Genomic DNA, 54343 nt, shown 5'->3' with positions numbered 1-54343 from the left:
CCGTCAGCCAGCCATTGATGAAGCCGGCCGCACCGCCAGCGGCCACGGCGATCAGGATGGCAGGCAGCGGTGGCATGCCCCAGGCATCCATCAGCCCTCCGACGATGATCGCGACCAAGCCGCCGAGCGCACCGACCGAGAGATTCATCTGGCCGACGCCGAGCATGACCATTTGGCTGAACGCCACGAGCAGCGACACGCAGATGCTGCGCAGCATCACGAACCAGTTGAACTCGCTGAGGAATTGCGGCGTGGCGAAAGACAGCGCTATGCCGCCGACGATGACGCCCGCGAGGATGCCCGACCATTGCTGGCGGATGGCGAAGGAAAGGATGCGGTTCATGCGGCCCTCGTCTGTGCGCGGACCGCCAAGGCGGAGCGGTAACGTTCAAGCAGGATTGCGCCGAGCAGGAAGATGCCGAGGAAAAGCTGGAGCCAGAAATTGCCGATCTGCAGCACCAGCAGCCCGCTTCTTATCGTGGAAACCAGCAGCGCGCCGAAAATCGTGCCGACCACGGAGATCAATCCGCCGGCAAGCGATGTGCCGCCGATGACCGGGGCGAGGAACGAGGGCAGCAGCCAGTCATCGCCGGCAGCGCCGGGCAGTGCCGCGCCGTTCTTGGCGGTGAGCATGATGGCGGCTGCGGCGGCGAGAACACCCGAGAGCACGTGGACAAAGACAATGACGCGGTCCACTGGCACGCCGGACATCTCCGCCGCGCGCGGATTGGCGCCAGCGGCGAGAATCTGCCGGCCGAGGACGGAATGCTTGAACAGGACATAGAGCGCGATGCCGATGCCGATTGCGACGATCGCCAGCGTCGGCACGCGGCCCACCGAGGATTTGGCGAATGCGCCGAGCTCGGGCGGCAGGCCATTCAATGGCACGCCCTTGGAGAAGATCAGCATCGCGCCGGTGAACAGGCTCGCCGTCGCAAGCGTCACGACGAAGGAATTGACGCCGGTGCGGGTGATCGCGAAGCCGTTCAGCCATCCCAGCACGCCGCCGAGGCCGAGCGTCAGCAGGATCGCGACGGGAATGGGCAGGCCCCACATCTGCAGGAAATAACCGAGCGTCATGACCGAGCACACGCCGATCGCGCCGACCGAGAGGTTCATGCCACCAGTTGCCAGCACCACCATCTGGGCAAAGCCGACGACGATATCAATGGCAACCGACCGACCGACCGAATTGAGATTGAAACGCGAGAGAAAGCCGGGCGCCAGGCTGGAGAACACGACCCACATGATGAAGAGGATCACGAAGAGCCCGAACTGCGTCGAGCCGCGCATGAGGAGACCCGCGGCCATTCCGGGCCGTCGGGGGGAACTGACTTGATCCGTGGATGTCATGGCGAAAGCAAATCCGGTTTGCGGAGGTCGGCAAATCCAGTTTGCCGCAAAAACCAATGGGCGGAAACCTTGTTTCCGCCCATTGCTAATAGGCGAGAGGGCGGACCTTAGCTGCAGGTCAGATAGGTGTCCTTGAAGGAGCCCTGGATCTTCTTGGTCAGGGCCTTCAGGTCGTCCTTGTAGGTCTCGGCATTGGCCGAGGAGATCAGCAGGGTGCCGGAATCGATGAAGTGCGCCGTTTGCGGGGTCTTCACCCAGGGTGCATCGGCCTTCAGCGTGCAACCGCCGGCGATCAGGTCGAGCGCATAGGCGCCGATATAGCCCTGGCCATAGGGGTTCTGCGCCATGGTGCCCGAGACGAAGCCATCCTTGATGCCATCGAGCACGATCTTGTCGTCGTCGATGCCGATCATCTTGATGCGCTTGTCGCCGAGATTCTTGAGCGCGGTCGCGGTAACGACGGACGAGACATAGCCGGTTGCGATGATGCCGCCGACTTTGTCCTTCGAGGATGCCAGCAATGCGTTGACCTTTTGGTCGCCCGCCTCCTGGCTGTCGGTGTCGCCGATGGTCTGCAGCAACGTGACCGCGCCATTGGTTTCCGCCACGGCCTTCTCGACGGCCTGGACACGGAGCACGGTGTTCGGGTCGATCAGCAGGCCGGCCATGTGCACGACGGCACCCTTGCCGCCCATGGCTTCGATCAGCGCCTTGGTGCCGATATAGGCTGACTGGTAGACGTCGGTCGCCATGCAGAAGTTCATGTCGGTCGGGTCCTGGGCGCAGCCGCCGAGCGCGACGGCCGGGATGTTGTTGGCCTTGAACTCGCCGATCGTCGAGTTGATGCCGACGGCATCACCCGGGAAAATGCCGAATGCATTGGTGCCCTGTGCCGCAAGGCTTTCGAGCAATTCGGTCTGCATTTCGAGCTTCCATTCGGAAGGCACCTTGTATTCGACCGAAGCGATCGAGAAATCCTTCTGGGCGTCGGCGGCAGCCTGTTCCCAGGGGGCGAAATAGGGATGCGGGCCGCCGGGCACGAGAACGATCTTGTTATCGGACGCGGACGCGACGAGCGGAAAAAGGGCGACTGAGCAGGCAAGTGTCGCGGCAGCAAAGCCGCGGGAAAAACGAGTGCGCATGATTTCCTCCTTGTGAGTGCAGCCTGGATTTCCTCCCGCAGGGTGCCTCTGGAGCTATCGGTAACATGAACGAATATCGCATGCAATATTCGTTTATTGACTTTTTTGCCGATCGGGCTTTATTGAAGAGGTTCGGCGGGTATGCCGCCTCGGGAGGACGACGTGGATCAGAATAGTGTCCGGCGACCGGTCGTCGATCGATCCCGACTGCGTCCCGAAATCCGGCGCATGCTTGAGGAGGCCGACCGCCTCGGTGCTAAGCCGGTGGAGGAGCAGACGCCGGTCGAGGCGCGGGCGTCGTCGGAAGTCCGGCTCGGCAATCATTGGGGCGTCAAAGACGCGTTCGAGGCGATCGAGACGTTCACGATCGCTGGCGAAGGCTATGCCCTGCCAGTCCGGCTTTATCTCAATCCCGAAAGCAGCAACACGATCCTCTATTTCCACGGCGGCGGCTGGGTTGTCGGCAGCCTGGAGACGCATGACGGTGCGCTGAGGGCACTTGCGCTTGCCGCGCGGGCGAACATTCTCTCGGTCGAATACCGCAAGGCACCGGAGGCGCCGTTCCCGGCTGGGCTCGACGATGCGGAACGGGCATTGCGATGGCTGCGGAAGAATGGCGAGGCGAGGAGCCTCGACGCGGGACGTGTGATCGCTGCCGGTGATAGCGCGGGCGCCAGCATTGCGTCGGCGCTTGCCATGCGGGCGCGTGACGCCGGCGCACCGCTCTTCGGGCAGGTGCTTGTCTATCCCGCCACCGATCTGGTGAATCCGACCGAAAGCCGCGCGGCGTTTGCGCTCGGCTACTCGCTGAACAAAACGACCCTGGACTGGTTTGCCGCGCAGTATCTGGCGGCTGGCGTCAGTGCCGACCATCCCGAGGTTTCGCCGCTGCTGGCAACCGATCATGCCGGTCTGCCTTCCACATTGCTGATCACCGCCGATCACGATCCTCTGCGGGATGAAGGACGCGCCTATGCAGCGGCACTGATCAAAGCCGGAAATCAGGTCACCTATGAGGAATGGCGCGGCGTGGTGCACGGCTTCATGATCATGGACCGCACCACGCCGGCGGCGCGCCAATTGATCGGCGTGATCGCCAGATGGTGCAATGAACTCTGGAGCCGGCGCTGATGGCGGAAAGCGACGACATCGCCGGAGTGAATGTCGCCACGCTGCGCGACGAGCCGATCTATGCGGCAATCCAGGCGGTGTTGCGCGCGCACATCATCGAAGGTGCGCTGCCGGCCGGCCTTGTGCTCGGCCAGGCGAATGTCGCGCGCGCCTTCAATGTCAGCCGGGTGCCGGCGGGCATCGCGCTCTCGCGCCTGCTGGATGAAGGGTTGGTCGAAACGTTCGAGGGCAGGGGTTTTGTCGTGCCGGGCGCGAAACCGTTCCGGGCCGAGCTTCTCGATGCCGGGCTTTCGGTGCCACCGGAAATCGTCAATTCGAGTATCAGCCGGCGCGACCAGATATATTCCGAGGTCGAGCACGCCGTAGCGGCCTGCCTCGCCTATGGGCGCTTCATGCTCAACGAGACCGCGCTCGCCCAGCATTACGATGTCAGCCGCACGATCGCGCATGAGGTTCTGACCCAACTCGAGCGGCTGGGGATCATCGAGCAGGACAGCAACAATCGCTGGTATGCGGGGCCGCTCTCGGGCGACGAACTCGAACATCATTTCGAGATGCGCTGGATACTCGAACCCCAGGCGCTGCGACACGCCTACCCGCTGTTGAAGGAAGGCGAGATCCGCGACCGTCTCATCCGCATCGAGGCGGCACGCAAGCACACGATCCAGCCGCTCGATCGCGAGCAGTTGGAAGCCGATCTCCACGTCCGCACGCTGGCGCCGTGTCCCAACTCGCTGCTGTTGCATGCCGTGCAGCGCAGCCAGCGCATCCTGATTGCCACCCACTCGGCATTCGCCAGCTACCAGAGCCCGGACGAGATCACGCTGATGTCGTCGGAGCATGTGTCGATCTACAAGGCCTTGCTCGCGAGCGACGTAAGCCTCGCCTGCTCGATCCTCGAAGCGCATTTGCGGCGCTCGCTCGGCCCGAATCTTGAAATCCTCGGCCGGCTCGATGTCCTGCCGGATGCGCTCAGGCTGCCCTATCTCGTTCAGGTCAAATAGAGCGACCGCTTGCAATCCGATCTCAGGCTGGTAAACTGATTGCGATATGCAATCAGTTATGGAGACCGAGATGGCTAGGCTGACTTTCAATATGATGACGTCGCTCGACAATTACATCAACGACGTCAACGGCGATTTCAACTGGGGCCAGATCGATGACGATGTGCACCAGCACGCCAATGATGCGCAGCGACAGATCAGCCTCGATATCTATGGCCGCCGCATGTACGAGATGATGGTCTACTGGGAGACCTATGATGGCGGCGTGCCGGTCGAAGCCGATTTCGCCGATGCCTGGAAGTCGGTCGATAAGCTCATCGTGTCGAAGAGCCTAAAGAGCGTAGCGAGTGCGAGAACCACACTCGTCGCCGATCTCAGCATAGACGGCATGCGCAGGCTGAAGGCCGAGCGGGATGGCGCCATCGCGATCTCGGGACCGACGCTTGCGGCGCGCTATCTCGATGCCGGCCTCGTCGATGAGGTCAGCATCTATTACATCCCCGTCGTGGTCAGCGGCGGCACGCCGATGTTCCAGGTGCGAAACAAGCTCAAGCTGGAACGTATCGAGGAACGATCGTTCAGCAACGGCGTGAATTTCCTGCGCTATCGCGTGCTCAACTAGCCTCGCCCTCACTTTGCATCGTGGAAAATGAGCCCGAGCGTGTGGCGCTTGCCTGAACGCAGCCGGCTGACGCCGTGCCGCAGGTTGACGCGATAATATCCCTTCGAACCGCGCACCGGCCGGTTATGCACGGCAAAGGCCACCGCATCACCCTGCCTCAACGGCACGACTTCGGCGCGACTCTGCATGCGCGGCCGCTGTTCGGTCAGCACGAATTCGCCGCCAGTGAAATCGCGGCCGGGCTCGGAGAGCAGGATCGCCACCTGCAGCGGGAAGGCGAGATCGCCATAGAGATCCTGGTGCAGCGCGTTGAAATCGCCTTCGACATATTGCAGCAGCAGCGGCGTCGGCCGCGTCTGTCCGGCTTTGTGGCAGAGTTCGAGGTAATCGGCGTGATCGGCGGGATATCGGGTGTCGTCGCCCATCCGCTCGTTCCAGGCGTTGGCGGTGGGAACGAGTTGGCCATAGAGCGCGGCGCGCAGGCCGGATAGCAGCGATGGCAGCGGATAGCGGAAGTAACGGTATTCACCGCGACCGAAGCCGTGGCGGGCCATGATGATATGGCTGCGGAAATGGGATTCGTCGGGGTAGAGTGCTGCGATGCCAGCACACTCTTCAGGCGTGAGCAGTTTCGGGATGATGGCGGCGCCATGCAGACCGAACTCGGCATGGAGCGCCGGCCAGTCACAAGCGGCGACACGACTTTCGGCATCGATGCTGGTTGGGTTTTGGAAATGCGTGTTCATCGGTCGATCCTTCCATGCAATTCGAGAGAAGGTATCAGGTTAGCGGGGTCATTCGCGCGAGGCAGCCCGTTTCTTGTATTTCGCTGATATTCTTGCGCCGGCGGCCGGGCTAGGTCATCAGTGGCGGGAGAGGATTCGGGTGGCTGAATGCCTGATAAGGAAATCGCGATCATCGGAGGCGGACCCGCAGGGCTGATGGCGGCGGAGGTGCTGTCGTCCGCCGGGCATGCCGTGACGATCTATGAAGCCATGCCGACGGTTGGCCGCAAGTTCCTGCTGGCCGGAAAGTCGGGTCTCAACATCACCCATGCCGAGGATCTTTCCGCGTTTCGCACCCGGTTCGGCAAGGCATCCGCGATATTGCGGCCGGCGCTCGATGCTTTCACGCCGCAGGACGTGCGACACTGGACGACGGGCCTTGGCACGGAGACCTTTGTCGGCTCATCCAATCGCGTGTTTCCAACCACGATGAAGGCGTCGCCCCTGCTGCGCGCCTGGCTGAAGCGTTTGGAGGCGCAGGGCGTGAAGATACTGACGCGCCATCGGTGGATCGGGTTCGACGGCCAGAGCCTGCTGATTGAGGCGCCCGCCGGCCGGTTTGCCATCACACCCGACGCCGTCCTGCTCGCGCTGGGTGGTGCCAGCTGGCCGAAGCTTGGCTCGGATGCGGCCTGGATTGGCAGGCTGGCGGACAAGGGCGTCCGCATCGCGCCGCTCCGGCCCGCAAACTGCGGCTTCGATGTGCGCTGGAGCGATATCATGCGCGAAGGCTTCGCCGGTGCCCCGCTTAAATCGGTTACCGCCACGTCGGCGGCAGGCACGTTTTCGGGCGAGTTCGTCATCAGCCATCATGGCATCGAAGGCAGCCTGGTCTACGCGCATTCCGCCGCCCTGCGCCACGGATTGGAGAAAGACGGCCACGCCGAACTGGTCGTCGACCTGATGCCGGGAAGACACCTGGAGCGCATTGCCAAGGATCTCGCCCGGCAGGACCGCAAGGCCAGCTTCTCCACTCGGCTCCGCAAGGGTGCCGGCATCGAAGGCGTCAAGCTTGCCCTGATCCGCGAGCTTGTCCCGCCTGCCGATCTCGCCGATCCCGAGCGGCTGGCGCGGCATATCAAAGCGCTGCCCATTCCACTGCTCGGGCCACGTCCGATCGAGGAGGCGATTTCATCTGCCGGCGGCGTCACTTTTGACAGCATCGACGCCAATTACATGCTAGATATGTTGCCGGGCACATTTGTCGCGGGCGAAATGCTCGACTGGGAAGCGCCCACCGGCGGCTATCTCCTGACAGCCTGCCTTGCCACCGGCCGCGCAGCGGCTCGGGGAATTATTGAATGGCTGGAACGCGGTAGGCACCGAGACCGTTGAAGGTCCACACATGCAAAGGGGCTCGCCATGCGGCACTCGCCATACCAGATGTTCTTCGATCTCTCGCGACTCGCCTTCGAATCCAACATGGTGATTGGCCTCAGGATGATGAAACTCGCTGCGGGCGGTCCCAAAGCCATCAGCGAGGCAAGCCTCATGACCTCGGAGAAACTTCAGGCGGCCTCATCGGTGATGATGGACGGCGCATTTGCGCTCGCCTCGGGCAAATCCATGGAATCAGTCGGCAAGAGCACAGTTGCGCATTATCGCAGACAAGTCCGCGCCAACCATCGCCGTCTCAGCAAGTAAAGGCCTGTTACATTCGGAACAGCCAAATCGACCCAGCCATGCAAGAAACCCTCCGACGGCAATCAAGCCAATGGAAGGATTTCAAATGTCACATCTGCTCGTTCTAGCATTCATTGCTGTCCTGGCCTTCGGCACCCAGCCGATGCAGTATGCGGTCCGCAAGATCGCGTCGCGATAAATTCGGGAACACTTCCATTTCCCGATTGTTCTGCTCCTGTCATGAAAATGAAGAGGAGCTTCGTGATGCAATCCAAGAAGGCGCACGAGCAGCAGATGCGCATCATCGAAAAGCGCGTCAACACGGCCAATGCCGGTCCGGATTTCGATATCGAACCCGACCTCAAGCGCTCGGATGGGGCCAAGAGAGCTTTCCAGCAAGGTGAGAACCTCAAGCCTGGTCCCGATGGCCTCGCCGACGACCGTGGTGTGATCCGCGGCGCCAACCAGGAAAGCGCGCATCACAAAGGCTCCGGCAAATCGCACTGAATCTGTTATCATTCGAGAGTGAGAGGAGGATCAGATGTCCCTGACACTCATGAGCCCGGCTTTCGCCGATGGGCAGCAAATCCCGACGAAATATGCACGCGACGGCGAGAACCTTTTTCCACCTGTGAAATGGAGCGGCCCGCCGGAAAATACGAAAAGCTTCGTGCTGATCGTCGAGGATCCGGATGCGCCGCGCGGCACGTTCCGCCATTGCGGCATTTTCAACATTCCCGCGGACTGGGATGGCTTGCCGGAAAGTATCGACACCAAGCCTGGCAGCGGCCCGCGCTTTGCCAAGAACGATTTCGGTGATGCTCGCTACGATGGCCCGCAGCCGCCGAAGGGTCACGGCACACACCATTACCACTTTCGTCTAGCGGCGCTCGATGTTCCGCATCTGGCTGTGCCAGGGTCGGCAGGGGTGGCGCATCTATGGAAAGAGGCGAGGAAACACGCGCTCGCCGAGGCGGAACTGACTGGGACGTTCGAAGTGCACTGACCGTGATTGCCAGGCGATCAGCCAGAACGCGGCACGCCTTTTTCCCGATCGAGATCCTCGTAGGCCTCATCGATTTCGTGCTCCACGCCGGGATTCAAGCTGGGCGGGTCGCCGGGGGTACCGAAATTCGGTCCCTGGTCGATCGCCTTGGCTGCGTTTTCGACCTGATCCTTTTCGAAATGAGACTGGCCGAGATGCGGTTCGATCTGGCCGCGGTGATCCTCGCGAGGCTTGAAATCTTCCATGGTCCGTACTCCGTGAAATATGCCGACAGAACGGACGGATGTTGGAAATGTTCCCGCTGCCAGCAAGAACGGAAATGAAAAGGGCGCCTGAAAAGGCGCCCTTTCAATTTGTCCCGGGATGGAAATCAGAACTTGAAGCCGAGGCCCAGCAAGGCCTTGTGCTGCTGGAAATCGACCTTGGTTCCGCCGATCTTCTCCTCGCCGAAATCGTTGAAGCGATATTCGGCACGGGCGAACATGTTGTCGGTGAACTTGTAGTCCACGCCGGCGCCAAGTGTGTAGCCCTGAAGGACTTTTTCCTTGGAGTTGTTGCCGCCTGGGGGATCTACATAGCCGTTGGCCGCGGTCCAGCCGCCGGTACCGAAGATCAACGCGTTGTCGAACGCGTAACCGACGCGGGCACGGGCGCTGCCGCCCCAATCGGTGCCGGCTTCGACACCATTGTCGAACTTCTTGTTGTTCCAGTCGTAGCCGAAATCGCCTTCGATGCCGAGGACGATATTGTTGTCGAGCTGCCTGTTCCAGCCCGCAAAGCCGCCGAGCGTACCGCCCATGTTGTTGCGGGATGATTCATTGACGCCATCATCCAGTCGGCCTCTCAGCCAGCTGGCGCCGCCATAGGCACCGAGATAAGCGCCGTCCCAGGAGTAAACCTGAGCCTCTTCGACAACCGCTTCCGGTGCTGTCGGGACCTGTTCGACGACGTCCGCAGCCATTGCTACGGTGGCCGAACCCGCCAGCAAGGCAGAAACGAGAATTGTCCTGATCATAGTATGCTCCTTCGACTCTTTACCCACGCGAATTCGAGGTAAACCGCGAAACTCAAACCTTGCCGAGTTCCTTTGGTTCCATTTCATATGGGCAAAAATCGAGGTCATTCCATGGCGGCAAAAAGGTGATGCGGCGACCGGTCGCAGGCCGGTCTGGTGTTCACGAGGGGTCGGCACCCATTACCAGGCCTTCGATATCGTGCTTCTGGGTGACGGGTATGAGCTTGTCGACGACCCGGCAAACCAGGTGCTTCTTCACGCCGTCGGGCAGTGCATCATAGTAATCCTGGGTCACCATCAGGTCGTGCAATTCGGCATGCCCGGCGCCCGGTGCATCGACGCCCAATACCATCACGGGACGAGCGATCGGTGAGAGATGTTCGGTGCCGCGATGGACCGTCAGCGCCGAGCGGCAGGAAATATCGCCCATTTCAGGATGCTTCCTGGCGCCCAGTTCCTGGAATTTTGGCCAGATTGCTTTGTCTGGAAACATCTCATGCTTCCAGTCCCGTCCATCCACATATTGGGTGCCGGGCGCGATCTCGAACGGTCCCATGTCGGGGGTCACATCGACGCCGGTGAGGTTGAAGGCGAGCGAGGTAATGTGGCGATCTCGGTAGGTGTCGGGCGGGGAGGGGAAGTCGCGATGCCACGGCTGATACTTGGCGCCCTGGAACGGCACGTCGAAGCCGATCTCGACGATCTGGTAGTCGGGCCCGAGCGCCGCTTCGCACATTTCCGTGACCCAGGGGTGGGTGACGAGATCGACGAAGCCGGAGAAATCCTGCGGATGGATTTCGACATACCAACGGCGGGGCCCACGGCCCACCGCGCCGCCCGGCCGCTGGATCGCCGACCAGAAGGCCGTCATCATGTCCTCGCGCATCGCCTCGGCCCATGCCTTGGGAAAAGCGCGCTTGAGCCCGACGATGCCATCCTTTTTCAGAGTGCCGAGATCGTTGTCGATGCTGTAGCCGTAGGATGCGGACGTCTGGTCCATGTCGGGGGCCTCCCTTCCCCGGAAGCATCATTGGTCAAGAATGTGCTTCGGATCAAGCCGCCTCAGCGCGATAGCCGGCCGATGCAGAAGCCTATGAAGGCGGCCCATAGCGCTGCACGAACCGGGTTTTCCGCGATCATGTCGGTGGAGTTCTCGGCCACGCGGCGTTTGACGTAGTGCGAACTCGCCTGGGTGATCAGCGCTATGGATTCCTTGATGCGCTCGATCTCCGCGCCAATCGCCGACAGTTCCTCGTCGCTCGTCGCCTCGAAGGCCTGCTCGGCTGCTTCTCGGTCGCGGTTGTTGACCGCATCCAGTGCTTCATCGACCAAGGGTGTGTTCTCCTCTTCCGGGGTGCTGGCATGGGTGGGCTTGTTGATCTTATCGCGGAACGCCATGACGGAATCCTCTCCTGATTTTGCTGGAGAACGCATGCCGGCGTTATCCGTTCCTGTCGGGCGTTTATTTTGCGGCCAGCGTTCACAGATTTTGCAAAGTCGCCGTTTATGTGCTCAGAGCGGATGAGAGAACTCGCAATGTCGCCGGTTCCCGCCACGCAGAAAGGTAAACCGCAATGATCGAACCCATCGGAGTCTTGTTATACGGGGGCAGCGATGACGATATCGCGGTCGTGGTCGGCGAAGAGCATGACGATGTCGAGTTCCGTTTCATCATGCTGGTCGGCGGCAAGACCGGCGAGACGCTGAAGTTCCAGCCCAGCGACAACATGACTGTCGGCGAATTCTTCGAAGCCATGGACGACACGCCGGGCAATCCGAGCGAAGATGCGATCCTGCAGCTTCTGAAGCGCGAAGAAAATGCCGCCGTCCTGGTGGCCTTCGATGGCGAGCCGCGCACCTTCGATCTCGAAGAAATCACCCACTGACAAGCCTGCGGCTTGCATCAAGGGCGCCGGGAGGAACCTTCCGGCGTCCTTTTTCAATGGCGGACTTTCGCCTAGTTCGTGTCGCCGTCCTTCTTGCCTTCTGTAGCGCGTGCCGCATCGATGACCTCGGCAAGCAGCGCATGGAGATCGTCGCGGTGGCCCGAGCGCGCGGCGGACGAACCTTCGTCTGATGTCATCACGACGGTCAGTTCCAGACGCGGCACGATGTAGAGCATCTGCCCGCCGTAGCCCCAACCGAAATGCACTTCCTCACCGGTAATCTGTCGCATGAACCAGCCGTAGCCATAGCTGTCGCCGGTGTAGCGGGAATTGGTGCGCGGTCGCCAGGATTTGTCGATCCAGTCCTTCGAAATCAGCCGCTTGCCCTCGGGCGTGATGCCGCCCGTGCGATAGAGTTCTCCGAATGCCAGAAGCGATCGCGGGCTCATCGCCATCATGTTGCCGCCGACATAGATGCCCTGTGGGTCGCGGCTCCACCAGGAGATGCGGAATCCCTCGACCGGGCCGAGCCATTCGTTGGCGAGCGCGCGCGTTGAACGGCCGGTCTTTTTAGTCAGGATGGCCGAAAGAAGATGACTGGAGCCCGTCGAGTAGATCATCCCGCCGCCGGGATTGTCCTCGAAGGGCTGCGACAGGACAGTCCGCACCCAGTTGGAGCTCTCGATCCATGCGCCGTATTCCTCGCCCGAGGTGGAGCGCAGCCCTGCCTGCATCGAAAGCAGATTGCCAATGGTGATCTGGGACAGACGCGGATCCGCATTCTCCGGCATATCGTCGGACAGAATCGTCGCGATCTTCTGATCCGTCCCTTCGAGAATTCCCTTGTCGATGGCGATGCCGACGAGCGCCGAGATGATTGATTTCGACGCCGACATGATGCTGGTCGGGTCCTTCGATGTGTAGCCGCGATAGCCATGCTCGGCGATGATCTTGCCGCGATGTGCGACGACCACCGTCCTGAGCGGCTTCAGGGCCTCGGCTTTCTCCAGAATGCTCGAGAGCGGAGGTGCCTTCGTCTCCTCAGCCATCGCTAGTGGAGACAGAAGCAGTATCACTGATATGACGGCTGATCGAAGAAACATGCGTCGGTTCCAGTTCCTGCACCAAGCTTGGAGCAATCGGGCTTCTGGAGCAAGACTTGGCCGCTTTCAGGACGGCGCTTCCATGCTATGCATCACGATATCGTTAGATCAGGGATCGGATTCATGCGTTCTTCCAAAGTCATCCATGTCGTCACCTGCCACGCAGAGGGCGAGGTCGGCGATGTGATCGTGGGTGGCGTCGCGCCGCCGCCGGGCGATACGATCTGGGAGCAGAGCCGGTTCATCGCCAGCGACCAGACGTTGAGGAACTTCGTGCTCAACGAGCCGCGCGGCGGCGTGTTCCGTCATGTCAACCTGCTGGTGCCGCCGAAGAACCCGAAGGCGCAGATGGGCTGGATCATCATGGAGCCCGAGGATACGCCGCCGATGTCCGGCTCGAACTCGATCTGCGTCGCGACCGTGCTGCTTGACAGCGGCATCCTGCCGATGACCGAGCCGGAGACGCGGATCATTTTGGAAGCGCCGGCAGGGCTGGTCGAAGTCGTCGCCGAATGCCGCAGTGGCAAGGCCGAGAGGATTACGGTGACCAATGTACCGAGCTTTGCTGCTAAACTGGATGCGACGCTTGAGGTGCCGGGGCTGGGCACCTTGACCGTGGATACGGCCTATGGCGGCGACAGCTTTGTCGTGGTCGATGCCGAAAAGCTCGGCTTCAAGCTGGTGGCGGATGAAGCGCGGCAACTCGCCGAAACGGGCATCGCGATCACCAAGGCGGCCAACGAGCAGCTTGGCTTCGCGCATCCCGAAGACACTGGCTGGGATCATATTTCCTTTTGCGCCTTTGCCGGTCCGCTCTACCGCGAGGAGGGCAAGCTGATGTCGCGTTCGGCCGTGGCGATCCAGCCGGGCAAGATCGACCGTTCGCCCACGGGTACGGCCATCTCGGCGCGGATGGCGATCCTCAATGCGCGCGGCCAGCTCAAGGTCGGCGAGACGCTGACTGGCATCTCGATGATCGACTCGCGATTTACCGGCACGGTTGTGCGGGAAACGACTGTGGCCGGGCAGAAGGCCATCGTGCCGTCGATCTCGGGACGCGCCTGGATCACCGGCACATCGCAATTGATGCTCGATCCGGCTGACCCGTGGCCGGGCGGCTACAAGCTCTCCGATACGTGGCCGAAACTCAGCTGATCTCGATGTCGGCCTCGTCGCCATCCTCGCTGATGCGGATCGTCTGGCCGCCTTCGATCCCGTCGATCGGGCAGACGACCACCGGGCAGACGGTGCCATAGAGTGAGCGCGCAACCATGGCGCCCGCCGTAATGATCGGGTCCGGCCGTTCCATGATGATGGCGATCGGGCCGGTGCCGTTGCGGATGGTTTCGGCGAGCACTGACGAGGCGGATGACGAGCCGCGCCCGGAGGGCATGACGAGCACCTTGCCGCCAAGTAATGCGCCGTGATGCGTCTGGGAATGGTCGATGATCCTGCCGGTTTCGGCGTCGACTCCGCCCCAGAAACTCAGCGGCATCGGCAGCCTGATCACCGGTCCTTCAGCCGTGCCTCGCACATGGAAAACGCCCTTCACGCCAGCCTCACGATCCGGCCGGCAGCGGCCGATGCGACGCAATCCTCCATCGAGCCGAAGCCGACTTGCACGCCGATATTGCCGGGAGCGTAATGCGCCCATTTGCCGGAATTGGTCATCACGGTGCCGTCGAGGCGTTCGAGGATCGCGGTGAGATAGGTGCAGGTGTCGGTGACGACCCTGAGGCCGTAGCCGTCGCAACCGTTCAGCATGCCATCGCGCAACAGGCCGTCATAGGTCTCGCGGCCGGTATTGACGTAGATCGGGATGCCCGCGCGTGGCTCGGCGGCGCGCAGCAGCGGGATCAGCCGGTCCCATTCGGCGCGGGAGAAATGCGGCGTGCCTAGACAGACTGCCGTGATCCCGGCTCCATTGGGTGCGGTGGAGAGATGCGCCAGCACATCTCGGATATCATCGGGCTCGACCACGATCATCTCGTCCGGCTCGTATCCATGCAGCGCGTCGCGAAGCGTCGGCGCTTCGGGCGTGATGCCCACGGCATGGAACAGGCCAACCGCGCCGGATGAAGCCGAAGCCGCGCCCAGTGCCTTCAACTGATCCTCGTCGCGCGGTGGGGACAGGCCTTCGATGACAGGAACCCGCTCGCCGGATTTCAGGCCGATGATAAGACCGATCGCGACATAGAGGGAATCCAGATCGAACGCGTTGTCCTTGAAGCCTTCCAGCCGGAACAGGATGCGTCCCCTGCGGTTCTCGTCGAGATGCAGGCCATAGGCCGGCGCGCGGCCCGTGATGGCGCAACAGAGATCGATGAAATCGCCATAGCGGTTGGTGCGGGCGCCGATCACCGAATTGGCGAAGACGATAGCGTTGGATTCGCCCCAGGCGATCTGCTCGCCGAAGCGCGGCCGGAACATGGTCTGGTAGGGCGCGCAGGTGAAACTCGGCATGCAGCCGAGTTCCTCATGCGCCTTCATCAGCCGGGCGAGGGGCTCGGTTTGCTCGCGGGTCATCCGCATGATCTCGGGATGGATCAAGTCGATCGAGCCGACATTGAGCGTCGTCGGCACTCGTACCTTGCCACCGAGATCCACGAGCCGCTCGACGAAATCGAGGCTGACCTGGCCGTGATAGAGGCAGCCGTCGATATGCGATCCCGTGATGTCGAGAAAGCCCTTGGCGCCGACCGAGCCGGCGAAGCCTGTCAAGATCTCGAAGGCGAAGGCCGCGGCCTTGCCTGCCTCGCCATTGAGCATGGCACGATCGCGGTCATCCAGCGTCAGCGCCAAAGCCCGCGCTCCGTGATGATCGCCTGCATCGGTATATCGTGCCATTGCGGGTGGATTGTCGGGATGTGCTGGCTGGAATAACCGACGCCGACCACCAGCGGCTTGCCCGGATGAGCGGCCAGCGTCCGGTCGAAAAAGCCGCCGCCGTAGCCGAGCCGATAGCGCGAGGGGTCGAAGCCGACCAGCGGCGAGATCACGATATCCGGCAGCATCTCCTTGCCCTCGGCGGGGATCGGAATGTTCCATATGCCTCGATCGAGTTTTTCGCCCTGCTTCCAGGATTTGAAGATCAGCGGCTGGCCCTTGGCGACGACGATGGGCAGAAGACAGGTGGCGCCGCGCGCGGTCGCCCTCTCCATCCAACTGCGCAGGTCGGGCTCGCCCCGGAAGGGCCAATAGAGGCTGATGGCTTTTCCCGCGATATCGCCGAGGCGTTCATCAAGCGCATCGGCAATCGCTTGCGAATAGCTGCTGCGGGTATCTGCCGGTAGTGCCAGCCGTTCCGCGATCAGCGCCTCCCGGCGCGCCTTGCGCCATGCCGCGACGCCCTCGAGTGGGGCGGGCGGTGCAAGTCCGGCGTAGACCGGATCGATCTCATGCAGGAGACAGGCAGGTGAGGCATATTCGGCTTGGATATCATCATCGTCAGGCATATCGGCCTCCGCTTCGGAGCAGTCCGAACAGAGCAGAAGTCGGGCACGCTGACAATGCATTGCTGCGGCAGCCGGCGTCGCTCCTTATTGCTGCGCATGCATCACTAGAATTGATGCCGGGCATTCAAAGTTTCAAATTGATTGAACGTCGGGCCAACCCATATATTGGCCAGCAGGAAACAGAAGGCCTCCGATGACAATCAACATGCCGCCGCTTGCCGGCGAACGCAAAGGCTCGTCCGCGCTTGTCGTGGCAATTGCCGGTGCGCTGTCGCTCGCCATCGCCATGGGGATTGGTCGCTTCGCCTTCACGCCGCTGCTGCCGATGATGCTGCATGACGGCCTGATCGACATCAATGCCGGCAGCCGGCTCGCCACGGCGAACTATCTCGGCTATCTCGCTGGCGCACTGCTCTGCATGGTATTGCCCGGTTTGCTCAGGCGGTTCGGGTTCAGCATGCCCGATAGCGCTCTTCTGGTGCGTTTCGCGCTCGTTGCCACTGCCGTACTGACGCTCGCCATGGCGGTCGACAGTCCGCTTTTGTGGTCCCTCCTGCGGTTTCTCTCCGGCGTCATCAGCGGCGTTGCCTTCGTCTACACGTCGGGCTGGTGCCTCGCTCGGCTCGCGGAACTGGGCCAGCCGCAACTGAGCGGGATCATCTATGTCGGTCCCGGCATCGGCATCACGCTTTCGGGGCTCGCCGCGCTCGCATTGTCTTCGGCCGGCGGCTCCTCGATGCTTGGCTGGGCGGTTTTCGGCATTGTCGCCTTCGTGCTGACTGCGGCGATCTGGCCGTTCTTCACGCCAACGCGGCGCGTGGCGCAGAAAGCGAGCGCTCCGGCCGAGGCGATGTCCGAGCGCTGGACATTCGAGGATGCGCTGCTCACGCTCGCCTACGGCTTGGCGGGCTTCGGCTATATCGTCACGGCAACCTTCCTGCCCGTGATCGCACGCGAGGCTCTTCCCGGATCAGGTTGGGTCGATCTCTTCTGGCCGGTGGTCGGCATATTCGTGGCGGTGGGTGCGCTGGTCACACGCTTCGTACCCATGACGATCGACCGGCGCATTCTGCTTGCCATCCTCTATGTCATGCAGGGTCTGGGTGTGCTCTTTCCGCTCATGTTGCCCAATATCGTGGGCTTCGTGATCGGCAGCGTTTTGCTCGGCCTGCCGTTCACGACGATAACCCTGTTCGGCATGCAGGAGGCGCGACGGCTGAAGCCCAAGGGCGCCACCGTGTTCATCGGTCTGATGACGGCATCATACGGCATCGGGCAGATCGTCGGTCCGTTGGTCGTTTCCGGCATATTGAGCCAAGTCGCGACGCATGCGGCGGGGTTCGCGCTGTCGTTGGAAGTCGCGTCCGGCAGCCTGTTCTTCGGAGCGCTTCTCTATCTGGCACTCAGGAAGCTTTTTCCGCTCACCGAGATGTGAAGCCCGGTGATCGGGAATCCGTGGCCGCTATCTTGGAAAAGCCGCGATCGGCCCCACATTCTAATCATGAAGGCTGTTGCCTGGAGAATAGATCGCGGTGTGGAACCGTTTTATCTCCAGGGCATTAAACAGCAGCAGATCAGGCTCAACACAAAGGAGGCCGAAATGAGTGCATTGAATTCCGGCCTGTTTTTCGTGTCCGCCGTGGCTTCGAATACCGGCCTGTCCGCATTGTCGCAGGAAGCTTTCAAGCTCAGCACGCCGCGCAAAGCAAAAAAGCTTACGAAGCGGAAGAACGCGAATTATACGCCGCTTTCCGCGCGCCAGAAGGAAGAGCTGATGCAGAGCATCCTTCACGACGACTGGCACGAATAGCGCTGGTTAAGCAGCGAGTCCGCCGTAGCTTTTCAGATAATCGACGATTTCACCGACACCATCTCCGCGCTTCATATCGGAGAACAGGAATGGTTTTCCCGAACGCATCCGCGTCGCATCCCGCTCCATCACGTCGAGATCGGCACCCACATGCGGTGCCAGATCCTTCTTGTTGATAACAAGCAGGTCCGAGCGCGTGATGCCCGGCCCGCCCTTGCGCGGGATTTCCTCGCCCTGGCAGACCGAGATGACATAAATTGTCAGGTCCGCGAGATCCGGCGAGAAGGTGGCTGCGAGATTATCGCCGCCCGATTCGATGAACACCACCTCGAGATCGGGGAATTTCCGGTTGAGATCGGCGATGGCCGCGAGGTTGATCGAAGCGTCTTCACGAATGGCGGTGTGCGGGCAGCCGCCGGTTTCCACGCCGACGATGCGGTCCGAGGTCAGCGCCTGCATGCGCACCAGCGCCTCGGCGTCTTCCTTGGTGTAGATGTCGTTGGTCACGACGGCCACGGAAAAATTCTCTCGCATGGCCTTGCAGAGCTTTTCCGTCAGTGCGGTCTTGCCCGAGCCGACCGGCCCGCCAATTCCGATGCGTAGAGGTCCGTTACGCGAAGTCATAGCATGTATCCCAGGGTCAAGATGATGAAGAACAGGCCGAGCACGAGACAGAGCGGCGAATAGTATTTGCGGTCGAGCCGCGCGAATGGCTGTTCGGGCGTCAATTGCCGCCAGCGGTCTGTGTAACCGGCCAGCCCGCGTGCGAGGAAGACGGCTGTCAGCACCATGCCGCCGAGCGCGACGAACCAGTTCGGCACCGGCAGCCATGCCCATTCGGCGAGCATCAGCGCCCAGAATCCGGCGAGCAGGACGGCGGCGGAAACCAACAGTGTTGCAGGCTTTCCCGGCATCAGGTCACGGCGCTTGAAGCCAGTCACCATCCGCGACAATTCCGCCGCATCCGCCGCAGGGAAGGTCAAACCCATCGCCCAGACAAAGTGCAACGCTGCGATCACGGCAAGGATCAGGAAGGTGAGGGCCGCGATCAAGGTCATGAGCGGAACAGCCTTGTGTGGATGGTCTCATGTTTGATGGCCATCAGGTCCGCCATCATGGCGGCACTTCCGAGGTCGTCCAGCGTCGAGTGGCTTGCGCATGCCGCCACGTCGAGAATGATCGGCTCCAGTGCTGCTAGCATGGCCACGCCTTGCCTCTGGCCGAGGACGCTCAGGCGGATGCCTGATGAAACGAATTGCGAAGCCAGCGCGTGGAGATAGGCCGCGATCGTGCGTTCTAAAGGCACGACGTTTGCGGCGGCCACGGCGCCGACAGCAATGCAATAGGGCGTCATATGATCCAGCATGGCGAGCACCGGGTGCGGCCAGGCACCAGCTGCTTCGAGGAACGCTCCGCCCTGGGCGGTGATTTCGAGATGCCTCTCGGCCGAACCTGCAAGTGCGGTCGCCAGTTCGGCTGCCGCGGCAAGACGTGGCTGGTCTTCGTACGCCTGCCACGCTTCCGACAGAAGCACGGCATCATTCCAGATCGATCCATTCCGGAGCAAAGTTTCGAGCCATTGCTGGAGCTCGCCGGCGTCAGTGATTATCCCCTGACGCGCGGCCGCTTCCAGGCCGCCCGAATAGGCAAACGCACCCACCGGGAATGCTGGCGATAGCCAGGTCATCAACCGCAGCAGCGACTGGGTGTCGTGGTCAATGGTCATGATCGTGGTGATCGTGCGATCCATGATCGTGCGACCCGTGTCCGTGGGACGCATGGCTGTGATAGGCGCCATGCACTGGGTGAAATGGCTCGACCACTTCGGTCACGACGGCGCCGAGGCCGGCGAGCATGGACTGGATCACGTGATCGCGCTCGATCAGGATGCGGCCTTCCTCGATCTGTGTCGCGAGATGCCGGTTGCCGAGATGCCAGGCGAGTTCCATCTGGTGGACGAGATTGCGCGCCTTGATTTCTAACAGTTTCTCGTCGGCGGCGATGACTTCGACATGGCCGCCGCCCTCCAATGCCAGCAGATCGCCATGTTCGAGCACCACAGGCTCCTTGAGGTCGAGCATCACGACATCGTCATGGGCCATGTGCAGCAGCTTGCGGCGCAGATGGCGCTCGTCGTGGGTCAGGACCACGACGTCGATGGGCGGCTTGTCAGCGTGGCCGGGTTTTTCGATGCGTGTCGAGCGGTAGGGCATGCGCATTCCTCGCCTTGAATTCAGCCGTCATCTTCACCGCATTTCGCCACGGCTTGCAATGCGTAAAAGCGGAAGTGGGATTTACAGCCCGTTGGGGAAATAGCGGAGATAGATCTCATTGAGCCGGCCGTTGCGCGCAAGCGCGAGAAGCGCCGCGTCCATCGCGCGTGTGATCAGAGGCGTATCCTTGCTTGTGACCAGCGCCAATCCATCGCCGAAGAAGATCGACGAGTAATAATGATCGCCGAGGAAGTCGCAGCAATTGTTGGCATCCGGCGATTCCTGCCAGAAAGAGAGTTGCAGGCCGTCGCCGAAGGCAGCCTTGATCTCGCCCTTCTTGAGTGCCGCCAGCATTTCCTCCCGCTTCGGGAAAGTCCTTGGTTTGAGATCGGGGAAATAGGATGCCAGCATTGCCTCATGCGCCGTGCCCGCGACGATGCCTGTTTCGCCCGGTTTCAGGGCGGATGGCGTCTTCACTCCGGTAGCCGCATCCGAGCGAATGATGAAGCGCGCGGGAAGCTGCATGAACACCCGGGAGAGTCCGAGATCGCGGCGCAGTTCGGGCGTGATGCGGACGCCCGCCGCAATCACTTCGCCGTCGCCCTTCTCCAGCGCGGATCTCAGGTCCTTGTAGGGCACGGCCTCGATCTGGCAGCGCTCCAGCACCTCCAGTTCGCGGCAAATTTCGCGCGCCAGATCGACATGAAATCCCGAGAGCTTGCCGGATTGATCGATGAAGTTGAAAGGTGGAAAATCGACCGTCGTGAGAAACCGGATGCGCGGAACGGAGGCGAGGTCTGGTTTCTGCAATCTTTCCCGCGGATCGAACATCAGCGGCAGCGAAATCGCGTCATTTTCTTGCGCTTTTGCGAGCTGCGTGACCGGTAGTTGCGAAAAAATACCGAGAGCCAGAGCCAAAACCCAAAAACAACGTGACACAACCGCTGGCTTCATGAATATTGTTTCCGGTTTTATTAAAACTTGTTGTGCGTTGGTCTGTGAAACTACATGGGCGACCGGGGGCGTGTCGACTACAATTCAGCGCGTGAAGGACCTTCCCGGGATCTCCGGCTTGAGGGCAAGATCACCTCTTCCCAAAGCTTTATACAAGAAGAGAAAACCGATGAAGAGCGTTTTCTCCTGAAGCTCGGCTTTTCCAAGCCCTTCATCGCGGCGATGAAGGCAAGAGCCTCTCGGAACAGCACCACAATTGAAACTGAACTGCTTGCCAGCAGCCAGGTTCGGGAGGACGCCTATTACGGCGCGCTCGCCAAGGTGCTCGGCTTGCGTTTCGTCCAGGAGATCGATGCGCGATCGGTGGTCGATAGCCCGGGCCTCGACAGCCAACTCCTCAAGCCCTCCATTCTTCGCTTGAACCCGCCAATGGGCAGCCCGTTGACGCTTGTCGTCCCCGAAGCGCGAGATCTTGCGACCTGGGTCAGCCGGGTAAAGTCTTCGGAGACGTTGCGCTCCGTACTCGCCATCACAACGCCGTCCGTGCTTCGGCATGCTGCATGGCGGGCAGGTGCCACCCGCCGGGTCGATACCGCGGCGGATCAGTTGTTTGATGCCAGCCCTGAACTTAGTGCACGCTCGGTGCTGACAGGCGGGCAGGGTTTCCTCGCCGGCTTCATGCTGATGGCATATCTCTGCTGTCTCGTCCTGTTCCCCATGGCAACACTGCATGTTTCGCACGTCGCGCTGTCATCGGCGTTCTGCATCCTGATCGTGTTGCGGGCGCTCGCGATCAAGCGTGCGCCCAAGCCAAAACCGCTCGCACCGCTGGCCGAGGACTCGAACCTGCCAGTCTACACCGTGCTTGCGGCCCTCTACCGGGAAAAAGAGGTCGTGCCGCAACTCGTCACTTCGTTGCTGCGCCTCGACTGGCCGTCGTCGAGACTGGATATCAAGCTGATCTGCGAGGCCGGCGACCGCGAAACGATAGACGCGTTGGAAGCGATGAACCTGCCATCGCATTTCGAGATCGTCGAAGTGCCGGATCGCATGCCACGGACCAAGCCGAAGGCGCTCAACTACGGACTTGCCGGCGCGAGAGGGGAGTTCGTCGTGATCTTTGACGCGGAGGATCGCCCACATCCCGATCAGCTACGAGAAGCATACCGTCACTTCAAGGATGCCTCGCCCGATCTCGCCTGCCTGCAGGCGCCGCTGATCATTTCCAATGCCGGCGAGAGTTGGCTGTCCGCTCTGTTCGCGCTGGAATATTCCGGTCTCTTCCGCCGGCTTTTGCCGTTCCTCGGTGCTCACCACCAGCCGATGCCGCTCGGCGGCACCTCAAACCATTTCCGAACCGATGTGCTTAGGGCGGTCGGCGCCTGGGATCCGTACAACGTGACGGAAGACGCTGATCTCGGCATGCGCCTCTATCGCCTCGGCTATCACGCCGAGATGTTGACGCGCTACACCGTGGAGGACGCCCCGACCGACCGCGCCGCCTGGCTTGGCCAGAGGACCCGCTGGTTTAAAGGTTGGATGCAAACCTGGCTGGTTCTTATGCGCACGCCAGTGAAGTTGAGCGGTGAACTCGGCTTTCGCGGAACCATCATGTTTCACGTCCTGGTTACCGGCATGCTGGTTTCAGCGCTTGGCCACCCACTGATCCTGTTCTTCATCGCCGTGACGATGTGGAGCCTCGTCTTTGCACCGCATGCAACATCCTTTGACGTCAGCATGTTGTGCCTTGATTGGTTCAACGTGATCGCGGCCTATACGATCTTCATGCGGCTGGGCTGGGAAGCCATGGGCTGGAACGAACGCAAGCGCATCGGCATCAAATGGCGTTACGTGCCCGCCTACTGGATGTTGATGTCCTTTGCCGCCTGGAAAGCGGTGATCGAACTGCGGCGTAATCCATTCTTCTGGAACAAGACATCGCATAAGCCGAGTGCACGGTTGCAAGAATCCGGTGGTTGAACCATGCGCCGATGCAGCTTTTTGTTGACTGATATCAAGACCTGATGAATATCATTGCCTTGTAAATAGGCAACTGTCGGGGGACTTCATGCTCAAGAAACTCTTCGCCGAATTCATCGGTACGTTCTGGCTCGTTTTCGGGGGATGCGGCAGCGCCGTCATCGCGGCGGGTTTTCCCGAGCTCGGGATCGGCTTCGTCGGCGTCTCCTTCGCCTTCGGCCTCACGGTCTTGACCATGGCTTATGCCGTCGGCGGCATTTCGGGCGGCCATTTCAATCCCGCCGTGTCGATCGGGCTGACAGCGGCCGGGCGGTTTCCCGCAGCGAGCCTGCCGGGATACATCATCGCGCAGGTGGTCGGAGCCGTCGTCGCGGCGCTGATGCTCTACCTGATCGCCAGCGGCAAGGCCGGCTGGGTGCCGGGCGGATTTGCCTCGAACGGCTATGGTGAACATTCGCCCGGCGGCTATTCGATGATGTCGGCCTTCATCGCCGAAGCGCTGCTGACCTTCATGTTCCTGCTGATCATCCTGGGCTCGACGCACGGCCGCGCGCCGACCGGCTTCGCTCCCATCTCCATCGGTCTCGGCTTGACATTGATCCACCTGATCTCGATCCCGCTGACCAATACGTCGGTCAACCCGGCACGCTCGACCGGCGTGGCCTTCTTCGCCGAGGGTGGCTGGGCGCTGCCGCAGCTTTGGCTGTTCTGGGTTGCGCCGATCCTCGGCGCGGTTATCGCGGGGATCGTCTGGAAGGCGCTTGGCGAGACTGAGTGATCTGAGGTCTGGCGACCGAGCCGGTCTCGGTCGCCTTGCTCAGAACAGGAAATACCGCTGGGTCATCGGCAGTACCGTCGCCGGCTCGCATGTCAGCAGCACGCCATCCGCACGTACCTCATAGGTCTCCGGGTCGACCTCGACATGCGGCGTCAGGTCGTTATGGATCATCGACTTCTTGTTGATGCCGCTGCGGGTGTTCTTCACCGCGAGCAGCTTCTTGGCGACGCCGAGCCGGCTGACAATCCCGGCATCGAGCGATGCCTGCGAGACGAAGGTCACCGAGGAATTGGTGCGCAGCTTGCCATAGGCGGCGAACATCGGCCGGTAATGCATGGGCTGCGGCGTCGGGATCGAGGCATTCGGATCGCCCATCGGGGCTGCGGCGATCGAACCGCCCAGCAGCACCATTTCGGGCTTCACGCCGAAGAAGGCGGGCGACCAGAGCACGAGATCGGCGCGCTTGCCGACTTCGACCGAGCCGATCTCATGGCTGAGACCCTGGGCGATCGCCGGATTGATCGTGTACTTGGCGATGTAGCGTTTGACGCGGGCATTGTCGTTGTCGCCGGTTTCCTCATTCAGTGGGCCGCGCTGGCGCTTCATCTTGTCGGCGGTCTGCCAGGTGCGGATCGACACTTCGCCGACGCGGCCCATAGCCTGGCTGTCCGACGAGATGATCGAGAAGGCGCCCATGTCGTGCAGGATATCTTCTGCCGCGATCGTCTCCTTGCGGATGCGGCTTTCGGCGAAGGCGATGTCCTCGGGGATCGAGGGCGACAGGTGGTGGCAGACCATCAGCATGTCGAGATGCTCGGCCAGTGTGTTGACCGTGTAAGGCCGCGTCGGATTGGTCGAGGACGGGATGACGTTCAGCGAGCCGCAGACCTTGATGATATCAGGCGCGTGGCCGCCGCCGGCGCCTTCGGTGTGGAAGGCGTGGATCGTGCGGCCCCTGATCGCGTCGATCGTATCCTCGACGAAACCGCTCTCGTTGAGCGTGTCGGTGTGGATCATCACCTGGATGTCCAGTTCATCGGCGACCGTCAAGCAGTTGTCGATCGCGGCGGGTGTCGTGCCCCAATCCTCATGCAGCTTCAGGCTCGATGCGCCGGCCAGCACCATTTCCACCAGCGGCGCGGGGAGCGAAGCATTGCCCTTGCCGGCAAGCGCCAGGTTCATCGGGAAAGCATCGAAACTCTCGATCATCCGCTCGATATGCCAGGCGCCGGTGCAGGTGGTGGCGAGCGTGCCGTGGGCCGGGCCGGTGCCACCGCCGAGCATGGTGGTGACGCCGCTCATCAGCGCTTCCTCGATCTGCTGCGGGCAGATATAGTGGATATGCGCATCCATGGCACCAGCGGTGAGGATCTTGCCTTCGCCTGCAATGGCTTCCGTGGAGGGGCCGACGATGATGGTGACGCCGGGCTGGGTATCCGGGTTTCCCGCCTTGCCGATAGCGGCGATGCGGCCGTCCTTCAGGCCGACATCGGCCTTGACGATGCCCCAATGGTCGATGATCAGCACATTGGTGATGACTGTATCGACCGCGCCCTCGGCCCGCGTTGCCTGGCTCTGACCCATGCCATCGCGGATGACCTTGCCGCCGCCGAATTTCACTTCCTCGCCATAGATGGTGAAATCCTTCTCGACCTCGACGAAGAGCTCGGTATCGGCGAGCCTGAACTTGTCGCCGATCGTCGGCCCGAACATCGAGGCATAGGCGGCGCGGGACATCTTGTAGGACATGGGTCAGGCTCCGGGGTTGTTGGTTTGGTTTGTCTTGCAATCGTTGCTCAGGAAGTCATCGGGCTTCTCTGAAGCGGCGGTGATCGACACCGTGCCATTGTCATCGACGATGAACTGCAGCAATCCGCCTGGAGCGAGGCCGATCGCTCTTCGAACTTCTGCCGGAACGGTGAAGCGACCTTTGAGCGAGGTCTTGGCATCTAACCTTAGCATGAAGCCGCCTTGGATCCCTCCGAGCCAGAACTTGGCCGGACCTCTTTCGGGTGTAGCCTTCCCAATTTCCCACGCTTTATCATCTCGTCCACCCATTGCCGCTCGGCATCCCACGGGTGCCACTCCCAGCCCTGGTGGCCGAAGCCCGCGAGAAACAATTCGTCGCCGGGCTTGCGGTAATGGGTGAGGAATTCGGCGATCACGATGGCGCCGCTTGAGGGAACGACATAGGGCGCCGGAGAGAAGGCGGACAATTCGCGGTCTACCGCATCATGGGTCGCTCCGGGAATGATGTGGAAATCCTTGCCGTTCTGGCGGGCATAGTCGGCAAAGCCGTCGGTGTAGTCGTCGCAGAAATCGTCGAGTTCGGGATGGGTTTGCGCAAGGGGTGCGCGCATGGCGGCAAACTTCTGCGGGTCGCGGACGCACCAGATGGATGAGGCGAGCCAGACAGCCTTGTTGCATGACCATCCGGCACCTTCGAGCATGGCCTTGCCTGGGCGTCCGGTGTTGCAGACCGCGACGACATCAGTCCTGCCTCCCCCGGCGCCCACCGAGCGGCAGTCGTTGAAGCGGATCACCAGGTCGGCGGAATCCATGACGTCGGCAAGACCTTCGCCGATCTCTCCATTGCCGACGATCACGATCCGACGTGCCATCAGTTCCCCATGCCTTGAATGAGTTCGCGCAGTTCCTTGGTGCGCGCCGTGGTCATTGTCGCCTGGCAGCCGCTGATCAGCATGCCCTGCATGGAGCCGCCGACGGCCTCGTAACCGACACCATCACAATGGCCGTCGCGATAATCGATCCAGGCGCGCTGGGCTTTCTTGAGCGCCTTGACCGCGCCGACATAATCGGGGCCGATCTCGGCCGCCTGCCTGTCCGCCTCTTCCTGGCTCTTGAGCGCCTGCTTGTAGACCGCGTTGAGTTCCTTGTCGGCCTTCTCAAAGTCCTCGTAGGCGCACTGGTTCATATCGGCCTGCGTCATGGCATTGGCGCAATCGACAGGCGGGTCTTCCTGGGCCATGGCGCATGTCGCGCCGGTTAGGAGCAGTGCCAAAATGACCAGCCTCTTCATTCCAGATCTCCCGTTGATTTTCTTGTTTTAGAGCTTCCCCATCACCTGCTGGCGGAAGCCGTAGACCTCGCGCTTGCCGGAGAGGGGGATCAGTTGCACCGTGCGTTTCTGGCCCGGCTCGAAGCGGACCGCCGTGCCCGAGGGTATATCGAGCCGCATGCCGCGCGCCTTGTCGCGGTCGAAGTCGAGGCCCTTGTTGGTCTCGAAGAAATGATAATGCGAGCCGACCTGGATCGGACGATCGCCGGTATTGGCAACATCGATCGTGGTGGTCGGGGCACCGACATTGAGTTCGATTTCGCCTGGCGCGGCTATCAGTTCACCGGGGATCATGGCTGTTCCTCTTCAAGCGGCTTTTTGCGGCGCGCAGCCTTCGGCCTTCAGGATGCGTTTGGTGGTGGCCGGATATTTGGCGAGCATGGCGGCCGGGCGGATCGGCCTGCTGGTGAAACTGCCGCCGCAGTTCGGGCAGATGCCGGCGAGGATGGTTTCCGCGCAATCTGCGCAGAATGTGCATTCGAAGGTGCAGATCATCGCATCGGTGGCGTCCGGCGGAAGATCCTTGTCGCAGCATTCGCAATTGGGTCGCAGGTCGAGCATGGCGTTACCTCAGCGGATCGGTTCGTGGACGGTCACCAGCTTGGTGCCGTCGGGGAAAGTGGCTTCAACCTGCACGTCGTGGATCATCTCGGCAATGCCTTCCATGACCTGCGCGCGGGCAACGACATGCGCGCCGGCCTCCATGAGATCGGCGACCGAACGGCCGTCGCGGGCGCCTTCGACGACGAAATCGGAGATCAGCGCAATCGCCTCGGGATAGTTGAGCTTGACGCCGCGTTCGAGCCGCCTGCGGGCCACCATTGCGGCCATCGAAATCAGCAGCTTGTCTTTTTCACGGGGAGTGAGGTTCATGAAAGGCTCCACAATGATCAGGCATCATAGTCAAGGACTTGGGCGGCATCACGCAATACGCCAAATGACGGTGCGTCAGCACAGGCTTAGAGGTTCCACACTTTCGGTGCGGGCTCACCATTTCGCAAGAGCGAAATGGCCGGGATCAGTATTTTTCGCAGCTCGAAGCCCTCCGACGCGATGAGGCGGACGACGAGCTTTCCGTTCCAGTGGCTGGCGCCGGCGAGATGGTCTCCAAGCAATGCGCGCAATTTGGGTAGCAGGGCTTCCGCGCGCTCGCCGACATAGAGCAAAGTCGCGAAAGCCTGGTTGCCGGAAAGCGATGCGCGGCTCCCCAGCAGGTTCTCGATATCGCCTACGAAATGCACATCCTCGGCGTGGATCAGCTTGCCCGCACGACGTATGCGCCAGCGGTCGCGGAAGCTGCCGCTCCGAACGATCTCGCCCATTGCCTTGCGGCCGATGAGGACGGCCTCCAGCGCGATCAGTTCGGCGTCCTCGGCGAGATCGACGTCGAGCGTGCGGCTCAGGGCGCTCTGGTCGAACAGGATCGTCTCCTGCGGCAGCCAGTGGAGTTTCGCGCCCGATGCCACGGACAGCCGCGACACGACATGCGCCTCGCCGCCGGAGGACTTGTAGACGCGTTCGCAGGCCTGTGTCGTGACGGTGACCGAGGTGTTCTCGCCCGCCGCGACCTCCCATGCGATGCGGTCGCCGCCCGTCAGCCCGCCCGAAGTATTGATCAGCACCGCTTCCATCTGGCCGTCATAGGATTCCGGAATGCGGATCTTGGCGGCGCTCTCCTGATAGAAGACATCAAGGCGCGTTCGTCCGTCCACGTTTTTCGTGGCGAGCCGGGCGATGCCCTTGGTGCGTTGTGGGGCGATCTCGGTGTTGGGAGCGAGCATCAGCACCCCCGTCTGTCACTTCGTGACATCTCCCCCTCAAGGGGGGAGATTGTTTGGAGGGCGAGGCGCCGCCACATCCGATCTCCCTCTTTGAGGGGGAGATGCCCGGCAGGGCAGAGGGGGGTAAGCAACATGCTCAGTTCCAAACTACACCGTCAAATGCCGTCGCGCTTCCGCCGTATCCAGCGTCTCGGCGGGACCTTCATGCACGATCTCGCCACGGTCCATGATATAGACATGGTCGGCGAGTTCCCGGCAGAAATCAAGATATTGTTCGACCAGCAGGATCGCCATCCCGGTGGAGTCGCGGAGATATTTGATTGCCCGGCCGATATCCTTGATGATCGACGGCTGGATACCCTCGGTCGGCTCGTCGAGCACGAGGATGCGCGGCCGCGTCACCAGCGCGCGGCCGATGGCGAGTTGCTGCTGCTGACCGCCCGACAAGTCACCGCCGCGCCGGCCGAGCATGCTGTTGAGGATCGGAAACAGGCTGAAAATATCGTCGGGGATGCTGCGATCGGCGCGCTTGAGCGGCGCATAACCGGATTCAAGGTTTTCCTTTACGGTCAGCAGCGGGAAGATCTCGCGGCCCTGCGGCACGTATCCGATACCGAGCTTGGCGCGGTTGTAGGGTGCCATGCCGTTGAGTTCCTTGCCCTCGAAGCTGACCTTGCCTGATGAAAGCGGATGCTGGCCGGTGACGGCGCGCAGAAGCGAGGATTTGCCGACGCCGTTGCGGCCGAGAACGCAGGTGATCTTGGCCATTTCGGCCTTGATGGTGATTCCGCGCAGTGCCTGGGCGGCACCATAGTGCAGATTGGCGTTTTCGACCGCTAACATCTCATTCCCCTTTACACGTCAATTGAGCAATGCCCTCTTCAGCTTCTGAAGGACATCGGCCTGCTGTACCGTTCGTTCGCCGCCGACATCGGCGATGTCCTCGGCCATCGAGATCAACTGCCGGCGTTCGCCGTCGTCGAGCGCGTTCAGCCACAGGTCCCGGAAGCGGCGAAGCGGGTCGTCGATGTTGACGACGCTGCCCGCCGTCCAGTCGGCGAAGATCAGCACCTCGTCCATATCCTTGGCGGCGATGATATCCTTCATCCGCTCGCGGATGATCTCCTTCGCCATGTCCTTGTGCATCGGCTTTTCATTCGCCAGCGTCAGCAGGAAAACCACCGCCGCGATCGCCGGGTTCTGGATCGAGGTGAGCGGCGCCGCCTCGGCCTTCTTGCGGAATTGCCGGCGGTTGAAGGCGCCGCGCATCCGCTCGACCGAGTCGATGATCTCGCTTCCCGCTTCCCTCACCATCTTCATTCGCCACCACCACACGGCCGCGCCAGCGGCCACCATCAAGAGGACACCAAGAAAAGGCATGTTGAAACTCCAATGAGGAAAGGTTGCATCAGTTTGAAGCCTATTTCTCATTGACGTTCAATTGCCGTTTTCTATTTCCGCTCACCGTCCAAGATAATTCTCGATCACCTTCGGGTCGGCGCTGACGAAGTCGATCGAGCCTTCGGCGAGAACCGATCCTTCCGCCAGACATGTCACCTTGACGCCGAGATCGCGGATGAAACCCATGTCGTGCTCGACGACCACCACCGACCGCGTCTTGGCGATGTCTTTGAGCAGGATCGCGGTTTCAGCGGTCTCGGCGTCGGTCATGCCGGCGACCGGTTCATCGACCAAGAGCAACTTGGGTTCCTGCGCCAGCAGCATGCCGATCTCCAGCCATTGCTTCTGGCCGTGGCTGAGATTGGCGCCGTAATCGTCCTTGCGATGGCTCATCCGCACGATCTCGAGGATTTCCTCGATGCGCTCCTTGTCGGCGGCCGAGAGTGTGTAGAACAGCGTGCCGAAGACGCTGCGGCTGCGGTTGAGCGCCAGTTCGAGATTGTCCCAGACGGTATGGCTTTCGAACACAGTAGGCTTCTGGAACTTGCGGCCGATGCCGAGCTGGGCGATCGCCGCCTCGTCCATCTTGGTGAGGTCGATATCGCCGTTGAAGAATACGTCGCCGGAATCGGGCCGGGTCTTGCCGGTGATGATGTCCATCATCGTCGTCTTGCCGGCGCCATTGGGGCCGATGATGGCGCGCAGTTCGCCCGGTTCGACCACGAAAGAGAGCGAGTTCAGCGCCTTGAAGCCATCGAAGGACACCGACACGCCATCGAGATAGAGGATGCTTTTCGGCTTCATTTCCTTGTTGACGGCGTTCATTCTGCGGCTCCCGGTTCGGCGATGGCGGCAGGCATGTCAACCACGCGGGATTTTTCCTTGGCAGCGGCGGCAGAATATTCCTTCCGGCGGGCCATGTACTGCTGCCAGGTGCCGACGATCCCTTTGGGCAGGAACAGCGTGACCAGCACGAAGAGGGCGCCCAGCGCGAACAGCCAGACCTCGGGGAAGGCGCCGGTGAAGAAGGTCTTGCCGGCATTGACCAGCACCGCGCCGATGATCGGGCCTACAAGCGTGCCGCGCCCGCCGACCGCCGTCCAGATGACGACCTCGATCGAATTTCCCGGCTCGAATTCGCCCGGATTGATGATGCCGACCTGCGGGACGAAAAGCGCGCCGGCGATGCCTGCCATCATGGCCGATACGACGAAGGTGAAGAGCTTGATGTTCTCGACCCGGTAGCCGAGGAAGCGCGTGCGGCTTTCGGCATCGCGCACACCGATCAGCACCTTGCCATATTTCGAACGCACGATCGCCGAGGAGATCAGCAGGCAGACCGCCAGCATGATCGCGGTGGCGGCAAAGAGCGAGGCACGGGTGCCATCGGCCTGCACCGAGTAACCGAGGATTTCCTTGAAATCGGTCAGGCCGTTATTGCCGCCAAAGCCCATGTCGTTGCGGAAGAAGGCGAGCAGCAGCGCGTAGGTCATCGCCTGGGTGATGATCGAGAGATAGACGCCGTTGACGCGGCTGCGGAAGGCAAACCAGCCGAAGATGAAGGCCAGCAGGCCAGGCACCACGACCACCATCAGCGCCGCGAACCAGAACATGTCGAAGCCGTGCCAGAACCACGGCAGCTCCTTCCAGTTCAGGAAGACCATGAAATCGGGCAGGATGGGGTTGCCATAGACACCACGCGGGCCGATCTGGCGCATCAGGTACATGCCCATGGCATAGCCGCCGAGCGAGAAGAAGGCGGCGTGGCCGAGCGAGAGGATGCCGCAATAGCCCCAGACCAGATCCAGCGTCAGCGCCAGCAGTGCGTAGGTGAGGTATTTGCCCATCAGGCTCATGACATAGGTCGGGATGCGGAACGCGCTGTCCACCGGCAGCATCAGATTGGAGGCGGGCACCAGCACGGCAACGGCCAGGATGATGGCGATGGCGATGATGATTCTCTGGTCGAGTGCGCGGAGAAGAAAGCCGGTTATCATGCTTCGATCGCCCTTCCCTTGAGTGCGAAGAGACCGCGCGGCCGCTTCTGGATGAAAAGGATGATGAGGACGAGGACGAGGATCTTGCCCAGCACGGCGCCGACCGTCGGTTCGAGGAACTTGTTGAGGATGCCGAGCGACAGCGCGCCGACCAGCGTGCCCCAGAGATTGCCGACGCCGCCGAACACGACGACCATGAAGCTGTCGATGATGTAGCTTTGGCCGAGATTGGGCGACACATTGTCGATCTGGCTGAGTGCGACACCCGCTATGCCGGCTATGCCCGAGCCGAGCGCGAAGGTGAAGGCATCGACCCATGGCGTGCGGATGCCCATGGACGAGGCCATGCGCCGGTTCTGGGTCACGGCACGCATCTGCAGCCCGAAGGGTGAGCGCTTCATCAGCGCCAGCAGCGCGAAGAATACCGAGAGCGAGAACAGCACGATCCACATGCGGTTCCAGGTGATCGTCATGCCGCCGAGCGGGAAGGAGCCGGACATCCAACTGGGATTGCCGACTTCCTGGTTGGTCGGGCCGAAAATCGAGCGGATCAGCTGTTGCAGGATGAGCGAAATGCCCCAGGTGGCGAGCAGCGTTTCGAGCGGCCGACCATAGAGGAAGCGGATGACGCCGCGTTCGAGGATCAGGCCGACCGCGCCGGTGACGATGAAGGCGACGGGCAGGGCGATAGCCAGGGACCAATCGAAGAGGCCGGGGAAATTGTCGCGCACGATGTCCTGCACCACGAAGGTCGAATAGGCGCCGAGCATGACCATTTCGCCATGCGCCATGTTGATGATGCCCATGACGCCGAAGGTGATGGCGAGCCCGATTGCGGCCAATAGCAGGACCGAGCCGAGCGAGATGCCGTACCAGACATTCTGGCCGAGATCCCAGAAGGCAAGCGTGCTCTGGATCCTGGCGATGGCCGTGTCGAGATCGGGTTTCAGGGATAGATCGAGCGAGGGGGCCGCCGTCATCAGGATGCCGACCGCGTCGCGCCCGCCGACCTTTTCTCCAATCATCGCGATTGCCGCGCGCTTTTCGTCGGCGCTGCGATCGGAGGTCAGTATGGAGACCGCGCGCGCCGTCTCCATGCGGGTTTTCACCGCCGGATCAGTTTCCTTGGCGATGGCGGTTTCGAGCAGGCCGAGATTTTCGGCGCTCGGGGATTTCAGGACGGCATCGGCTGCCTGGAGGCGCACATTGCGGTCATCGCTCAACAGCGTCAGGCCGCCCAACGCGGAACGGATGGTACGGCGCAGGCTGTTGTTGACGCGGATCTTGGTCAGCGCGCCCTTGGCCTCCTCGCCGATAGTCTCGCCGGAGAGCGGATCGATCAAAGTGAAGTTGGCGCCGGCGGGCTTGGTCAGGAAGACCACGTTATCGGACTTGCGGAAATAGAGGTCGCCTTCGCCGAGCGCTTCGAGGACCGGAACCACCTTCGGGTCGCCGGTCGAGGCGAGCGCTTGGACCTTTTCCGCCATCTGCGGAAGCTTGATGGTCGCCAGTTCGTCGATCTGGGTTTTCAGGTCATCGGCGGCATGGCCGATCCGCCCGAAGACAACGGTGAACAGGCACAGCGCCAGCAGGACGACTAGAAGAGAGCGCCACCCTATATGACGGCGCGGATCGCACCCGTAAACCGGCTGGTTGTGTATTGCGAGCGTGCGAGACATCGTAGGTCCACCGTCTTGAATATCTCGGAAAACAGAGCGGGCAGTTCGTCACTGCCCGCTCCGGATTTCATCCCTGGGGTGAAGGATGATCAGGAGCCCTTGCCGCCGCATTTGCCGGTGGCGACGTTGAAGTTGCCGCAGGCCATGGGCTTGCGCCAATCGGAGATCAGGTCCTTGGAGTCGGCCAGGTAATCGGACCATTCGTCGCCGACGACGGCCGGGGTCTGCTGGACGATTTCGAACTGGCCGTCAGCCTGAATTTCACCGATCAGCACCGGCTTGGTGATGTGGTGGTTCGGCATGACGGTCGAGGTGCCGCCCGAGAGGTTCGGAACCGAGACGCCGATGATGGCATCGAGGACCGGATCGGTGTCGGTGGTGCCGGCCGCCTCGACAGCCTTAACCCAGGCGTTGAAGCCGATATAGGCGGCTTCCATCGGGTCGTTGGTCACGCGCTTGTCGTTCTTGGTATAGGCTTTCCAGGTCTTGATGAACTCGGCATTCACCGGCGCATCGACGGACTGGAAGTAGTTCCAGGCAGCCAGGTGGCCGACGAGCGGCGCGGTGTCGAGACCGGCCAGTTCTTCTTCACCGACCGAGAAGGCGACGACCGGAATGTCTTCAGCCTTGATGCCCTGGTTGCCGAGTTCCTTGTAGAACGGAACGTTGGCGTCACCATTGATGGTGGAAACCACGGCGGTCTTCTTGCCCGACGAGCCGAACTTCTTGATGTCGGAGACGATGGTCTGCCAATCCGAATGACCGAACGGCGTGTAGTTGACCATGATGTCCTCGGGCTTCACGCCCTTGGCTTCGAGATAGGCCTTGAGGATCTTGTTGGTCGTCTGCGGATAGACGTAGTCGGTGCCAGCGAGAACCCAGCGCTCAACGCCTTCCGTTGCCATCAGGTAATCGACGGCCGGGATCGCCTGCTGGTTGGGGGCGGCACCTGTGTAGAAGATGTTGCGCGAAGACTCTTCGCCTTCATATTGGACGGGGTAGAAGAGGATGGAGTTGAGCTCTTCGAACACCGGCAGGACCGATTTGCGCGACGACGAGGTCCAGCAGCCGAACACGGCGGCGACCTTGTCCTTTTCGATCAGGTCCCGGGCCTTTTCGGCAAACAGCGGCCAGTCGGAAGCCGGATCGACGACGACGGCTTCGATTTTCTTGCCGAGAACGCCACCCTTCTTGTTCTGCTCCTCGACGAGCATCAGCATAGCGTCTTTCAGCGTGGTCTCGGAAATCGCCATCGTGCCCGACAGCGAATGCAGGATGCCGATCTTGATCGTGTCTTCAGCGGCGTATGCGCTCTGGAACATGGTTGCGGAAAGCATGCCAGCCAGTATCGCACCTGTCATCAGGTTCTTGATTTTCATTGGATTTCCCCTCTGTTGAGCATCGAGCAGCGGATTAACGCGTGCTTAACATCCGCCGTCTTGAGGGAACTATCCGTCCGAATTGTGCACCGCGATATACGTCATTTAACGTACCGGAGAGGGGGAAATGGGGAAGATCTACCCCGCCAGCTCCCGTGTGAGATTGTCGAGCGCCGCGCGGAAGCCGTGGCGCACGCCGTCGGCCATGGCAGCGCCGTCGAAGGCAGCGATCTGCACCGTGATCCTGAGCGACGATTGGCCATCTGTCGATTTCATCTCGATGGTATGAAGCGCGGCCGAAAGCCGTTTGCCACCTTCCGTGACGGCCTCCGAATAGACGATGCGGCTTTCGGGAACGATATCGAGATAGGTCGCCTCTACATGGAAGCGTGGATCGTCCTTCGAGCCACAGCGTGACAGATCACGCCCGCCGACACGAAAATCCTCCTGATCGTAGATGATGACGGCAGTGGGGGAGGGCGCTCCCCAGCGGCAGCGGGCGACCGGATCCATGAAAGCCTTGTAGAGCATTGGAAGCGGTGCGACGAAACAGCGTTCGAAGACGATCGTGTCATGGGCGGTGATGGTCATTTTCTCGTTCCTTCCTCTTCGTCCATCTTTTCGGCGAGATAATCATCGAGCGAATCCAGCTTGTTGACCCAGACTGCGCGCTGCTGTTCGATCCAGTCTCGCGCGCGCGACAGTGCGTCCGGTTCCAGCCGGCAGATACGAATACGGCCCACCTTTTCCGACTTGATCAGGCCGCAGGCTTCCAGGATGCCGAGATGCTGCATGAAGGAGGGAAGCGCCATACGCGCATCCCCCGCCATCTCGCCAACGCTTGCCGGTCCGGTCGCTAGACGGGAGATCACACCAAGCCGGGTCTGGTCACCGAGCGCGCTGAACATCTGGACGATATGCGGATCATGATTAGGCATATGCCTTAGTAAGGTATCCGGGATGCCGTGTCAACATCAATTAGGTAATTGCCTAACCATCGGATTGGGCTTGGTGCCTCTTGCGGCTCGCGTCACATCGTGCTTTTGATAAGAAATGAACGAAAATTCCGCAAATCTGAAATCTGCCTCAGAAATAGGCAATGATGCCGTGCGGACGACGCATCAGACGGCGCGCCAACGTATCATTCCCGTTCGCCGCGACTATAACCGCTGGGTCGCCAATCAGACCCTTGAGGATTACGCGCTGCGTTTCACCGCCAAGAGCGCCCGGCAATATTCGCCGTCGCGGATTTCCCAGACTGCCATTGGTGCGATCTCCTTCCTGGCGCTGGAAGCCGTGGGCGGTGCCATCACGCTGTCCTACGGCACGACCAATGCGATCTTCGCGATCATCGTAGCATCGGTTCTGTTGCTGCTGATCGGCATCCCGATCAGCCGGTATGCGATCCGGCACGGTGTCGATATCGACCTGCTGACGCGCGGCGCGGGCTTCGGTTATATCGGCTCGACGGTCACGTCGCTGATCTATGCCAGCTTCACCTTCATCCTGTTTGCCATCGAAGCCTCGATTATGACGGGCGCGCTGGAGCTCGTCTTCGGCATCCCGCTCTGGCTCGGCTACATCATCTCGGCGCTCGCGGTGATCCCACTGGTCACCCACGGCGTGCGGATGATCTCGCGGTTCCAACTGCTCACCCAGCCGGTGTGGATCGTGCTCAATATCCTGCCCTTTATCTTCATCGCCATGTCGGACTGGCAGAAGTTCGATATCTGGCTGGGTTTTGCGGGCAGGGGGCATGAATCGGGGGAGATCGGCACCATCGCGCCGTTCGATCTTGCGATGTTCGGGGCGGCGTCGGCGGTCATACTGTCGCTGATGGCGCAGATCGGCGAACAGGTCGACTTCCTCCGCTTCCTGCCGGCGGATCACAAGCCGCCATCGATCGTCCAGCGGGTCATGCGGTTCCTGGCAGGACCCGGCTGGGTCGTCGTGGGCGCGCCGAAGCTTCTTGCGGGCTCGTTTCTCGTCGTGCTGGCGCTGAGTTCGGGCATTCCCGCCAGCCAAGCGGCCGATCCGGCGCATATGTATGTCACCGCCTTCGGCTACATGGTGCCGAACCACACGCTTGCCCTGATCCTGACAGCGGCCTTCGTCGTGGTCTCGCAGCTCAAGATCAATGTGATGAACGCTTATGCCGGCTCACTCGCCTGGTCGAATTTCTTCTCGCGGCTGACGCATAGTCATCCCGGCCGCGTGGTCTGGCTGTTCTTCAATGTCGCCATCGCGCTGCTCTTGATGGAACTCGGCATCTACAAACTGCTCGAGGAAACGCTCGGTGTCTTCTCGATCATCTCGGCGGCCTGGCTCTGCTCGATTTCGGCCGATCTCTTCATCAACAAGCCACTGGGCCTGTCTCCGCCCGGAATCGAGTTCAAGCGGGCACATCTCTACGACATCAATCCGGTGGGCGTAGGCAGCATGACCATCACGGTGGCTATCGCGCTGGCCGCGCATTTTGGCCTGTTCGGCGCCTATGTCGGCTCGCTCGCCATCTACATCACGCCTGTCGTGGCGTTCATCTCGGTGCCGGCAATCGCCTGGGCGACGAAGGGCAAATACTATCTGGCCCGCAAGCCGCGCCACCAGTGGAAGAACCTTGCCACGATCACCTGCTCGATCTGCGAGCATCCGTTCGAGCCGGAGGACATGGCGTGGTGCCCGGCCTATGCCGCCCCGATCTGTTCGCTCTGCTGCTCGCTCGACAGCCGTTGCCACGACCTCTGTAAGCCCAAGGCCCGGCTGCAATACCAGGCTACTGAAGTGGCACGCGCCATTTTACCCGATTCAGTTGTCGAGAAGCTCGGAACGCGCCTTGGCCGCTACTCGATGACCACGATCCTGGCGCTGACGTTGATCGGCGCCGTGCTTTGGATCATTGCCGAGCGCGCAGGCAGCGTGCTGCCCGAGGCGTCGGGCGTGGTCAATGCGACGGTGTGGATCGTCTTCCTGGTCTTCGCGATCCTGACCGGCATCGCCACATGGTTCTTTGTGCTCGCGCATGACAGCCGGGTGGTGGCGGAGGAGGAATCCTCGCGCCAGAACACGCTGCTGCTCAAGGAAATCGCCGCCCACAAGAAGACAGACGCGGCGCTCCAATATGCCAAGGAGACCGCCGAATCCGCCAACCGCGCCAAGAGCCGCTATGTCGTCGGCCTCACGCATGAGCTCCGCACGCCGCTCAATGCCGTGCTCGGCTATGCCCAGCTTCTCGAACGCGACGAGTCGATTCCCGATGCCAAGCGTTCGGCGATCAAGGTGATCAAGCGCAGCGCCGATCACCTCTCGGGCCTCATCGATGGCCTGCTCGACATTTCCAAGATCGAGGCCGGCCGGCTGCAGGTCTATTCCAACGAGATCAACATTCGCGATTTCCTCGATCAGGTCACCGGCATGATGCGGCCGCAGGCCGAGGCCAAAGGCCTGGTCTTCAACATGACGATCGACGACAAGCTGCCGCAATATGTGCGAACCGACGAAAAGCGGCTCAGGCAGATCCTCGTCAACCTGCTCTCCAATGCCGTCAAATATACCAGCGACGGTTCGGTGTCGCTCGATCTCGCCTATCGCGGACAGGTCGCCACGCTGACCGTTGCCGATACCGGCCCAGGCATTTCGGAGAGCGACCTGCCGGTGATTTTCGAGCCGTTCCAGCGCGGTACTGGTGATCAGGCCAAGCTCGCGCCCGGCCTCGGGCTTGGGCTGACAATCACGAGGCTGCTCACTCAGACGCTTGGCGGCGAGATCACAGTCGAAAGCGAACATGGCCACGGCACGAAATTCAAGGTGCGGCTGATGCTCTATGGTCTCAACAAACCGAGCGCGCCGGCGCCCGATCGCAAGATTCTCACCTATACCGGGCCGCGCCGGACGATCATGGTCGTTGACGACAATGAGGAACATCGCGAGCTGATGCGCGAGGCGCTGGTGCCGCTCGATTTTGTCGTGCTGACCGCGATCTCGGGTCCGGATTGCCTGATGCTGATCGAGGCCGCCCGGCCGGATATCTTCCTCGTCGACATTTCCATGCCCGGTATGAACGGCTGGGAACTCGCGGCGAGGCTGCGAGCAGGTGGGTTCGGCGCGCCGGTCATCATGTTGTCGGCCAATATCGGCGATGGGGCGGCGGGCACGCTGCCCGGCAGCGACCATAGCGATACGCTCGCCAAGCCGGTGGATTTCCGCCAGTTGCACGACAAGCTCGCGACCTGGATGGGGCTCGAATGGGTTTACGCCACGATTCCCGTGGCCGTGATCAACGGACATCACGAGCCGACTTTCCGCAGCCCGGGACCCGACCATGTGCAGGAACTCATCCGGCTCGGCGAGATCGGTTATGTCCGCGGCATCGAGGCAAAGCTGAATGACCTTGCAAAGCATGGCGATAACCGGCATTTCGCGGAGGTCATGACCGCACATATCAAGGCCTTCAACATCGATGCCTATCTCGCCGATCTCCGCAAGCTCGAACGCGAGGAGGCGGGGCCATGAATGCCGTGGAAAGCCCGCGCGACATCGTGCTTCTGGTCGATGACAGCCCGGAATCGCTGAGCTTCCTCACCGAGGCGCTGGAGGAATCCGGATATTCGGTGCTGATCGCCACGTCTGGCGCCTCGGCTCTTTCGATCGCCGACCGCATCACGCCCGATCTCATCCTGCTTGATGCGGTCATGCCCGGAATGGATGGATTCGAGACGTGCCAGCGGCTGAAATCGCATGCCGCCGCCGCGCAAGTGCCGGTGATTTTCATGACCGGCCTCACCGAGACCGAGCATGTGGTTCGGGCGCTCGGGGCAGGGGGCGTCGATTATCTCACCAAGCCAATCAATGTCGATGAATTGCGCGCCCGCATCCGCGTCCATCTTGCCAATGCGCGTTCCGCCCAGAGTGCCCGCGTGGCGCTCGACGCCGCCGGCAGGCATCTGCTGGCGGTGCGCGGCAACGGCAGGATCCTATGGTCGACGCCGCAAGCGATCAGGCTGGTCAACGCCGCCACCGGTAGCGACGACGGCATCGATCTGGTCGCTGCGCGCATCCTCACCTGGATGGAAGAGCGCCGGCAGGTCGGCACAAACAAGGATCCCGGCTTCGTCATGGAAACCGGCGGCGAGGCCTCGCTGGCGCTCTCATTCCTCGGATCAATCGGCCAGGACGAGCATCTCTTCCGTCTGACCGGCCAGACGCAGGGCAGCGACAACGAGCGTCTTAAGCAGCACTTCGCGCTCACCGCGCGGGAATCCGAAGTGCTGGCCTGGATCGCCAAGGGCAAATCCAATCGCGACATCGGTGAAATCCTCGGGCTGTCGGCACGTACCGTCAACAAGCATCTCGAGCAGATCTATGTGAAGCTCGGCGTCGAGAACCGCGCCTCGGCGGCGGTAAAAGCCGCCAACATCCTCATGCAAAGCTGATTTGGTGACCGGAAAAATTCTGGTTGACGCGCTCTGATCGCCATTATATAGATAAATAGCAATATAGCTATATGGAAATATGAAAATGCAGACCGCCGCTCAACTCGATCTCGTTTTCGGAGCGCTCGCCGATCCCACCCGGCGCGCCATCCTTGCTCGCCTCGCCGATGGCGAGGCCACGGTCAACGAACTGGTCGAGCCGTTCAAGCTCGCCCAGCCGACGATCACCAAGCATATCAAAGTGCTGGAAAGTGCCGGGCTAGTGTCGCGCGGTCGGGAGGCGCAATTCCGGCCGGTGAGGATCAATGCCGCGCCTCTCAAGCAAGCATCGCAATGGCTTGGAAACTACAAGCGCTGCTGGGAGGAAAGCCTCGACCAGCTCGATACCTACGTCAAGGAACTGATTGAAAAGGGAGAATGACCATGGACGCCAGGAGCCAGACAACCGAATCCGTCGCCGATCGCGAACTCGTTATCACGCGCATGTTCGATGCGCCCGCGCGGCTGCTTTTCCTCGCCTATTGCAGGCCGGAGCACATGATGAAATGGTTCGGCCCCAAGGGCTGGCCGCTGACCAAATGCGAGATGGATTTCCGCGTCGGAGGCGAGTTCCATTTCCAGATGACCGGCCCCGAAGGCGAGGAGGGACCGCCCTTCGGCGGCAAGTACCTCGAAATCGTGTCCGACAAGCTGATCCGTTACGACAACGGCTTCGAGAGCCCGAATGCCGGCCGCATGATCGTCACCGTCACCTTCGATGAATCCGGCGGCCGCACGATGCTCACCATCCATACGCTGTTCGATACGATCAAGATGAAGAACTTGCACGTGAATGGCGGCTTCGTCGAAGGCAGCAATTCCGCCGTCGATAACCTTGTCGAGCTGATCGAGGACCTCAAGGCGTGGGAATCAAAATGAGAAAGCTGGTTGTTGCACCGCTCGTCACTCTCGACGGTGTCATGGAAGCGCCGGGCGGCGAGCCCGGCCATCCTCACACCGGCTGGGCCGCGCCGTTCATCGGCGATGATGAGTTCCAGATGAAAATAGACGAGGCGCGTGAGGCAAGCGCGCTTCTCCTCGGACGTGTCACCTATGAATCCTTCGCCGGAGGCTTCGCGCAAGGCACCGATCCCTTGTCGCTGCGGCTGTCGGAGATGCCGAAGCATGTCTTCTCGCGCACGCTGAAGTCGCTCGAATGGAACAATTCGTCGTTGCTTTCGGGCGAGTTCGTCGAGGAGGTGAAGGTGCTCAAGCAAGGCGATGGCGGGCCGATCCTCGTGCCGGGCAGCCATTCGCTCGTACATCAACTCTTCGAGCATAACCTGATCGACGAAGTCAGAATGCTCGTCTTCCCGGTCGCGGTCGGCAGTGGTTTCCGCTTCTTCCCCGACACTCCGGTTAAGACCGATTTCAAGCTTGCGCAGCAAAGGTTGTTTGCGTCTGGCGTGATCATGCAAATCTGGCGGCCGGTGAGCCGGAGCAAATAAATAGAATCGATTCTCTTTGGCGGCGCCGGCTGTTTCCCACAGCCTGCGCCGCATCGTCGCGCCGTTCAACCAGTCGCCTGATAACCTTCTTTTAACTATAATGGAGTCTTACTGACTTCAGTTAAATTTGTGCATCGCACGCCTTCCTTTGACCAAATTTGGCGTAAAGAAGGCTGGGATGCAGATAGGGCGATGCCAAAGGCTGCAAAACCAGCCGATTAGCGATGGATAGACGTGAATGGCCGCCTGGCTGGGAATTCTCTCATGGCCGGGCGTCTCGATTCGGGGATTTGAAAACATATGGAAACCGCACCTCTGGCAGCCGTACACGCAGATGTAAGCTTGTGGGCGCTCTTCATGCAGGCAAGCTGGGTCGTCAAGCTCGTGATGATCGGCCTCCTCGGCGCTTCGGTCTGGACCTGGGCAATGGTCGTCGACAAGCTGGTCAACTACAATAGGGCCCGCCGCCAGTTCGACAGCTTCGAGCAGGTCTTCTGGTCCGGCCAATCGCTGGAAGAGCTTTACCGGACTTTGTCGGAACGTCAGACGTCCGGGATGGCCACGATATTCGTGTCCGCCATGCGTGAATGGAAGAAGAGCTTCGAACGCGGCGCGCGCTCACCCATCGGGCTGCAGATGCGCATCGATCGCGCCATGGACGTCACGCTCTCGCGTGAAACCGAAACGCTTGAAGCCCGGCTTTCCTCGCTTGCGACCATAGGCTCGGCCGCGCCCTTCGTCGGTCTGTTCGGTACAGTCGTCGGCATCATGACCTCGTTCCAGGGCATCGCGGCTTCGAAATCCACTAATCTCGCCGTTGTCGCACCGGGTATCGCCGAAGCGCTGCTCGCCACCGCGATCGGCCTCGTTGCCGCTATCCCGGCGGTTATCGCCTACAACAAGTTCTCGGGCGACGCCAACAAGCTGGTGGCGCGCATGGAAGCCTTCGCGGACGAGTTCTCCGCCATCCTGTCGCGCCAGATCGACGAGCGGCTGCAGCCGCGCGCCGCGGCGCAGTAAGGGAGTCTTCCTATGGCAATGTCGGCTGGAGCGCAGACAGGTGGATCAGGCGGCCGAGGCCGCCGCCGTGGCAGTGGTGGCCGCAAGGCACCGATGAGCGAAATCAACGTGACACCGATGGTCGACGTCATGCTGGTGCTGCTGATCATCTTCATGGTCGCGGCGCCGCTGATGACGACGGGCGTGCCGATCGACCTGCCGGAAACGCAGGCAAAGGAAATGAATTCGGACACAAAGCCGATCACGATCTCGATTGACAAGGACGGCCAGATCTTCTTCGGCGATGAAACCGAAGTCCCGATCGCGATCGACGAAGTCGTGCCGAAATTGCAGGCGATTGCCAAGACCGGCGCCGAAGAGCGCATCTTCGTACGCGGCGATGGTGGCACCCAATATGGCGCGATCATGGGTGTCATGGGCCGCATCCAGGCCGCCGGTTACAAGAATATCGGTCTTGTGACGCAGCCGGAAACGCCGAAGTAGCAGGACGACGATGAAGGCCAGCCTCATCACATCTGTCGGTTTGCACGCGCTTCTCGCGGCATGGCTGCTGTTTTCATTTTCGCCGGCACCTCTCGAGGTGACGATGTCCGAAGCGATGCCGGTTGACCTGGTGCCGATCGAGGATGTGGCACAGCTCCAAGAGGGTGACAAGGAGGCTCCGAAGAAGGAAACGTCGGCCTCCGCCAAGACAAAGCGCGATGATGTCAAGGAAAACGCCGAGAATACCGGCGACAACGATTTCGACCTGAAGGCCGTGCCGACTCCGGCCGAGAAGCCGTCCAACGTGCAGGAAGCCGGCGCGGAGAAGGCATCAGAGAAGGTCATTCCCGATCAGAAGATTACCCAGGCGGAAAATGTCGAGGATATCCTGAGGGAAGACACCGCCATCGAGCCGACACAGGAAAAGGTCGCTGCGATCGAGCAGCCCAAGGTCGATGTCAAGCCGGAGGTTAAGCCGGTCGAAGAGGTCAAACAGGAAGAGCCTGTCGAGCAGGCGGTCGAGGAGCCGATCCCGGACAATGTCCCGGTCCCCGTGATGCGGCCAAAGGTCGAGCCGAAGAAGGTCGAGGAAAAGAAGGTAGAGCCGAAAGAGGTGAAGGTCGCCGAGGCGAAACCCGAAAAGCAGCCGGATCGCAAGAAATCCGACAAGAACACGAAATCGGCCAAATCCACGACCACCAAGGAAACCGACTTCAACACCGACGAGATCGCGCAGGAACTGAGCAAGGTCGACAGCAAGGCAGGAGGCACCAAGCGCAGCAAGCAGGAAGCATCGCTTGGCGCCAAGAAGGCGACAGGCGGCGAAAAGCTTTCTCAAGATGAGAATGCCGCGCTGATGGGTCTCATCGAAAAGAACTGGACCGTGATGCCGGGCCAAGTGTCTTCGAGCGATGTCAAAATCGTGGTTCGGTTCGAACTCGATGAGAACGGCGAGGTTATTGGCGAACCCGAAATCACAAGTTCCGGCGGCGATGGCTCATCGCTGAGCGCGCTTGAGGGTGGTGCCAAGCGCGCGGTCATGAAGTCCGCGCCGTTCGATATACTGCCCAAGGAAAAGTACGAGACCTGGAAAGTCGTCGAGCTCAGCTTCTACCCGAGCGAATTGATGTGACGCGAACGGCAATCGGCGGAAAGCGTTTCCGCGCCGCAAACCATAATACATGGCTGAAAGGCTTATATAGGATGATGAAACACCAGATGATCAAAGCTCTCCTCGTTATCGCTGGGCTGCTCGCACTCTGTGCGATGCCGGCACAGGCGGAGGTCAAGCTCGATATCCGCAAGGGTACCGTTGAACCCATGCCGATTGCCATCACCGACATGATTTCCAACGATGAACTTGGGGTTCAGATCAGCGACGTGATCGCTGCGGACCTAAAGCGCTCTGGCTTTTTCGCTCCCATCAGCAAGCAAGCCTTCATCCAGAAGATCACCAATCCCGATGCTGCTCCCCGTTTCCAGGATTGGCAGACCATCAGTGCCCAGGCCATGGTCTCGGGCCGCGTGACCAAGGAAGCCGATGGCCGCCTGCGCGCCGAGTTCCGGCTGTGGGATGTCTATGGCGGCACGCAGCTGATCGGCCAGCAGTTCTATACCCGGCCGGAGAACTGGCGCCGCGTCGCGCACATCATCGCCGATGCCGTCTATGAGAAGCTGACCGGCGAGAAGGGCTATTTCGACACCCGCATCGTCTTCGTCTCGGAGACCGGCCCGAAGACCGCCCGCGTTCGCCAGCTCGCGATCATGGATCAGGATGGCGCCAACATGCGGATCCTGACCAAGTCCAAGTCCATCGTGCTGACCCCGCGCTTCTCGCCGAACCAGCAGGAAGTCACCTACATGTCCTTCGAGGGCGAACAGCCGAAGGTCTACCTGCTGCAGCTCGAAACCGGGCAGCGCGAAGTGGTCGGCAATTTCCCTGGCATGACGTTTTCGCCGCGCTTTTCGCCGGATGGCTCGCGGGTCATCATGAGCCTGCAGGAAAAGGGCAATGCCAATATCTTCACCATGGACCTGCGTTCGCGCACCACGACGCGCCTGACCTCGACGGCAGCGATCGATACCGGCCCGTCCTATTCGCCTGACGGACAGAAGATCGTTTTCGAAAGCGATCGCGGCGGACGACAGCAACTCTATGTGATGAATGCCGACGGCTCGGGCCAGAACCGCATCTCGTTCGGTGACGGCGCCTATTCGACGCCGGTGTGGTCGCCCAAGGGTGACCTGATCGCCTTCACCAAGCAGTCTGGCGGCAAGTTCTCGATCGGTGTCATGCGTCCCGACGGTCAGGGCGAGCGTATCCTGACTACCGGCTTTCATAACGAGGGCCCGACCTGGGCGCCGAATGGGCGTGTGCTGATGTTCTTCCGGCAGGGTGCCGGTGCCGGTGGCCCGACGCTCTTTTCGATCGACCTGTCGGGCTACAACGAGTTGCGCGTGCCGACCCCGGCTTTCGCATCCGATCCGGCATGGTCGCCGCTCCTCGAGTGAGCGCATTCATGAGGAGAATGCCGGCGGCTGTTTCATTAGGATTTTATGAAATAGGCGCCAATTTCCGGTTTGTTAACCACGATCGTTGAAACGAGGTTAACCCCACCGGGTTAGAGTCTGGAAACCGTGATTATTAAGACTTAGGAGCAGGCCATGAGCCATTCTGAAACATACAAACCCGGCAAGATGGCGACGCTCGCACGCAATCCATTCGTCATCGCCCTTGTCTGCGGCATAGCACTTGCAAGCTGCGCCAAGAAGAACAAGCTCAACAGTGCCGACGATCTCGGCCTGAACACGCAGAATTCGGCGACGCCGGGCTCGCAGCAGGACTTCACCGTCAATGTCGGCGATCGCATCTTCTTCGATACGGATTCGACCTCGATCCGTGCCGACGCCCAGCAGACGCTGCGCAAGCAGGCACAGTGGCTGAACCAGTATTCGAGCTATCGCATCGTGGTCGAAGGCCATGCCGACGAACGCGGCACCCGCGAATACAATCTTGCACTCGGTGCGCGCCGCGCCGAAGCCACGCGCGACTACCTCGTCGCCCAGGGCGTCGATGGCGGCCGCATGAAGACGATCTCCTACGGCAAGGAACAGCCGGTCGCGGTCTGCGACGACATTTCCTGCTGGTCGCAGAACCGCCGCGCGGTGACAGCCCTCAAGGGCGGCCCGAACGGCTGATAAGGTTCGGGCAACCGGTAATATTGGATACGAATCCGCCCGCAGCCAAGCTGCGGGCGGTTTTCGTTTTGCACGGGGCAGCGTTACAGTCGCTCTTCGAGAAGTTCCTGCGTAATGTTTTGTCAGCCAATGATCCGTAGTCCGGGGATTTTGCCCTCGCGAACAGTTCCGCGTTCAGGGAAGGTCGTCAGGCTTTCGATAAAATCGATGAGGCCGCCGACATAGTCGCCGGCGACTCCAATCCCGGCTTGAAGCGCGATATGCTCATAGAGCTTGTCAAGTTCCGCCTCGGCTTTCCCGTGGTAGCCGATTTGGTACGCCATGCTCTACTTGAATTCTGTTGAACGGGCTTGATGCTTTGCCTCAAAGCGTGCGCGAACGGTTGCCGCCGGAATCGCTTGAGATGGGTCTTTCAGAAGCTCATCGTACCGGGCAGGGATTTCTTCTCGCAGCCACTTTTCCCGCGCATCTTCGAAGTCTTCCAGCATCCGTAGGCCCGCCCGCACAACCTCGCTCGCGTTGTTATAGCGGCCGGAATCCAGTTGGCTTTTGATGAACTCCTCATAGTGAGGACCGAGGGCGACGTTGGGCATAAGGTTCGCCTTTCCTTTTGGAAGCAGTATGACCTTGCTCGTTCTTAGCAATAAATGTCAAAGATAGCCATAGATCCCGGCCGCGCGTTTAGCGATCATATCCAAATCTAGATGAGGTGATTTCCGTGGGATCGACAGACGGGATTGTTCTACGGCGATATGTGACGGCCGATCTCGATGGCGTCATCGAGGTCTTCCAGCGGGCGATCCGCGAGGTCGCCAGCCGCGATTATGATCCGGCGCAAGTGGCGGCATGGTCGAAGGTCGATCGCGACGATTGGGAGCCCTGGCGGCTCACGCGGCCTACCTGGGTTGCCGTTCTGGACGAGGAGATCATCGGCTTCAGCGATCTGGAAGCGGACGGCCATCTGGACATGATGTTCGTGCATCCGGCCCACCAAGGCATTGGCGTGGCCTCCATGTTATTGACGGCCGTCGAAGACGCTGCCAGGCAGCAGGGCCTCTCCCGCATTTTCACCGAGGCAAGCATTACGGCGCGGCCTTTCTTCGAGAAGCGGGGATTTGTCGTTGATGCGCAGCAGCAGGTGACCAAGGAAGACGAGACGTTCATTAATTTCCGCATGCATAAATTTCTTCATCTGGCGGCAAGTCATGACAAACGCGAGCAAACCTCTGGATTTCGGCTTTCGTGACGAGCTGTTGCGCGATCCCGAGCACGCGGCCTTTTATCTGGAACAGATTCTGGAAAGCGGAAATATGGAACTCTTTCAGGAGGCGCTTCGCAATGTTGCCAAAGCTCAGGAAGGTGGCGTCTCGGCTGTCGCGAAGAGAGCCAATGTGAACCGGGAAAATCTCTATGATGCGCTTTCCCAGAGCGGCAAGCCGCAGATGGAAACGATAACCAAGACGCTTTCGGCGCTGGGTCTGCGATTTTCCATCACACCGGCTCACAGATAGAGTATTAAGTAGTTATCCGCGTTGCACAGCGTGGTCTTGTGGCGTTCGCTATATGGACGCGATGGTTTTCTGCCCTTTGTCTCCATACTTCCGCCTGACTCCGTTGCTTTTTTGTCCCGGAATTGAAACAACTCCAGTTGTTCGCGCTGCTTCGCGCGGAATACCGAAACACTAGGATCGAGGACATATGAGGAAGAAGCTTCTGGCCGGCATGCTCGCCATCGCGGCCACGGCATTTTTTGCGATCGCCCCGCTCTCCGCTTCCGCACAGGGTGTGGATGCCGAGCTCAGGGTGCAGCAACTGGAGGAACAGCTCAGGCAGTTGAACGGCCGGGTCGAGGAGATGAGTTTCCAGATCCTGCAGATGCAGGAAACGCTCCGCAAGGCTCAGGAAGACAATGAGTTCCGATTCCAGGAGCTCGAAGGCGGCAAGACCAACAAGAAGAGTTCGCTCGAAAAGCCCGCCAATGAGGACACAGCAGCAAACACTTCCGGCGATCAAACGCCGGAAGTGACCCGGCAGGATGACACGGCGGCACTCGACCAGCCGATGGACAGTTCCGGCAATACGCTGGACGACACCGGCACGCCGCCGATCGATCTCGGCAAGCTGAAGGTGGATGAGGGCGGCAATGTGCTCGGCGCCGAGGAAGCCGATCCCAACGCGGTCGCCACCCAGGACCTGCCACCGCCGGATACGAGCACTGTGGACACGAGCACGGCGGACCAGACCGCCTCGCTCGACAAGGACAACAGTTCCGACGGCGACCAGTACCAGTCGGCCTACGAGCAGGTTCTGTCAGGCGACTACGCCTCGGCGGAATCGGGATTTGCCGATTTCATCGCCACGCACCCCGACAGCAAGAAGATCGCTGACGCGAATTTCTGGCTCGGCGAAGCGCAATATTCGCAGGGCAAGTTCAACGAATCCGCTAAGACTTTTCTCAATGCCTACAAGACTTACGGCAAGTCGGAAAAGGCGCCCGAAATGCTCCTGAAGCTCGCCATGTCGCTGGCGGCGCTCGACAGCAAGGACACAGCCTGCGCGACGCTGCGCGAAGTCGCCAAGGCCTATCCGAAGGCCTCGCGCTCGATCATCACCAAGGTTGCCAGCGAACAGAAGCGGCTTTCCTGCGGATGATCTCCGAGCCGCAGGGCCATGCTCCGCATCTCGCGTCGAGCCGGACCCAGCCTGAAGCGGCGGCATTCCATTTCCTCAAGCGACTGAAGCTGCCTTGCCGGCTGCTCGTCGCCTATTCCGGTGGCGGCGATTCGACCGGGCTATTGGTCGCGCTCGCCGCGTTGCGTGCGGATTTTCCCGGCATTGCGATCATGGCCGCGACGGTCGATCATGGCCTGCGCCCCGGCTCTGCCGATGAGGCGCTGAAAGCGGGAGAGCTTTGCGCCGCGCTCGATATCCCGCATACGGTGCTGACATGGCCGGGCGACAAGCCGAAGACCGGCATCCAGGCCGCGGCCCGGTCGGCACGCTATCGGCTGCTTACTGAGCACGCGATTCATAACAAGATCGACCTCATCTTGACGGCCCATAATCTGGAAGACCAGAGGGAAACGCTTGCCATGCGGCGCACCCGTAGCCCCGACGCCATGGGCGGTATTTCGGACGCGGTGCTGGTGGAGCGGGCGGTGTGGGTCGTTCGGCCTTTCCTCGATGTCGGTCGCGAAGAAATTCGGGCCTATCTGAGGCGCAAGGGCATCGGCTGGATCGAGGATCCCAGCAATGACAATCCGGCCTTCGAGCGTGTAAGGGTCAGGCAGGACTTGGCGACCGCGACCCCGGAGCCAGACTCCCGCGCCGATGTCGGTTCGATCTCGCACGAAGCCGCCGAATTTATCCACTCAGCGGTGCAGCTCCATCCGGGGCATGTCGCGGAGGTCGATCTGGAACGTCTGTCGCCGGCCGATCCGGCACACCGTCTCGCCATGCTCTCGCTTGTGGCGTTTCTCGGCGGGCGCGATCACCTTGCAGGCAAGGAGACGGCAGGGCGCGTCTTCGATTTCCTGGCGCGCGGCGAAGGGATGCGGCTTGCGGCCGAGCGGGTGATTCAGGACAGGCGTGGCCGGTCGCTTTTCATCGGCCGAGAGGCGAGGGGTCTGCAGCAAGTGACGATCGCGCCGGGCGAGGCGGCCTATTGGGACAATCGCTTTCACATCAGCAATCGCGGCAAGGCCGTTGCGCAGATCGCTGCAGGCGATCTGGAGACCTATCCGATCATTGATTCGCCGCAAGCCGACCGCCTGCCCAAAAGTGTCTATCACCGCGCGAGGATCACGATTCCCCGGCTGATCTCGGGTGATCCCGGAGCAATGCGCGTTCGCACCATCATTCCACAGTGCGAACATTTCCTGCCGTCGGGCAGGTTGGAACTCGCCAATAGTCTTGCTTTTGTGGCCGGTTTGGAACACTTTCCTTCACTATCTCTTGGTTGACGGCGCGTTTTCCACGCATCTCGGCTTGGCAAGGCCGGTATGCATGCCTATGTTACACCTTGAAAAGGCCTGCTTCTCGGTTTAACCCGGCGGCCCAATAGTTCCGGTGAGGGAAATGAACCCCAATTTCAGAAATATCGCCCTTTGGGCCATCATCGCTGTCTTGCTGGTAGCGCTTTTCAGCATGTTCCAAAGCCAGGGCGATCGCGTTAATTCCAGCGAAATTCCCTATTCCGATTTCATCAAGGCAGTTGACGGCGGACGCGTCCGGCAGGTCGAGTTTACGGGCAACCGCGCACGCGGCGTCTATGCCGACACGAACTCCGTGTTCCAGACCTATGCACCGCAGGTCGATGACGGCCTGATGAACAAGCTGCAAAGCAAGAACGTCACGGTGACCGTGCGTCCCGAGGCCGATTCTTCTTCGGGCCTGTTCGGCTTCCTGATCAATCTCCTGCCGATCCTGCTGATCATCGGCGTCTGGCTCTTCCTGATGCGGCAGATGCAGGGCGGTTCGCGCGGCGCGATGGGCTTTGGCAAGTCCAAGGCCAAGCTGCTGACCGAAGCGCATGGCCGTGTCACATTTGACGATGTCGCGGGTATCGACGAGGCTAAGCAGGACCTCGAGGAAGTCGTGGAATTCCTTCGCGATCCGCAGAAGTTTCAACGCCTCGGCGGTCGTATTCCGCGCGGCGTACTTCTCGTCGGCCCTCCGGGCACCGGCAAGACGCTGACGGCGCGCGCCGTCGCTGGCGAGGCCAATGTGCCCTTCTTCACCATATCCGGTTCCGACTTCGTCGAAATGTTCGTCGGCGTGGGCGCGTCCCGCGTCCGTGACATGTTCGATCAGGCCAAGAAGAACGCACCCTGCATCATCTTCATCGACGAAATCGACGCGGTCGGCCGTCATCGCGGCGCCGGTCTCGGCGGTGGCAATGACGAGCGCGAACAGACGCTCAACCAGTTGCTGGTCGAGATGGACGGTTTCGAGCAGAATGAAGGCATCATCATCATTGCCGCCACCAACCGGCCTGATGTACTCGACCCGGCGCTTCTGCGTCCCGGCCGTTTCGATCGTCAGATCACGGTTCCGAATCCCGATGTCATCGGCCGCGAGAAGATTCTCAAGGTTCATGTGCGCAACGTGCCCATGGCTCCGAATGTCGATCTCAAGGTGCTGGCCCGCGGCACCCCCGGATTTTCCGGCGCCGATCTGATGAACCTCGTCAATGAGGCTGCATTGCTTGCCGCACGGCGCAACAAGCGCGTCGTTACCCAGAGCGAGTTCGAGGACGCCAAGGACAAGGTCATGATGGGCGCCGAGCGCAGGTCGATGGCCATGACCCAGGAAGAAAAGCGCAACACCGCCTATCATGAGGCCGGTCATGCGATCATCGCGCTGAAACTCGCCGGAACCATCGACCCGATCCACAAGGCGACGATCATCCCGCGCGGCCGTGCGCTGGGCATGGTCATGACCCTGCCGGAAAACGATCGCTACAACTGGACTTATGAGAAGGCCGTTTCGCGCCTGACCATGTTGTTCGGCGGCCGTGAAGCGGAGATCCTGACTTTCGGCCAGGAAAAGGTGACCACTGGCGCATCCGGCGATATCCAGATGGCGACTTCGCTTGCCCGCTCCATGGTGATGGAATGGGGCATGAGCGAAAAGCTTGGCCGCGTGCGTTACCGTTCCAACGAGCAGGAAGTGTTCCTTGGCCATTCGGTCAGCCAGTCCACCAACATATCGGACGAGACCGCCAAGATCATCGATGAGGAAGTTCGCCGCCTGATTGAACAGGGTGAGCAGTCCGCACGGAACATCATCCAGGAGAACCGGGAGCAGTTCATCGCGGTTGCCGAGGCTCTGCTCGAATTCGAGACATTGACCGGTGACGAATTGCGTGAACTGATGAACGGCAAGCCTCCGTCACGCGACCCCTTCGACGACACGACGCCTTCCCATCGCCATTCGTCGGTGCCGACCACCGGCAACAAGAAGGATGGTTCGCATGGCAAGGAAGAGCCTGAAGGCGGTTTCGAGCCTCAGCCTCAATAATCGGCCGACATGCATGAAAATCAGGCCTGGGCTCGCCCCGGGCCTTTTTCACGTTAACGCTATGTGTTGACGCTTTGCCCAATTTGATGTGGCAAAATTCGTGGGATATGGCATTCAGGTTGATCAAGAATGGGCTTGCATGCCCCCAAGGACCGAGCGGGTGGAAACATGAAAAGACGGTATTTCGGCACGGATGGCATTCGCGGCCAATCCAACAAGTTCCCGATGACGCCGGATCTGGCCATGCGGGTCGGTATCGCGGCCGGCACGATCTTCCGGCGCGGCGGCCATCGCCATCGCGTGGTGATCGGCAAGGACACGCGGCTCTCCGGTTACATGCTGGAAAACGCGCTCGTCGCGGGCTTCACCGCCGCCGGCGTCGATGCCTTCGTGCTCGGCCCTATCCCGACGCCGGCCGTGGCCATGCTCACCCGTTCGCTTCGTTGCGATATCGGCGTGATGATCTCCGCCTCGCACAATCCCTACCAGGACAACGGCATCAAGCTCTTCGGCCCGGATGGCTACAAGCTCTCGGATGAAATCGAGTCTCAGATCGAGGCCATGGTCGATCAAGACATAACTGCGCAGCTCGCCAAGTCCGATGCCATCGGCCGCGCCAAGCGCATCGACGGCGTGCACGATCGTTATATCGAATTCGCCAAGCGGACGCTGCCGCGCGATGTCACGCTGCACGGTCTGAGGGTCGTCATCGATTGCGCCAACGGTGCTGCCTACAAGGTTGCCCCCGCCGTACTATGGGAACTCGGCGCCGAAGTCGTGGCGATCGGGACCGAGCCGAACGGCACCAACATCAATCTCAATTGCGGCTCCATGCATCCGGAATCGCTGATCGCCAAGGTGCACGAAGTGCGCGCCGATATCGGCATCGCTCTCGATGGCGATGCCGACCGGGTGATCATCGTCGACGAGAAGGGAAATATCGTCGACGGCGACCAGCTGATGGCACTGATCGGCGAGACCTGGGCCAATGATGGCACGCTGCGCGGGCAGGGCATCGTCGCGACCATCATGTCCAATCTTGGCCTTGAACGCTTCATGGCCGAGCGCGGCATGACGCTGGCGCGTACATCGGTCGGCGACCGCTACGTGGTCGAACATATGCGGAGACACGACTTCAATGTCGGTGGCGAGCAATCCGGCCATATCGTACTGTCCGATTTCGGCACGACGGGCGACGGCCTCGTCGCGGCACTCCAGGTGCTCGCTGCTGTCAAGCGCCTGGGCAAGACGGTGAGCGAGGTCTGCCACCGTTTCGAGCCGGTGCCGCAGCTTCTGAAGAATGTCCGCTTCTCTGGCGGCAAGCCGTTGGAAGATAAGCAGGTCAAGAGCGCGATTGCCGACGCCGAAAGCCAGCTTTCCAATCGTGGCCGCCTCGTCATCCGGCCTTCCGGCACCGAGCCGCTGATCCGCGTCATGGCGGAAGGCGACGATCCCGGCCAGCTCGAACGAATCGTCGATGGCCTGATCGATCTCATCGGCAAGGTGAAGTCGGCGGCCTGAGGACGACC

At 61.0% G+C, this 54343-nt stretch carries 64 protein-coding genes (1 of these 64 cut by a window edge); 29 read left to right on the top strand and 35 right to left on the bottom strand.

Annotated elements, in window-relative coordinates; genetic code table 11:
- The 3 genes from IHQ71_RS19875 to IHQ71_RS19865 all read right to left on the bottom strand — a co-directional run.
- Positions 1 to 343: the 5' portion of an ABC transporter permease gene (locus tag IHQ71_RS19875; RefSeq protein ID WP_258158169.1), read on the bottom strand. 614 nt of this gene lie to the left of the window's left edge; only the first 343 of its 957 coding nucleotides appear in the window; its start codon is at positions 341 to 343; the stop codon falls past the left edge of the window.
- Positions 340 to 1311: an ABC transporter permease gene (locus IHQ71_RS19870; protein ID WP_258158168.1), complete on the bottom strand. Its 972-nt coding sequence runs from the start codon at positions 1309 to 1311 to the stop codon at positions 340 to 342. The genes IHQ71_RS19875 and IHQ71_RS19870 overlap by 4 nt, the downstream gene beginning before the upstream one ends.
- Positions 1312 to 1460: 149 nt before the next feature.
- On the bottom strand, positions 1461 to 2495 hold the full coding sequence (locus IHQ71_RS19865) for a sugar ABC transporter substrate-binding protein (RefSeq protein WP_258158167.1): 1035 nt from the start codon (positions 2493 to 2495) through the stop codon (positions 1461 to 1463).
- A 162-nt stretch (positions 2496 to 2657) separates the two neighbouring features.
- On the opposite strand from IHQ71_RS19865, the gene IHQ71_RS19860 reads away from it, so the two are divergent.
- The 3 genes from IHQ71_RS19860 (at position 2658) to IHQ71_RS19850 (ending at position 5252) form a co-directional block, all read left to right on the top strand.
- Positions 2658 to 3626, top strand: a complete 969-nt coding sequence (locus tag IHQ71_RS19860; protein WP_258158166.1) for an alpha/beta hydrolase — start codon at positions 2658 to 2660, stop codon at positions 3624 to 3626.
- Positions 3626 to 4630: a GntR family transcriptional regulator gene (locus IHQ71_RS19855; RefSeq protein ID WP_258158165.1), complete on the top strand. Its 1005-nt coding sequence runs from the start codon at positions 3626 to 3628 to the stop codon at positions 4628 to 4630. The genes IHQ71_RS19860 and IHQ71_RS19855 overlap by 1 nt, the downstream gene beginning before the upstream one ends.
- 70 nt (positions 4631 to 4700) lie before the next feature.
- Complete coding sequence (locus IHQ71_RS19850) at positions 4701 to 5252, top strand: dihydrofolate reductase family protein (protein ID WP_258158164.1); 552 nt, start codon at positions 4701 to 4703, stop codon at positions 5250 to 5252.
- A gap of 8 nt (positions 5253 to 5260) precedes the next feature.
- Here IHQ71_RS19850 and IHQ71_RS19845 read toward each other — a convergent pair whose 3' ends face one another.
- Complete coding sequence (locus IHQ71_RS19845) at positions 5261 to 5998, bottom strand: 2OG-Fe(II) oxygenase (protein ID WP_258158163.1); 738 nt, start codon at positions 5996 to 5998, stop codon at positions 5261 to 5263.
- Between the two features lie 147 nt (positions 5999 to 6145).
- On the opposite strand from IHQ71_RS19845, the gene IHQ71_RS19840 reads away from it, so the two are divergent.
- The 4 genes from IHQ71_RS19840 to IHQ71_RS19825 all read left to right on the top strand — a co-directional run bounded on the left by IHQ71_RS19840 (position 6146) and on the right by IHQ71_RS19825 (position 8666).
- On the top strand, positions 6146 to 7372 hold the full coding sequence (locus IHQ71_RS19840; RefSeq protein ID WP_258158162.1) for a TIGR03862 family flavoprotein: 1227 nt from the start codon (positions 6146 to 6148) through the stop codon (positions 7370 to 7372).
- A gap of 27 nt (positions 7373 to 7399) precedes the next feature.
- Positions 7400 to 7681, top strand: coding sequence for a hypothetical protein (locus IHQ71_RS19835; protein WP_258158161.1), 282 nt, complete (start codon positions 7400 to 7402; stop codon positions 7679 to 7681).
- A 243-nt stretch (positions 7682 to 7924) separates the two neighbouring features.
- Positions 7925 to 8167 carry a hypothetical protein gene (locus IHQ71_RS19830; RefSeq protein ID WP_258158160.1) on the top strand — a complete coding sequence of 81 codons (243 nt, stop codon included), beginning with the start codon at positions 7925 to 7927 and terminating at the stop codon, positions 8165 to 8167.
- A 34-nt stretch (positions 8168 to 8201) separates the two neighbouring features.
- Positions 8202 to 8666 (top strand): YbhB/YbcL family Raf kinase inhibitor-like protein, encoded by a 465-nt coding sequence (locus tag IHQ71_RS19825; protein ID WP_258158159.1) that lies wholly within the window; start codon positions 8202 to 8204, stop codon positions 8664 to 8666.
- A gap of 17 nt (positions 8667 to 8683) precedes the next feature.
- Here the strand turns inward: IHQ71_RS19825 and IHQ71_RS19820 are convergent, their stop codons facing one another.
- From IHQ71_RS19820 to IHQ71_RS19805, 4 genes are all read right to left on the bottom strand, one after another.
- Positions 8684 to 8911, bottom strand: coding sequence for a hypothetical protein (locus IHQ71_RS19820; protein ID WP_258158158.1), 228 nt, complete (start codon positions 8909 to 8911; stop codon positions 8684 to 8686).
- 125 nt (positions 8912 to 9036) lie between these two features.
- Entirely contained in the window at positions 9037 to 9681 is a 645-nt protein-coding gene (locus IHQ71_RS19815; RefSeq protein WP_374989887.1) for an outer membrane protein, read from the bottom strand.
- A 160-nt stretch (positions 9682 to 9841) separates the two neighbouring features.
- Entirely contained in the window at positions 9842 to 10681 is an 840-nt protein-coding gene (locus tag IHQ71_RS19810; protein WP_258158157.1) for a phytanoyl-CoA dioxygenase family protein, read from the bottom strand.
- A gap of 62 nt (positions 10682 to 10743) precedes the next feature.
- Positions 10744 to 11079 (bottom strand): hypothetical protein, encoded by a 336-nt coding sequence (locus IHQ71_RS19805; protein ID WP_258158156.1) that lies wholly within the window; start codon positions 11077 to 11079, stop codon positions 10744 to 10746.
- A 176-nt stretch (positions 11080 to 11255) separates the two neighbouring features.
- Between IHQ71_RS19805 and IHQ71_RS19800 the strand changes: the two genes are divergently transcribed.
- A complete protein-coding gene (locus IHQ71_RS19800; RefSeq protein ID WP_258158155.1) occupies positions 11256 to 11567 on the top strand; it encodes a hypothetical protein in 312 nt (103 codons plus the stop codon).
- A 71-nt stretch (positions 11568 to 11638) separates the two neighbouring features.
- On the opposite strand, the gene IHQ71_RS19795 is transcribed toward IHQ71_RS19800, so the two are convergent.
- Positions 11639 to 12670: a serine hydrolase gene (locus tag IHQ71_RS19795; RefSeq protein ID WP_258158154.1), complete on the bottom strand. Its 1032-nt coding sequence runs from the start codon at positions 12668 to 12670 to the stop codon at positions 11639 to 11641.
- 123 nt (positions 12671 to 12793) lie between these two features.
- On the opposite strand from IHQ71_RS19795, the gene IHQ71_RS19790 reads away from it, so the two are divergent.
- Positions 12794 to 13825, top strand: coding sequence for a proline racemase family protein (locus tag IHQ71_RS19790; RefSeq protein WP_258158153.1), 1032 nt, complete (start codon positions 12794 to 12796; stop codon positions 13823 to 13825).
- Here the strand turns inward: IHQ71_RS19790 and IHQ71_RS19785 are convergent.
- From IHQ71_RS19785 to IHQ71_RS19775, 3 genes are read right to left on the bottom strand one after another with little or no spacing between them, the layout of a single operon-like run.
- A complete protein-coding gene (locus IHQ71_RS19785) occupies positions 13818 to 14222 on the bottom strand; it encodes an aconitase X swivel domain-containing protein (protein WP_258158152.1) in 405 nt (134 codons plus the stop codon). The genes IHQ71_RS19790 and IHQ71_RS19785 overlap by 8 nt on opposite strands.
- Complete coding sequence (locus tag IHQ71_RS19780) at positions 14219 to 15472, bottom strand: aconitase X (protein WP_374990043.1); 1254 nt, start codon at positions 15470 to 15472, stop codon at positions 14219 to 14221. Before IHQ71_RS19780 ends, IHQ71_RS19785 begins: the two co-directional genes overlap by 4 nt.
- Positions 15463 to 16125 (bottom strand): 5-formyltetrahydrofolate cyclo-ligase, encoded by a 663-nt coding sequence (locus tag IHQ71_RS19775; protein ID WP_258158150.1) that lies wholly within the window; start codon positions 16123 to 16125, stop codon positions 15463 to 15465. Before IHQ71_RS19775 ends, IHQ71_RS19780 begins: the two co-directional genes overlap by 10 nt.
- A 193-nt stretch (positions 16126 to 16318) precedes the next feature.
- On the opposite strand from IHQ71_RS19775, the gene IHQ71_RS19770 reads away from it, so the two are divergent.
- Together IHQ71_RS19770 and IHQ71_RS19765 are read left to right on the top strand one after the other, a co-directional pair.
- Entirely contained in the window at positions 16319 to 17560 is a 1242-nt protein-coding gene (locus tag IHQ71_RS19770; RefSeq protein ID WP_258158149.1) for a YbfB/YjiJ family MFS transporter, read from the top strand.
- Positions 17561 to 17626: 66 nt separating this feature from the next.
- Positions 17627 to 17935 (top strand): hypothetical protein, encoded by a 309-nt coding sequence (locus IHQ71_RS19765; protein ID WP_258158148.1) that lies wholly within the window; start codon positions 17627 to 17629, stop codon positions 17933 to 17935.
- Positions 17936 to 17941: 6 nt separating this feature from the next.
- Here the strand turns inward: IHQ71_RS19765 and ureG are convergent, their stop codons facing one another.
- The 5 genes from ureG to IHQ71_RS19740 form a co-directional block, all read right to left on the bottom strand.
- Positions 17942 to 18559: an urease accessory protein UreG gene (ureG, locus tag IHQ71_RS19760; RefSeq protein WP_258158147.1), complete on the bottom strand. Its 618-nt coding sequence runs from the start codon at positions 18557 to 18559 to the stop codon at positions 17942 to 17944.
- Positions 18556 to 18993, bottom strand: coding sequence for a DUF3995 domain-containing protein (locus IHQ71_RS19755; RefSeq protein ID WP_258158146.1), 438 nt, complete (start codon positions 18991 to 18993; stop codon positions 18556 to 18558). The genes ureG and IHQ71_RS19755 overlap by 4 nt, the downstream gene beginning before the upstream one ends.
- On the bottom strand, positions 18990 to 19685 hold the full coding sequence (locus IHQ71_RS19750) for an urease accessory protein UreF (RefSeq protein ID WP_258158145.1): 696 nt from the start codon (positions 19683 to 19685) through the stop codon (positions 18990 to 18992). Before IHQ71_RS19750 ends, IHQ71_RS19755 begins: the two co-directional genes overlap by 4 nt.
- Positions 19651 to 20148: an urease accessory protein UreE gene (gene ureE / locus IHQ71_RS19745; RefSeq protein ID WP_258158144.1), complete on the bottom strand. Its 498-nt coding sequence runs from the start codon at positions 20146 to 20148 to the stop codon at positions 19651 to 19653. Before ureE ends, IHQ71_RS19750 begins: the two co-directional genes overlap by 35 nt.
- Before the next feature lie 81 nt (positions 20149 to 20229).
- Positions 20230 to 21102: a transporter substrate-binding domain-containing protein gene (locus IHQ71_RS19740; RefSeq protein WP_374989886.1), complete on the bottom strand. Its 873-nt coding sequence runs from the start codon at positions 21100 to 21102 to the stop codon at positions 20230 to 20232.
- A gap of 54 nt (positions 21103 to 21156) precedes the next feature.
- On the opposite strand from IHQ71_RS19740, the gene IHQ71_RS19735 reads away from it, so the two are divergent.
- Both IHQ71_RS19735 and aqpZ read left to right on the top strand, forming a co-directional pair.
- On the top strand, positions 21157 to 23082 hold the full coding sequence (locus tag IHQ71_RS19735; protein ID WP_258158142.1) for a glycosyltransferase family 2 protein: 1926 nt from the start codon (positions 21157 to 21159) through the stop codon (positions 23080 to 23082).
- Positions 23083 to 23170: 88 nt separating this feature from the next.
- Positions 23171 to 23860 carry an aquaporin Z gene (gene aqpZ / locus IHQ71_RS19730; protein WP_258158141.1) on the top strand — a complete coding sequence of 230 codons (690 nt, stop codon included), beginning with the start codon at positions 23171 to 23173 and terminating at the stop codon, positions 23858 to 23860.
- A gap of 39 nt (positions 23861 to 23899) precedes the next feature.
- Here aqpZ and ureC read toward each other — a convergent pair whose 3' ends face one another.
- From ureC to IHQ71_RS19650, 16 genes are all read right to left on the bottom strand, one after another.
- Positions 23900 to 25609, bottom strand: a complete 1710-nt coding sequence (gene ureC / locus IHQ71_RS19725) for an urease subunit alpha (protein ID WP_258158140.1) — start codon at positions 25607 to 25609, stop codon at positions 23900 to 23902.
- A 3-nt stretch (positions 25610 to 25612) separates the two neighbouring features.
- Positions 25613 to 25822 (bottom strand): type II toxin-antitoxin system PrlF family antitoxin, encoded by a 210-nt coding sequence (locus IHQ71_RS19720; RefSeq protein ID WP_258158139.1) that lies wholly within the window; start codon positions 25820 to 25822, stop codon positions 25613 to 25615.
- Positions 25816 to 26481, bottom strand: a complete 666-nt coding sequence (locus IHQ71_RS19715; protein WP_258158138.1) for a Urease operon accessory protein — start codon at positions 26479 to 26481, stop codon at positions 25816 to 25818. The genes IHQ71_RS19720 and IHQ71_RS19715 overlap by 7 nt, the downstream gene beginning before the upstream one ends.
- A complete protein-coding gene (locus IHQ71_RS19710) occupies positions 26481 to 26900 on the bottom strand; it encodes a lysozyme inhibitor LprI family protein (protein ID WP_258158137.1) in 420 nt (139 codons plus the stop codon). The genes IHQ71_RS19715 and IHQ71_RS19710 overlap by 1 nt, the downstream gene beginning before the upstream one ends.
- 27 nt (positions 26901 to 26927) lie before the next feature.
- Positions 26928 to 27233: an urease subunit beta gene (locus tag IHQ71_RS19705; RefSeq protein WP_258158136.1), complete on the bottom strand. Its 306-nt coding sequence runs from the start codon at positions 27231 to 27233 to the stop codon at positions 26928 to 26930.
- Between the two features lie 12 nt (positions 27234 to 27245).
- Positions 27246 to 27500 (bottom strand): DUF1272 domain-containing protein, encoded by a 255-nt coding sequence (locus IHQ71_RS19700; protein ID WP_258158135.1) that lies wholly within the window; start codon positions 27498 to 27500, stop codon positions 27246 to 27248.
- Between the two features lie 9 nt (positions 27501 to 27509).
- Positions 27510 to 27812, bottom strand: coding sequence for an urease subunit gamma (locus tag IHQ71_RS19695; RefSeq protein ID WP_258158134.1), 303 nt, complete (start codon positions 27810 to 27812; stop codon positions 27510 to 27512).
- 86 nt (positions 27813 to 27898) lie between these two features.
- Positions 27899 to 28720, bottom strand: coding sequence for an urease accessory protein UreD (locus tag IHQ71_RS19690; protein ID WP_258158133.1), 822 nt, complete (start codon positions 28718 to 28720; stop codon positions 27899 to 27901).
- A gap of 147 nt (positions 28721 to 28867) precedes the next feature.
- Complete coding sequence (gene urtE, locus IHQ71_RS19685) at positions 28868 to 29563, bottom strand: urea ABC transporter ATP-binding subunit UrtE (RefSeq protein WP_258158132.1); 696 nt, start codon at positions 29561 to 29563, stop codon at positions 28868 to 28870.
- Between the two features lie 18 nt (positions 29564 to 29581).
- Entirely contained in the window at positions 29582 to 30100 is a 519-nt protein-coding gene (locus IHQ71_RS19680; RefSeq protein ID WP_258158131.1) for a hypothetical protein, read from the bottom strand.
- 81 nt (positions 30101 to 30181) lie between these two features.
- Positions 30182 to 30946 (bottom strand): urea ABC transporter ATP-binding protein UrtD, encoded by a 765-nt coding sequence (gene urtD, locus IHQ71_RS19675; protein WP_258158130.1) that lies wholly within the window; start codon positions 30944 to 30946, stop codon positions 30182 to 30184.
- Positions 30943 to 32118 carry an urea ABC transporter permease subunit UrtC gene (urtC, locus tag IHQ71_RS19670; RefSeq protein WP_258158129.1) on the bottom strand — a complete coding sequence of 392 codons (1176 nt, stop codon included), beginning with the start codon at positions 32116 to 32118 and terminating at the stop codon, positions 30943 to 30945. The genes urtD and urtC overlap by 4 nt, the downstream gene beginning before the upstream one ends.
- Positions 32115 to 33605: an urea ABC transporter permease subunit UrtB gene (urtB, locus tag IHQ71_RS19665; protein ID WP_258162886.1), complete on the bottom strand. Its 1491-nt coding sequence runs from the start codon at positions 33603 to 33605 to the stop codon at positions 32115 to 32117. The genes urtC and urtB overlap by 4 nt, the downstream gene beginning before the upstream one ends.
- Before the next feature lie 281 nt (positions 33606 to 33886).
- Positions 33887 to 35176, bottom strand: a complete 1290-nt coding sequence (gene urtA, locus IHQ71_RS19660; protein ID WP_258158128.1) for an urea ABC transporter substrate-binding protein — start codon at positions 35174 to 35176, stop codon at positions 33887 to 33889.
- A 138-nt stretch (positions 35177 to 35314) separates the two neighbouring features.
- Entirely contained in the window at positions 35315 to 35767 is a 453-nt protein-coding gene (locus tag IHQ71_RS19655) for an SRPBCC family protein (RefSeq protein WP_258158127.1), read from the bottom strand.
- Positions 35764 to 36114 (bottom strand): helix-turn-helix transcriptional regulator, encoded by a 351-nt coding sequence (locus IHQ71_RS19650; protein ID WP_258158126.1) that lies wholly within the window; start codon positions 36112 to 36114, stop codon positions 35764 to 35766. Before IHQ71_RS19650 ends, IHQ71_RS19655 begins: the two co-directional genes overlap by 4 nt.
- 169 nt (positions 36115 to 36283) lie before the next feature.
- Here IHQ71_RS19650 and IHQ71_RS19645 point away from each other — a divergent pair, with 169 nt between their 5' ends.
- From IHQ71_RS19645 to pal, 10 genes are all read left to right on the top strand, one after another.
- The gene (locus IHQ71_RS19645) at positions 36284 to 39685 is read left to right on the top strand and encodes a hybrid sensor histidine kinase/response regulator (RefSeq protein ID WP_258158125.1); all 3402 of its coding nucleotides are present in this window, start codon (positions 36284 to 36286) and stop codon (positions 39683 to 39685) included.
- The gene (locus tag IHQ71_RS19640; protein WP_258158124.1) at positions 39682 to 40605 is read left to right on the top strand and encodes a response regulator transcription factor; all 924 of its coding nucleotides are present in this window, start codon (positions 39682 to 39684) and stop codon (positions 40603 to 40605) included. Before IHQ71_RS19645 ends, IHQ71_RS19640 begins: the two co-directional genes overlap by 4 nt.
- An 85-nt stretch (positions 40606 to 40690) precedes the next feature.
- Positions 40691 to 41026 carry a helix-turn-helix transcriptional regulator gene (locus IHQ71_RS19635; protein ID WP_258158123.1) on the top strand — a complete coding sequence of 112 codons (336 nt, stop codon included), beginning with the start codon at positions 40691 to 40693 and terminating at the stop codon, positions 41024 to 41026.
- A gap of 2 nt (positions 41027 to 41028) precedes the next feature.
- Entirely contained in the window at positions 41029 to 41523 is a 495-nt protein-coding gene (locus tag IHQ71_RS19630) for an SRPBCC domain-containing protein (RefSeq protein WP_258158122.1), read from the top strand.
- On the top strand, positions 41520 to 42092 hold the full coding sequence (locus tag IHQ71_RS19625) for a dihydrofolate reductase family protein (protein WP_258158121.1): 573 nt from the start codon (positions 41520 to 41522) through the stop codon (positions 42090 to 42092). The genes IHQ71_RS19630 and IHQ71_RS19625 overlap by 4 nt, the downstream gene beginning before the upstream one ends.
- Before the next feature lie 300 nt (positions 42093 to 42392).
- Positions 42393 to 43112, top strand: coding sequence for a protein TolQ (gene tolQ / locus IHQ71_RS19620; RefSeq protein ID WP_258158120.1), 720 nt, complete (start codon positions 42393 to 42395; stop codon positions 43110 to 43112).
- A gap of 12 nt (positions 43113 to 43124) precedes the next feature.
- The gene (tolR, locus tag IHQ71_RS19615; protein ID WP_258158119.1) at positions 43125 to 43595 is read left to right on the top strand and encodes a protein TolR; all 471 of its coding nucleotides are present in this window, start codon (positions 43125 to 43127) and stop codon (positions 43593 to 43595) included.
- A gap of 10 nt (positions 43596 to 43605) precedes the next feature.
- Positions 43606 to 44727, top strand: coding sequence for a hypothetical protein (locus IHQ71_RS19610; RefSeq protein ID WP_258158118.1), 1122 nt, complete (start codon positions 43606 to 43608; stop codon positions 44725 to 44727).
- Between the two features lie 86 nt (positions 44728 to 44813).
- Positions 44814 to 46106, top strand: coding sequence for a Tol-Pal system beta propeller repeat protein TolB (gene tolB / locus IHQ71_RS19605; RefSeq protein WP_374989885.1), 1293 nt, complete (start codon positions 44814 to 44816; stop codon positions 46104 to 46106).
- A 153-nt stretch (positions 46107 to 46259) separates the two neighbouring features.
- Positions 46260 to 46793, top strand: coding sequence for a peptidoglycan-associated lipoprotein Pal (gene pal, locus IHQ71_RS19600; RefSeq protein WP_258158116.1), 534 nt, complete (start codon positions 46260 to 46262; stop codon positions 46791 to 46793).
- Between the two features lie 122 nt (positions 46794 to 46915).
- Here pal and IHQ71_RS19595 read toward each other — a convergent pair whose 3' ends face one another.
- Positions 46916 to 47116 (bottom strand): type II toxin-antitoxin system RelE/ParE family toxin, encoded by a 201-nt coding sequence (locus tag IHQ71_RS19595; RefSeq protein ID WP_258158115.1) that lies wholly within the window; start codon positions 47114 to 47116, stop codon positions 46916 to 46918.
- Between the two features lie 3 nt (positions 47117 to 47119).
- On the bottom strand, positions 47120 to 47386 hold the full coding sequence (locus tag IHQ71_RS19590; RefSeq protein WP_258158114.1) for a type II toxin-antitoxin system ParD family antitoxin: 267 nt from the start codon (positions 47384 to 47386) through the stop codon (positions 47120 to 47122).
- A 161-nt stretch (positions 47387 to 47547) separates the two neighbouring features.
- Between IHQ71_RS19590 and IHQ71_RS19585 the strand changes: the two genes are divergently transcribed.
- The 6 genes from IHQ71_RS19585 to glmM all read left to right on the top strand — a co-directional run bounded on the left by IHQ71_RS19585 (position 47548) and on the right by glmM (position 54335).
- Positions 47548 to 48039, top strand: a complete 492-nt coding sequence (locus IHQ71_RS19585) for a GNAT family N-acetyltransferase (RefSeq protein WP_374989884.1) — start codon at positions 47548 to 47550, stop codon at positions 48037 to 48039.
- Positions 48040 to 48046: 7 nt separating this feature from the next.
- Positions 48047 to 48304 carry an addiction module antidote protein gene (locus tag IHQ71_RS19580; RefSeq protein ID WP_258158112.1) on the top strand — a complete coding sequence of 86 codons (258 nt, stop codon included), beginning with the start codon at positions 48047 to 48049 and terminating at the stop codon, positions 48302 to 48304.
- A 187-nt stretch (positions 48305 to 48491) separates the two neighbouring features.
- Positions 48492 to 49445, top strand: a complete 954-nt coding sequence (gene ybgF, locus IHQ71_RS19575) for a tol-pal system protein YbgF (protein ID WP_258158111.1) — start codon at positions 48492 to 48494, stop codon at positions 49443 to 49445.
- Entirely contained in the window at positions 49442 to 50755 is a 1314-nt protein-coding gene (tilS, locus tag IHQ71_RS19570; RefSeq protein WP_258158110.1) for a tRNA lysidine(34) synthetase TilS, read from the top strand. Before ybgF ends, tilS begins: the two co-directional genes overlap by 4 nt.
- Positions 50756 to 50870: 115 nt before the next feature.
- Positions 50871 to 52814: an ATP-dependent zinc metalloprotease FtsH gene (ftsH, locus tag IHQ71_RS19565; RefSeq protein WP_258158109.1), complete on the top strand. Its 1944-nt coding sequence runs from the start codon at positions 50871 to 50873 to the stop codon at positions 52812 to 52814.
- 168 nt (positions 52815 to 52982) lie between these two features.
- Complete coding sequence (glmM, locus tag IHQ71_RS19560; protein WP_258158108.1) at positions 52983 to 54335, top strand: phosphoglucosamine mutase; 1353 nt, start codon at positions 52983 to 52985, stop codon at positions 54333 to 54335.
- Positions 54336 to 54343 lie beyond the last annotated feature (8 nt).

Origin of the sequence: Rhizobium sp. TH2, assembly GCF_024707525.1 — a bacterium.
Taxonomy (GTDB): domain Bacteria; phylum Pseudomonadota; class Alphaproteobacteria; order Rhizobiales; family Rhizobiaceae; genus Rhizobium_E.
Note: the sequence above shows the minus strand (reverse complement) of the source record. Positions and strands in the feature narration are given on the sequence as shown.

Bases quoted from the DNA above. Each gene is read 5' to 3' on its own strand.
- IHQ71_RS19870 (WP_258158168.1), bottom strand. From the start codon at position 1,311: ATGGCCGCGGGTCTCCTCATGCGCGGCTCGACGCAGTTCGGGCTCTTC.
- IHQ71_RS19865 (WP_258158167.1), bottom strand. From the start codon at position 2,495: ATGCGCACTCGTTTTTCCCGCGGCTTTGCTGCCGCGACACTTGCCTGC.
- IHQ71_RS19855 (WP_258158165.1), top strand. From the start codon at position 3,626: ATGGCGGAAAGCGACGACATCGCCGGAGTGAATGTCGCCACGCTGCGC.
- IHQ71_RS19850 (WP_258158164.1), top strand. From the start codon at position 4,701: ATGGCTAGGCTGACTTTCAATATGATGACGTCGCTCGACAATTACATC.
- IHQ71_RS19845 (WP_258158163.1), bottom strand. From the start codon at position 5,998: ATGAACACGCATTTCCAAAACCCAACCAGCATCGATGCCGAAAGTCGT.
- IHQ71_RS19840 (WP_258158162.1), top strand. From the start codon at position 6,146: ATGCCTGATAAGGAAATCGCGATCATCGGAGGCGGACCCGCAGGGCTG.
- IHQ71_RS19835 (WP_258158161.1), top strand. From the start codon at position 7,400: ATGCGGCACTCGCCATACCAGATGTTCTTCGATCTCTCGCGACTCGCC.
- IHQ71_RS19830 (WP_258158160.1), top strand. From the start codon at position 7,925: ATGCAATCCAAGAAGGCGCACGAGCAGCAGATGCGCATCATCGAAAAG.
- IHQ71_RS19825 (WP_258158159.1), top strand. From the start codon at position 8,202: ATGTCCCTGACACTCATGAGCCCGGCTTTCGCCGATGGGCAGCAAATC.
- IHQ71_RS19820 (WP_258158158.1), bottom strand. From the start codon at position 8,911: ATGGAAGATTTCAAGCCTCGCGAGGATCACCGCGGCCAGATCGAACCG.
- IHQ71_RS19815 (WP_374989887.1), bottom strand. From the start codon at position 9,681: ATGATCAGGACAATTCTCGTTTCTGCCTTGCTGGCGGGTTCGGCCACC.
- IHQ71_RS19810 (WP_258158157.1), bottom strand. From the start codon at position 10,681: ATGGACCAGACGTCCGCATCCTACGGCTACAGCATCGACAACGATCTC.
- IHQ71_RS19805 (WP_258158156.1), bottom strand. From the start codon at position 11,079: ATGGCGTTCCGCGATAAGATCAACAAGCCCACCCATGCCAGCACCCCG.
- IHQ71_RS19800 (WP_258158155.1), top strand. From the start codon at position 11,256: ATGATCGAACCCATCGGAGTCTTGTTATACGGGGGCAGCGATGACGAT.
- IHQ71_RS19795 (WP_258158154.1), bottom strand. From the start codon at position 12,670: ATGTTTCTTCGATCAGCCGTCATATCAGTGATACTGCTTCTGTCTCCA.
- IHQ71_RS19790 (WP_258158153.1), top strand. From the start codon at position 12,794: ATGCGTTCTTCCAAAGTCATCCATGTCGTCACCTGCCACGCAGAGGGC.
- IHQ71_RS19775 (WP_258158150.1), bottom strand. From the start codon at position 16,125: ATGCCTGACGATGATGATATCCAAGCCGAATATGCCTCACCTGCCTGT.
- IHQ71_RS19770 (WP_258158149.1), top strand. From the start codon at position 16,319: ATGACAATCAACATGCCGCCGCTTGCCGGCGAACGCAAAGGCTCGTCC.
- IHQ71_RS19765 (WP_258158148.1), top strand. From the start codon at position 17,627: ATGAAGGCTGTTGCCTGGAGAATAGATCGCGGTGTGGAACCGTTTTAT.
- ureG (WP_258158147.1), bottom strand. From the start codon at position 18,559: ATGACTTCGCGTAACGGACCTCTACGCATCGGAATTGGCGGGCCGGTC.
- IHQ71_RS19755 (WP_258158146.1), bottom strand. From the start codon at position 18,993: ATGACCTTGATCGCGGCCCTCACCTTCCTGATCCTTGCCGTGATCGCA.
- IHQ71_RS19750 (WP_258158145.1), bottom strand. From the start codon at position 19,685: ATGGATCGCACGATCACCACGATCATGACCATTGACCACGACACCCAG.
- ureE (WP_258158144.1), bottom strand. From the start codon at position 20,148: ATGCCCTACCGCTCGACACGCATCGAAAAACCCGGCCACGCTGACAAG.
- IHQ71_RS19740 (WP_374989886.1), bottom strand. From the start codon at position 21,102: ATGAAGCCAGCGGTTGTGTCACGTTGTTTTTGGGTTTTGGCTCTGGCT.
- IHQ71_RS19735 (WP_258158142.1), top strand. From the start codon at position 21,157: ATGGGCGACCGGGGGCGTGTCGACTACAATTCAGCGCGTGAAGGACCT.
- aqpZ (WP_258158141.1), top strand. From the start codon at position 23,171: ATGCTCAAGAAACTCTTCGCCGAATTCATCGGTACGTTCTGGCTCGTT.
- ureC (WP_258158140.1), bottom strand. From the start codon at position 25,609: ATGTCCTACAAGATGTCCCGCGCCGCCTATGCCTCGATGTTCGGGCCG.
- IHQ71_RS19720 (WP_258158139.1), bottom strand. From the start codon at position 25,822: ATGCTAAGGTTAGATGCCAAGACCTCGCTCAAAGGTCGCTTCACCGTT.
- IHQ71_RS19715 (WP_258158138.1), bottom strand. From the start codon at position 26,481: ATGGCACGTCGGATCGTGATCGTCGGCAATGGAGAGATCGGCGAAGGT.
- IHQ71_RS19710 (WP_258158137.1), bottom strand. From the start codon at position 26,900: ATGAAGAGGCTGGTCATTTTGGCACTGCTCCTAACCGGCGCGACATGC.
- IHQ71_RS19705 (WP_258158136.1), bottom strand. From the start codon at position 27,233: ATGATCCCCGGTGAACTGATAGCCGCGCCAGGCGAAATCGAACTCAAT.
- IHQ71_RS19700 (WP_258158135.1), bottom strand. From the start codon at position 27,500: ATGCTCGACCTGCGACCCAATTGCGAATGCTGCGACAAGGATCTTCCG.
- IHQ71_RS19695 (WP_258158134.1), bottom strand. From the start codon at position 27,812: ATGAACCTCACTCCCCGTGAAAAAGACAAGCTGCTGATTTCGATGGCC.
- IHQ71_RS19690 (WP_258158133.1), bottom strand. From the start codon at position 28,720: ATGCTCGCTCCCAACACCGAGATCGCCCCACAACGCACCAAGGGCATC.
- urtE (WP_258158132.1), bottom strand. From the start codon at position 29,563: ATGTTAGCGGTCGAAAACGCCAATCTGCACTATGGTGCCGCCCAGGCA.
- IHQ71_RS19680 (WP_258158131.1), bottom strand. From the start codon at position 30,100: ATGCCTTTTCTTGGTGTCCTCTTGATGGTGGCCGCTGGCGCGGCCGTG.
- urtD (WP_258158130.1), bottom strand. From the start codon at position 30,946: ATGAACGCCGTCAACAAGGAAATGAAGCCGAAAAGCATCCTCTATCTC.
- urtC (WP_258158129.1), bottom strand. From the start codon at position 32,118: ATGATAACCGGCTTTCTTCTCCGCGCACTCGACCAGAGAATCATCATC.
- urtB (WP_258162886.1), bottom strand. From the start codon at position 33,605: ATGGCGGAAAAGGTCCAAGCGCTCGCCTCGACCGGCGACCCGAAGGTG.
- urtA (WP_258158128.1), bottom strand. From the start codon at position 35,176: ATGAAAATCAAGAACCTGATGACAGGTGCGATACTGGCTGGCATGCTT.
- IHQ71_RS19655 (WP_258158127.1), bottom strand. From the start codon at position 35,767: ATGACCATCACCGCCCATGACACGATCGTCTTCGAACGCTGTTTCGTC.
- IHQ71_RS19650 (WP_258158126.1), bottom strand. From the start codon at position 36,114: ATGCCTAATCATGATCCGCATATCGTCCAGATGTTCAGCGCGCTCGGT.
- IHQ71_RS19640 (WP_258158124.1), top strand. From the start codon at position 39,682: ATGAATGCCGTGGAAAGCCCGCGCGACATCGTGCTTCTGGTCGATGAC.
- IHQ71_RS19635 (WP_258158123.1), top strand. From the start codon at position 40,691: ATGCAGACCGCCGCTCAACTCGATCTCGTTTTCGGAGCGCTCGCCGAT.
- IHQ71_RS19630 (WP_258158122.1), top strand. From the start codon at position 41,029: ATGGACGCCAGGAGCCAGACAACCGAATCCGTCGCCGATCGCGAACTC.
- IHQ71_RS19625 (WP_258158121.1), top strand. From the start codon at position 41,520: ATGAGAAAGCTGGTTGTTGCACCGCTCGTCACTCTCGACGGTGTCATG.
- tolQ (WP_258158120.1), top strand. From the start codon at position 42,393: ATGGAAACCGCACCTCTGGCAGCCGTACACGCAGATGTAAGCTTGTGG.
- tolR (WP_258158119.1), top strand. From the start codon at position 43,125: ATGGCAATGTCGGCTGGAGCGCAGACAGGTGGATCAGGCGGCCGAGGC.
- IHQ71_RS19610 (WP_258158118.1), top strand. From the start codon at position 43,606: ATGAAGGCCAGCCTCATCACATCTGTCGGTTTGCACGCGCTTCTCGCG.
- tolB (WP_374989885.1), top strand. From the start codon at position 44,814: ATGATCAAAGCTCTCCTCGTTATCGCTGGGCTGCTCGCACTCTGTGCG.
- pal (WP_258158116.1), top strand. From the start codon at position 46,260: ATGAGCCATTCTGAAACATACAAACCCGGCAAGATGGCGACGCTCGCA.
- IHQ71_RS19595 (WP_258158115.1), bottom strand. From the start codon at position 47,116: ATGGCGTACCAAATCGGCTACCACGGGAAAGCCGAGGCGGAACTTGAC.
- IHQ71_RS19590 (WP_258158114.1), bottom strand. From the start codon at position 47,386: ATGCCCAACGTCGCCCTCGGTCCTCACTATGAGGAGTTCATCAAAAGC.
- ybgF (WP_258158111.1), top strand. From the start codon at position 48,492: ATGAGGAAGAAGCTTCTGGCCGGCATGCTCGCCATCGCGGCCACGGCA.
- tilS (WP_258158110.1), top strand. From the start codon at position 49,442: ATGATCTCCGAGCCGCAGGGCCATGCTCCGCATCTCGCGTCGAGCCGG.
- ftsH (WP_258158109.1), top strand. From the start codon at position 50,871: ATGAACCCCAATTTCAGAAATATCGCCCTTTGGGCCATCATCGCTGTC.
- glmM (WP_258158108.1), top strand. From the start codon at position 52,983: ATGAAAAGACGGTATTTCGGCACGGATGGCATTCGCGGCCAATCCAAC.